General features: G+C 31.0%; 50 protein-coding genes (1 of these 50 running past the window's edge). 39 read left to right on the plus strand and 11 right to left on the minus strand.

Annotated elements, in window-relative coordinates:
• The 3 genes in view from addB to ACJDT4_RS15255 are tightly spaced (at most 45 nt apart) and all read left to right on the plus strand, a layout consistent with a single transcriptional unit that may run on beyond the window.
• Positions 1-334, plus strand: partial view of a helicase-exonuclease AddAB subunit AddB gene (gene addB, locus ACJDT4_RS15245; RefSeq protein WP_406788431.1) — the 3' portion only. The gene continues 3,104 nt to the left of window position 1, outside the view; the window shows 334 of its 3,438 coding nt (coding positions 3,105-3,438); its start codon lies beyond the left edge, outside the window; its stop codon occupies positions 332-334.
• Complete coding sequence (addA, locus tag ACJDT4_RS15250) at positions 327-4,064, plus strand: helicase-exonuclease AddAB subunit AddA (protein ID WP_406788432.1); 3,738 nt, start codon at positions 327-329, stop codon at positions 4,062-4,064. Before addB ends, addA begins: the two co-directional genes overlap by 8 nt.
• A gap of 45 nt (positions 4,065-4,109) precedes the next feature.
• A complete protein-coding gene (locus ACJDT4_RS15255) occupies positions 4,110-5,069 on the plus strand; it encodes a 3'-5' exoribonuclease YhaM family protein (RefSeq protein WP_406788433.1) in 960 nt (319 codons plus the stop codon).
• Positions 5,070-5,103: 34 nt separating this feature from the next.
• Here ACJDT4_RS15255 and ACJDT4_RS15260 read toward each other — a convergent pair whose 3' ends face one another.
• The 3 genes from ACJDT4_RS15260 to ACJDT4_RS15270 are packed head-to-tail and all read right to left on the minus strand — an operon-like array spanning position 5,104 to position 8,654.
• Positions 5,104-6,225: a DegT/DnrJ/EryC1/StrS family aminotransferase gene (locus ACJDT4_RS15260; RefSeq protein ID WP_406788434.1), complete on the minus strand. Its 1,122-nt coding sequence runs from the start codon at positions 6,223-6,225 to the stop codon at positions 5,104-5,106.
• 23 nt (positions 6,226-6,248) lie between these two features.
• Positions 6,249-7,427, minus strand: a complete 1,179-nt coding sequence (locus ACJDT4_RS15265) for a DegT/DnrJ/EryC1/StrS family aminotransferase (RefSeq protein WP_406788435.1) — start codon at positions 7,425-7,427, stop codon at positions 6,249-6,251.
• 21 nt (positions 7,428-7,448) lie between these two features.
• On the minus strand, positions 7,449-8,654 hold the full coding sequence (locus ACJDT4_RS15270; protein WP_406788436.1) for a MerR family transcriptional regulator: 1,206 nt from the start codon (positions 8,652-8,654) through the stop codon (positions 7,449-7,451).
• Positions 8,655-8,794: 140 nt separating this feature from the next.
• Between ACJDT4_RS15270 and ACJDT4_RS15275 the strand changes: the two genes are divergently transcribed.
• Positions 8,795-11,491 (plus strand): peptidoglycan D,D-transpeptidase FtsI family protein, encoded by a 2,697-nt coding sequence (locus ACJDT4_RS15275; RefSeq protein ID WP_406788437.1) that lies wholly within the window; start codon positions 8,795-8,797, stop codon positions 11,489-11,491.
• Between the two features lie 99 nt (positions 11,492-11,590).
• Here the strand turns inward: ACJDT4_RS15275 and ACJDT4_RS15280 are convergent, their stop codons facing one another.
• Both ACJDT4_RS15280 and asnB read right to left on the minus strand, forming a co-directional pair.
• Entirely contained in the window at positions 11,591-12,745 is a 1,155-nt protein-coding gene (locus ACJDT4_RS15280; protein ID WP_406788438.1) for a methyl-accepting chemotaxis protein, read from the minus strand.
• Between the two features lie 243 nt (positions 12,746-12,988).
• The gene (gene asnB / locus ACJDT4_RS15285; protein ID WP_406788439.1) at positions 12,989-14,827 is read right to left on the minus strand and encodes an asparagine synthase (glutamine-hydrolyzing); all 1,839 of its coding nucleotides are present in this window, start codon (positions 14,825-14,827) and stop codon (positions 12,989-12,991) included.
• A 188-nt stretch (positions 14,828-15,015) separates the two neighbouring features.
• Between asnB and ACJDT4_RS15290 the strand changes: the two genes are divergently transcribed.
• Together ACJDT4_RS15290 and ACJDT4_RS15295 are read left to right on the plus strand one after the other, a co-directional pair.
• Positions 15,016-15,381: an ArsR/SmtB family transcription factor gene (locus ACJDT4_RS15290; RefSeq protein ID WP_406788440.1), complete on the plus strand. Its 366-nt coding sequence runs from the start codon at positions 15,016-15,018 to the stop codon at positions 15,379-15,381.
• A 20-nt stretch (positions 15,382-15,401) separates the two neighbouring features.
• The gene (locus tag ACJDT4_RS15295; RefSeq protein ID WP_406788441.1) at positions 15,402-17,519 is read left to right on the plus strand and encodes a heavy metal translocating P-type ATPase; all 2,118 of its coding nucleotides are present in this window, start codon (positions 15,402-15,404) and stop codon (positions 17,517-17,519) included.
• A 243-nt stretch (positions 17,520-17,762) separates the two neighbouring features.
• Here the strand turns inward: ACJDT4_RS15295 and ACJDT4_RS15300 are convergent, their stop codons facing one another.
• From ACJDT4_RS15300 to ACJDT4_RS15315, 4 genes are all read right to left on the minus strand, one after another.
• Entirely contained in the window at positions 17,763-18,311 is a 549-nt protein-coding gene (locus ACJDT4_RS15300; RefSeq protein ID WP_406788442.1) for a CBM20 domain-containing protein, read from the minus strand.
• Between the two features lie 59 nt (positions 18,312-18,370).
• Positions 18,371-19,807 (minus strand): glycogen synthase GlgA, encoded by a 1,437-nt coding sequence (gene glgA, locus ACJDT4_RS15305; RefSeq protein ID WP_406788443.1) that lies wholly within the window; start codon positions 19,805-19,807, stop codon positions 18,371-18,373.
• Between the two features lie 129 nt (positions 19,808-19,936).
• Positions 19,937-21,049 (minus strand): glucose-1-phosphate adenylyltransferase subunit GlgD, encoded by a 1,113-nt coding sequence (glgD, locus tag ACJDT4_RS15310; protein ID WP_406788444.1) that lies wholly within the window; start codon positions 21,047-21,049, stop codon positions 19,937-19,939.
• Positions 21,050-21,065: 16 nt separating this feature from the next.
• A complete protein-coding gene (locus ACJDT4_RS15315) occupies positions 21,066-22,205 on the minus strand; it encodes a glucose-1-phosphate adenylyltransferase (protein WP_406788445.1) in 1,140 nt (379 codons plus the stop codon).
• A gap of 263 nt (positions 22,206-22,468) precedes the next feature.
• Here ACJDT4_RS15315 and ACJDT4_RS15320 point away from each other — a divergent pair, with 263 nt between their 5' ends.
• From ACJDT4_RS15320 to recJ, 5 genes are all read left to right on the plus strand, one after another.
• Positions 22,469-22,912 (plus strand): RrF2 family transcriptional regulator, encoded by a 444-nt coding sequence (locus tag ACJDT4_RS15320; protein WP_406788446.1) that lies wholly within the window; start codon positions 22,469-22,471, stop codon positions 22,910-22,912.
• A gap of 290 nt (positions 22,913-23,202) precedes the next feature.
• A complete protein-coding gene (gene cysK / locus ACJDT4_RS15325) occupies positions 23,203-24,132 on the plus strand; it encodes a cysteine synthase A (protein ID WP_406788447.1) in 930 nt (309 codons plus the stop codon).
• A 96-nt stretch (positions 24,133-24,228) separates the two neighbouring features.
• A complete protein-coding gene (locus ACJDT4_RS15330) occupies positions 24,229-25,359 on the plus strand; it encodes a cysteine desulfurase family protein (RefSeq protein WP_406788448.1) in 1,131 nt (376 codons plus the stop codon).
• Between the two features lie 106 nt (positions 25,360-25,465).
• On the plus strand, positions 25,466-26,548 hold the full coding sequence (gene mnmA, locus ACJDT4_RS15335) for a tRNA 2-thiouridine(34) synthase MnmA (protein ID WP_406788449.1): 1,083 nt from the start codon (positions 25,466-25,468) through the stop codon (positions 26,546-26,548).
• 5 nt (positions 26,549-26,553) lie between these two features.
• Entirely contained in the window at positions 26,554-28,344 is a 1,791-nt protein-coding gene (gene recJ / locus ACJDT4_RS15340) for a single-stranded-DNA-specific exonuclease RecJ (protein ID WP_406788450.1), read from the plus strand.
• A gap of 22 nt (positions 28,345-28,366) precedes the next feature.
• On the opposite strand, the gene ACJDT4_RS15345 is transcribed toward recJ, so the two are convergent.
• Positions 28,367-28,552: an alpha/beta-type small acid-soluble spore protein gene (locus ACJDT4_RS15345; protein WP_406788451.1), complete on the minus strand. Its 186-nt coding sequence runs from the start codon at positions 28,550-28,552 to the stop codon at positions 28,367-28,369.
• 145 nt (positions 28,553-28,697) lie between these two features.
• Between ACJDT4_RS15345 and ACJDT4_RS15350 the strand changes: the two genes are divergently transcribed.
• Positions 28,698-29,768: an undecaprenyldiphospho-muramoylpentapeptide beta-N-acetylglucosaminyltransferase gene (locus tag ACJDT4_RS15350; RefSeq protein WP_406788452.1), complete on the plus strand. Its 1,071-nt coding sequence runs from the start codon at positions 28,698-28,700 to the stop codon at positions 29,766-29,768.
• 305 nt (positions 29,769-30,073) lie between these two features.
• Here ACJDT4_RS15350 and rbr read toward each other — a convergent pair whose 3' ends face one another.
• Positions 30,074-30,661 (minus strand): rubrerythrin, encoded by a 588-nt coding sequence (rbr, locus tag ACJDT4_RS15355; protein ID WP_406788453.1) that lies wholly within the window; start codon positions 30,659-30,661, stop codon positions 30,074-30,076.
• A gap of 125 nt (positions 30,662-30,786) precedes the next feature.
• Between rbr and ACJDT4_RS15360 the strand changes: the two genes are divergently transcribed.
• The 27 genes from ACJDT4_RS15360 to ACJDT4_RS15490 all read left to right on the plus strand — a co-directional run bounded on the left by ACJDT4_RS15360 (position 30,787) and on the right by ACJDT4_RS15490 (position 56,175).
• Positions 30,787-31,419 (plus strand): CAP domain-containing protein, encoded by a 633-nt coding sequence (locus ACJDT4_RS15360; protein ID WP_406788454.1) that lies wholly within the window; start codon positions 30,787-30,789, stop codon positions 31,417-31,419.
• A gap of 371 nt (positions 31,420-31,790) precedes the next feature.
• Positions 31,791-35,306 (plus strand): pyruvate:ferredoxin (flavodoxin) oxidoreductase, encoded by a 3,516-nt coding sequence (gene nifJ, locus ACJDT4_RS15365; protein ID WP_406788455.1) that lies wholly within the window; start codon positions 31,791-31,793, stop codon positions 35,304-35,306.
• A gap of 221 nt (positions 35,307-35,527) precedes the next feature.
• Positions 35,528-35,860, plus strand: coding sequence for a DUF1292 domain-containing protein (locus tag ACJDT4_RS15370; RefSeq protein WP_406788456.1), 333 nt, complete (start codon positions 35,528-35,530; stop codon positions 35,858-35,860).
• A 163-nt stretch (positions 35,861-36,023) separates the two neighbouring features.
• A complete protein-coding gene (locus tag ACJDT4_RS15375; protein WP_406788457.1) occupies positions 36,024-36,665 on the plus strand; it encodes an HAD-IB family hydrolase in 642 nt (213 codons plus the stop codon).
• 22 nt (positions 36,666-36,687) lie between these two features.
• Complete coding sequence (locus ACJDT4_RS15380; RefSeq protein ID WP_406788458.1) at positions 36,688-37,512, plus strand: aminotransferase class IV; 825 nt, start codon at positions 36,688-36,690, stop codon at positions 37,510-37,512.
• Positions 37,513-37,714: 202 nt separating this feature from the next.
• Positions 37,715-39,628 (plus strand): flagellar assembly protein A, encoded by a 1,914-nt coding sequence (locus tag ACJDT4_RS15385; RefSeq protein ID WP_406788459.1) that lies wholly within the window; start codon positions 37,715-37,717, stop codon positions 39,626-39,628.
• Between the two features lie 13 nt (positions 39,629-39,641).
• A complete protein-coding gene (locus ACJDT4_RS15390; protein ID WP_406788460.1) occupies positions 39,642-40,088 on the plus strand; it encodes a chemotaxis protein CheW in 447 nt (148 codons plus the stop codon).
• 18 nt (positions 40,089-40,106) lie between these two features.
• Positions 40,107-40,598, plus strand: a complete 492-nt coding sequence (locus tag ACJDT4_RS15395; protein WP_406788461.1) for a chemotaxis protein CheD — start codon at positions 40,107-40,109, stop codon at positions 40,596-40,598.
• Between the two features lie 11 nt (positions 40,599-40,609).
• The gene (locus ACJDT4_RS15400; protein WP_406788462.1) at positions 40,610-41,653 is read left to right on the plus strand and encodes a protein-glutamate methylesterase/protein-glutamine glutaminase; all 1,044 of its coding nucleotides are present in this window, start codon (positions 40,610-40,612) and stop codon (positions 41,651-41,653) included.
• Between the two features lie 5 nt (positions 41,654-41,658).
• Complete coding sequence (locus ACJDT4_RS15405) at positions 41,659-42,423, plus strand: CheR family methyltransferase (protein ID WP_406788463.1); 765 nt, start codon at positions 41,659-41,661, stop codon at positions 42,421-42,423.
• Positions 42,424-42,435: 12 nt separating this feature from the next.
• A complete protein-coding gene (locus tag ACJDT4_RS15410; protein ID WP_406788464.1) occupies positions 42,436-44,478 on the plus strand; it encodes a chemotaxis protein CheW in 2,043 nt (680 codons plus the stop codon).
• A 13-nt stretch (positions 44,479-44,491) separates the two neighbouring features.
• Positions 44,492-45,094: a chemotaxis protein CheC gene (locus ACJDT4_RS15415; RefSeq protein ID WP_406788465.1), complete on the plus strand. Its 603-nt coding sequence runs from the start codon at positions 44,492-44,494 to the stop codon at positions 45,092-45,094.
• 16 nt (positions 45,095-45,110) lie between these two features.
• Positions 45,111-45,470 carry a response regulator gene (locus tag ACJDT4_RS15420; RefSeq protein ID WP_406788466.1) on the plus strand — a complete coding sequence of 120 codons (360 nt, stop codon included), beginning with the start codon at positions 45,111-45,113 and terminating at the stop codon, positions 45,468-45,470.
• Between the two features lie 40 nt (positions 45,471-45,510).
• Positions 45,511-45,912 (plus strand): chemotaxis protein CheW, encoded by a 402-nt coding sequence (locus ACJDT4_RS15425; RefSeq protein WP_406788467.1) that lies wholly within the window; start codon positions 45,511-45,513, stop codon positions 45,910-45,912.
• Positions 45,913-45,937: 25 nt separating this feature from the next.
• A complete protein-coding gene (gene fliM / locus ACJDT4_RS15430) occupies positions 45,938-46,933 on the plus strand; it encodes a flagellar motor switch protein FliM (protein ID WP_406788468.1) in 996 nt (331 codons plus the stop codon).
• Complete coding sequence (fliY, locus tag ACJDT4_RS15435; protein WP_406788469.1) at positions 46,926-48,212, plus strand: flagellar motor switch phosphatase FliY; 1,287 nt, start codon at positions 46,926-46,928, stop codon at positions 48,210-48,212. The genes fliM and fliY overlap by 8 nt, the downstream gene beginning before the upstream one ends.
• Before the next feature lie 281 nt (positions 48,213-48,493).
• On the plus strand, positions 48,494-48,772 hold the full coding sequence (locus ACJDT4_RS15440; protein WP_406788470.1) for a flagellar biosynthesis anti-sigma factor FlgM: 279 nt from the start codon (positions 48,494-48,496) through the stop codon (positions 48,770-48,772).
• Between the two features lie 3 nt (positions 48,773-48,775).
• Positions 48,776-49,186 (plus strand): flagellar protein FlgN, encoded by a 411-nt coding sequence (locus ACJDT4_RS15445; RefSeq protein WP_406788471.1) that lies wholly within the window; start codon positions 48,776-48,778, stop codon positions 49,184-49,186.
• Between the two features lie 14 nt (positions 49,187-49,200).
• Positions 49,201-51,105 (plus strand): flagellar hook-associated protein FlgK, encoded by a 1,905-nt coding sequence (gene flgK / locus ACJDT4_RS15450; protein ID WP_406788472.1) that lies wholly within the window; start codon positions 49,201-49,203, stop codon positions 51,103-51,105.
• A 28-nt stretch (positions 51,106-51,133) separates the two neighbouring features.
• Positions 51,134-52,123 carry a flagellar hook-associated protein FlgL gene (gene flgL / locus ACJDT4_RS15455; protein WP_406788473.1) on the plus strand — a complete coding sequence of 330 codons (990 nt, stop codon included), beginning with the start codon at positions 51,134-51,136 and terminating at the stop codon, positions 52,121-52,123.
• Positions 52,124-52,137: 14 nt separating this feature from the next.
• Positions 52,138-52,566 carry a flagellar assembly protein FliW gene (gene fliW / locus ACJDT4_RS15460; protein WP_406788474.1) on the plus strand — a complete coding sequence of 143 codons (429 nt, stop codon included), beginning with the start codon at positions 52,138-52,140 and terminating at the stop codon, positions 52,564-52,566.
• Positions 52,567-52,568: 2 nt separating this feature from the next.
• On the plus strand, positions 52,569-52,787 hold the full coding sequence (gene csrA / locus ACJDT4_RS15465) for a carbon storage regulator CsrA (RefSeq protein WP_406788475.1): 219 nt from the start codon (positions 52,569-52,571) through the stop codon (positions 52,785-52,787).
• Between the two features lie 11 nt (positions 52,788-52,798).
• The gene (locus ACJDT4_RS15470; protein ID WP_406788476.1) at positions 52,799-53,164 is read left to right on the plus strand and encodes a flagellar protein FlaG; all 366 of its coding nucleotides are present in this window, start codon (positions 52,799-52,801) and stop codon (positions 53,162-53,164) included.
• Between the two features lie 25 nt (positions 53,165-53,189).
• Entirely contained in the window at positions 53,190-53,510 is a 321-nt protein-coding gene (locus tag ACJDT4_RS15475) for a hypothetical protein (RefSeq protein ID WP_406788477.1), read from the plus strand.
• 10 nt (positions 53,511-53,520) lie between these two features.
• Positions 53,521-53,907 (plus strand): flagellar export chaperone FliS, encoded by a 387-nt coding sequence (gene fliS, locus ACJDT4_RS15480; RefSeq protein ID WP_406788478.1) that lies wholly within the window; start codon positions 53,521-53,523, stop codon positions 53,905-53,907.
• A gap of 14 nt (positions 53,908-53,921) precedes the next feature.
• Complete coding sequence (gene fliD / locus ACJDT4_RS15485) at positions 53,922-55,787, plus strand: flagellar filament capping protein FliD (RefSeq protein WP_406788479.1); 1,866 nt, start codon at positions 53,922-53,924, stop codon at positions 55,785-55,787.
• Between the two features lie 37 nt (positions 55,788-55,824).
• Positions 55,825-56,175 (plus strand): flagellar protein FliT, encoded by a 351-nt coding sequence (locus ACJDT4_RS15490; protein ID WP_406788480.1) that lies wholly within the window; start codon positions 55,825-55,827, stop codon positions 56,173-56,175.
• The last annotated feature ends 154 nt before the right edge of the window (positions 56,176-56,329 follow it).

The raw sequence follows: 56,329 nt of genomic DNA on the forward strand, positions 1-56,329 counted from the left end.
AATGGAAGGAAGTTCTGTAATTATACCAGCTTCCATAAAAAAGGATGGAAATCTTGGAAAATCTTCAGCTATTAGTAGCAGCCAGTTTGAGCTTTTAATAAGTCATGTAAGAAATGTAATAATGGAAAACTGCAATAAGCTTATAGATGGGAATATAAAAATAAATCCTTATAAAAAGAAGGAAAATACTCCTTGTGAATATTGTATATATTCTTCAATTTGCAGGTTTGATATGGAGTTTGAAGACAACAATTATAGATATATAGATGATAAGAAGGATGATGAGGTTTGGAAGCTTATTGAAAGTGAAAAAGGAGAGGAGGAAAATGAGTAAAAGTATGTGGACTGATGAACAACTTGAGGCAATAAATTCAAGGGGCTCTAACCTCCTTGTAGCAGCAGCTGCTGGTTCTGGTAAAACTGCAGTACTTGTTGAGCGGATAATAAAGATAATAACCGATGAAGAAAATCCAGTTGATATAGACAGACTTTTAGTTGTTACTTTTACAAATGCGGCGGCATCAGAAATGAGAGAGAGAATAGGAAAGGCAATTTCAGAAAAGCTTTATAAAAATCCAAATTCTAAAACAATTCAAAGGCAGCTTGCACTTTTAAATAAAGCTAAAATAACAACTATACATTCTTTTTGCCTTGATGTAATAAAGAACAATTTTCATTATATAGATATAGATCCGGACTTTAGAGTTGGTGATGAAACTGAAATGGTTCTTTTAAAAAATGAAACTCTTGAGGAATTATTTGATGAAAAATATTTAAAAGCTCAAGAAAATAGTAATTCTATGTTTTTTCAACTTTTAGAAAGTTATTGCAGTAATAAAAATGATTCCGTATTGTTTGAAACTGTAATGAATTTATATAATTTTGCTATGAGCAATCCTTGGCCTTATGAATGGATTAATTCTATGGTTGAAAAATTTAATATAGATGAAAACTTTGAATTTGGAAAGTCAGAATGGGCACAGGTTTTGCTTGCAAATATAAAAATGGAGTTAGCTGGATTGAAGCGTGCTTCTTTTAATGCTCTTAACATAATAGAAAATGAGCCAACACTTGAAAGCTATGCTCAAACCTATAAAGAGGAACTTAATATGCTAGATAATCTTATAAGTAGCTGTGATGATTATAATAAGCTCTATAAGGCTCTAAGCGGTGTTTCTTTTAACACTTTGAAAAGATGCGGTAAAGACGTTAATAAGGAGAAGCAAAAGTTAGTTAAAGATATAAGGGATAATGTAAAGAAAAAGCTAAACGATATAGCTATGAATATAACGTCAAGGGATGGAACCTCAATCAAAAATGAAATAAGCAAGCTGTATCCACTTATGAAGGCGCTCGGGGAGCTTGTAATTGAATTTAATGAAAAGTACAGGAGAAATAAAAGTAAAAAAAATACAATAGACTTTAACGATTTTGAGCATATGTGTCTTGATATTTTAACTGAAAAGGATGAGGAAAACAATATAAAACCTTCTAGGGCAGCTCTTGAGATAAGAGAAAAGTATGATGAAATACTAATAGATGAATATCAAGATAGTAATCTTGTGCAGGAAGTAATAATGGGAACAATATCGAAAAAGTATACAGACAATCCTAATTTATTTATGGTTGGAGATGTTAAACAAAGCATATATAGGTTTAGAAAGGCAAATCCAAGGCTATTTCTTGAAAAGTATAATACTTATGAGAAAGATGAAAATTGTAAAAATAGAAAGATACTTCTCTACAAAAATTTTAGAAGTAGAAAGGAAATATTAGACGGTGTCAATTTTATTTTTAAACAGATAATGTCACCTACTGTAGGGGAAATGGATTATACTGTTTCAGAATTTTTAAATCTTGGTGCTAATTATAAGGAGTTTGATTTAGAAAATGAAAAGATAAATAGAAATATAGAACTTTATGTTATTGAAAAAAGTAAAGAAGAAACACAAGAGGAAGATGAAGAAGATATTTCTGATATAATGCTTGAAGCTAGAGTGGTTGGAAAAAAGATACTTGATATGGTACAAAACAGCGAAGAAGATAAAAGCTTTTTTGTATTTGATAAAGAAAAAAACAGCTATAGAAAGGCTCGATACAAGGATATTGTCATACTTTTACGTTCAACAAAGAAATGGTCAACTGTTTTTTCAGAAGAATTAAAGAGAATGGGTATACCTGTATTTGCTGATTCAAATTCAGGTTATTTTGAAAATCCAGAAATAAAAACCATGCTTTCTCTTTTACAGGTAATCGATAATCCAATGCAGGATATACCTTTTGCTGCAGTATTAAGGTCTCCTATAGGCGGGTTTTCAGTGGAAGAGTTAATAGATATAAAGTCTTTTGAAGGAGATACCTTTTATGAAAAATTTCTAAATGGTAAAGAAGCATGCGATGAGAAAGTGGAAAATAAACTTTGCATGAAAATATCCTATTTTATTGATAAGTTAATTAGGTGGAGAAAAGAAGCCTTATACATGCCAATAGATGAATTTATATGGCATTTATATACTGAAACTGGGTATTATGGATATGTTGGGGCAGTCAAAGGTGGAATGCAGAGACAGGCAAACTTGAGAATGCTTTTTCAAAAGGCAAAGGTTTATAGTGAAACCAGTTATAAAGGTTTATTTAACTTCATAAACTTTATAAATAAAATAAAAGTCAGCAGTGGTGATATGGGAAGTGCAAAGATACTTGGAGAAAATGAAGATGTTGTTAGAATAATGAGTATTCACAAGAGCAAGGGTCTTGAATTTCCAATAGTGTTTGTATCTGGAGCTGGAAAGAATTTTAATTTAATGGATATGAATAAAACTATACTATTTCATAATGAACTTGGTTTTGGACCTGATTATGTTGATTTAGAAAAGAGAGTTTCATACGGAACACTTATGAAAGAGGCAATAAAAAACAAGATAAAGCTGGAAACATTATCAGAAGAAATGAGAATACTGTATGTTGCATTTACTAGAGCAAAAGAAAAACTCATAATAACAGGTTTAACAGCTAACCTTGAAAAAGCTGCCTTAAAATGGGCCAGTGCAGTTAATATCAGCAGTGAGAAGATTTCAGAAGATGTAATAATTAAGGGTAAGAGTTATTTAGATTGGATATGTACGTCACTTATAAGGCATAAGGATGCTTCAATTTTAAGGGAAGCTGCAGGAAAAGAAATAGAAAATAGCAATTTTATTTGTGATGAATCTAAATGGGAAGTATCTCTTTTAAAGAGAAGTGAAGCAATAGGATTATGGAATAACGAAGAAGATGAAAAACTAGATAAATTGGGCTTATTTTATACAAAGCTTGAAGAAATAAAAAATTCGCCCCATGAAAGTTGCTATTATGGTGAAATAGAAAGAAGACTCAATTACAAATATAAATATAAAAAAGCCGCTAAACTACCATCACTACTTTCTGTTACAGAATTAAAAAGACAATTTTCTGAAGAAGAGGAATATGGAGTAAGGATGTTTATGCCATCACTAGCTAAAAAACCAACATTTCTTGAGCAAATTAAAGGACTTACCGCTGCAGAAAAGGGTACGGTATTTCATTCTGTAATGCAGCATTTAAATTTTTATGCAGATGGTGGTAAAATAGATATGCAAGGTATAAAAGCTCAAATTGATAACATGGTAGCAAGTGAAATAATAACTGATAAACAAGCAGAAACTGTAAATGCAAAAAAAATACTTAAGTTTTTAAATAGCGACATAGGAAAAAGAGTTCTTGCTGCCGAAAAGGTATATAAGGAGTTTCCGTTTCAAGTTAGGATTAAAAGTACAGATATATACAAGGAATTAGAAAAAGATTTATACGAAAATGAAAATATAATTGTTCAGGGTATAATTGACCTGTATTTTGAAGAAGAGGATGGAATTGTGCTTTTAGACTATAAAACTGATTATGTTACAGATGAAGATATGGATAACATTAAAAAGCGGTATAAAATGCAAATAGATTATTATGGTGCTGCACTTGAGACTATAACTGGTATTAAGGTTAAGGAAAAATATTTATATTTATTTTATAATGGAATTACTGTAAAAATGTAAATAATTTAATTAAACTTAGTTGACTTTATGATTGGAGGAGTATCTTTGGAAAAAAAGACAATAAATCAATTTAAATCTGGTAATAGAATTGAGAGTTTTTTTATAATAAAATCTGTAGAATGCAGGGTTTCTTCTAATAATAAGAAGTATTTAGACATTACTTTTGGAGATAAAACTGGCGATATTAACGGAAAGCTATGGGATGTACAAGGAGAAGATGAAAATAAATATTCTGCAAATGCTTTAGTTAAAGTTAGGGCGGCAGTAATTGAGTGGCAAAATAATCTTCAGCTTAAGGTAGACAAAATAAGAGAGGCAGTTCCAGAGGATAATGTTCAAATATCTGATTTTGTTCCATCCGCACCATATTCATCTGATGAAATGTATGCACTTATACTTGAGTATATTGACAAAATTAAAAATGATGATATAAAAAATATTGTGTTTCAAGTTGTTGATGATGCTGGAGATAAATTAATGTATTGGCCAGCAGCTAAAAAAAATCATCATTCTGTTAGAGGTGGATTATTATATCATACAACTACCATGCTTAAAGCAGGAGAAAAGGTTTGTGAAGTATATACATTTTTGAATAGTGATCTAATATTTGCAGGTGCAATACTTCATGATATGGCTAAGCTTGAAGAGATGATATCTTCAGAACTTGGAATAGTAACTGATTACAGTACGGAAGGACAGCTTTTGGGGCATATAGTTCTTGGAGTTGAAAAGGTTAAGAAAGCTGCTGAAAAGGTTGGTGCAGATAAAGAAATTTCCATGATGCTTGAACATATGATTTTATCACATCACTATGAAGCAGACTATGGAAGTCCTAAAAAGCCAATGTTTCCTGAGGCAGAGGTTCTTCATCACCTTGATGATATGGATGCATCTATGTTTGATATGCAGAAGGCAATTGAAAATATTGAGCCTGGAACTATGTCAGATCCAGTGTGGTCACTTGATAAGCGAAGAATATATAAATCAAAATTTGATAAAAAATAAAGAGTTTTCTAAAATGAAAACTCTTTATTTTTTATTACTTTTTAAAAAACTCTAATATTTTGTCGCATACATAATTTACTTCATCTAAAGTTAATTCAGGATAAATAGGAAGTGCAAGTATTTCCTTTGAAATTCTTTCAGCTACAGGAAAATCACCCTTCTTGTATCCAAGATAACTAAAGCATTTTTGAAGATGAAGAGGCATTGGATAATATATGCTGGTTCCAATTTCATTTTCTTTAAGGAAAGCGTTAAGCTCATCTCTCCTATCAGTTAATATATTAAATGCGTAGTAAACAGGAGATTGATTTCCTTTGATTTTAGGAAATCTTATGTGTTCACACCCAGAAAGCCTTTCCTTGTATAAACTAGCAATTTTTTCTCTTTTACTTATAGCTTCTTTTATATATTTTATTTTTACAAGAAGTATAGCAGCTTGCATTGTATCAAGTCTTGAATTATAACCCAAATTATCATAATGATATTTTTTTGAAGCTCCATGAACCCTATATTGTCTAGCAAGCTCAGCTAAATTATCATCATTAGTTATAATCATACCACCATCACCGTAACCACCTAGAGTTTTAGTTGGGAAGAAAGAAAATACACCAAAATCTCCTATAGTTCCGGAATGTTTCATAGAATCTCCAGCTCCCTGCCATCTCATTCCGAAGGCTTCAGCGGCATCTTCAAGAACTTTTAAATCATGTCTTGAAGCAATATCCATTATCTTATCCATATCAGCCATCTGACTGAAAAGATGTATAGGAAGAATACCAACAGTATTGTCGGTTATTTTTTCTTCTATTTTATTAGGATCAATACATATAGTATCGGGATCAATGTCTACAAATACTGGTTTTCCACCGTGTCTTGCAATACATGAAGCAGATGCAAGAAAAGTGAAGGGTGAAGTTATAACTTCTTTTACATCTTTAAAACCAAGTATATCAGAACTTAAAACTAGTGCATCTGTACCAGAAGCTACACCAATAGCATGCTTTGCACCTGTAAATTCTTCAACAGCTTTTTCAAAATCTTTTACTTGTTGTCCTAGAGTTGCTATTCCGTTTTTTAGAACATCATGAATAGCTGTATCAAATTCTTTTTGTTTTTCAGTGTATTCTCTTTGTGAGGTATAAAATCCTACTTTCATAGCTATAAAACGCTCCTTTTATATTATTTTACTTTTTCAACAGCTTTTATTACTTCATTTATAATGTATTCTGCAGTTTCAAGTGAAAGTGTAGAATATAGAGGAAGAGTAATTTCATTTTTGTATTGATCAAATGTGTTAGGATAATTGGAAATAGAATATCCAAGTGATTTATAATAAGTGAACATTGGAATAGGAGTATAATGAACATTAGTAGGAACTCCTACTTCAGCAAGCATTTCTATTACCTTATTACGCTTTTCTTCTGTAAAATCTTTTATTCTAAGTAAGTATAGATGATAAGATGATTCACGCGAAGCATCCTTGAGGCAAGGAACGATTGCCCAAGGTTTGTCGCTTAAAGCTTTATTATATAAAGAGACCAAAGCTGCTCTATGCTTTAACATTCCTTCATAACGTGTAAATTGGGCAAGACCTATAGCGGCCTGCATGTCAGTCATGTTGCATTTCATACCATCAGTTAAAATATCATACTGCCAAGCTCCAAGCTTAGTCTTTGCAAGAGCATCTTTTGTTTGACCGTTTAAAGCAGTATATTTAAATACCTTATAAAGGTCATCAAAACCGTGGAAATGATTATTGTTAAAGGTTACTGCTCCACCTTCAGCAGTAGTGAAGTTTTTTACTGCATGGAAAGAGAATATGTGAAAATCAGCTTGACTTCCAACTCTTCTTCCTTTATATTTTGCACCAAAAGAGTGAGCGGAATCGGAAATTAAAATAATATCTTCTCTGTTAATTTTCTTAAGCAAGGCTCTTATAGCATCATAATCTACTGGAAGTCCAGCTATGTCTACTGAAAGAATAGCTTTTGTTTTAGGAGTTATAGCAGCTTCTAATTTATTTATATCAATTAAAAAGCTATCTTTAGCAACGTCTACATATGTAGGTTTTATGCCTCTATGACATATTACATTTGAAGTTGAAGCATAAGTATAAGGAGTTGTAATAACTTCATCTCCTTCTTTTATATCCATTACTCTTAATACAAGTTCCATACCGGTTGTATCACTTGAAACTGCAACTGCTTTTTCTGTTTCACAGTATTCTGCTATTTTCTTTTCAAATTCAACAACTTTTGGACCAGATGTAATCCATCCTGATTTAAGGACTTTTACAACTTCTTCTATTTCCTTATCTGTTATATCTGGTGGTGAAAATGGAATGTTATTACTTTTCATATTAATTATCTTCCTTTCAAATTAAGACTTTTTTATTGTTTTAAAGAATCCTGTATCCTTAGTGATGTGGATTCCATTGGTGTTAGCTATTTCATTTCTTAAAAAGTTTAAAAAATTAATTATTTTTTTCTTATCTGTGAGCAGACTCTTTATTTCTGGTAAAGAAAAAATATATTCTGCAAGAGGTTCTGCTTTAGTTACAATTAAACTATCTTCATAACGTTTAATTTGGACCTCACTAAACCATTTTTCTATAAGCTTTTTACCATTTTCTAGTTGGAAGCTTTGAGTAGCATCCCAACTTTTACAGTTTAAGAGTGAAGAATCAAATTTAGCAGCAATTTCTCTCATTTCATGAAGGTGTTTTTTACCAACTGTAGAGGCATAAAATTGTCCACCTACTTTTAAAACCCTAAATATTTCAGAAAGAGCTTTTTCTTTATCTGTAACATGATACAGCATATGATTAGCAATTACTATATCAAAAGTACCATCCTCAAAAGGAATATTTTGAACATCTACTACTTTAAACTTAGCTTTTCCTTTAAATACCTTTAGATTATTTTTTGCATCCTTAATCATCCCACTTGAAAAATCCGTTAAAGTTAATTCTAAATCAGCTGGTATTTTTTTTATATTTTTGAGCCACAGAGAACCATCTCCACAACCAACTTCTAATATTTTTGATTTTGGTTTAATTGTAAGCTCATCAAAAAACCAGTTCATCCATCCATAATTGTTTGTACTGTAAAGCTCATGTATTTTTATTCTTGCTCTGAGATTTGAGGCGTTTTCATATTGAAGAAGCCATTTTTTATCCTGATTAACTACATTAATTATATTTATGAATTTATCCCAATTGAAATCATTTTCGTTATCCAGCATATCCAAGGTTTCATCTATAGAACTTATTACAGTATTTATATGATGAACTTTCCTTTTCATTATTTCCTTTTGGATTTCAAGAGATTTTCTTAAACTTTCATCGTACACATCAGAAGTCATTATATTTTTTATTTCATCTAGAGATAATCCTATAAACTTTAATGTCAATATTTTTTGAAGCTTAGGAAAATCATGTTTTGAATATAATCTATTTCCTAAAGGATTATGTGATGATGGCTTAAGTAAATTTATTTTATCATAATATCTTAGTGTTCTCAAAGTAATACCTGCTTTTTTAGCAAATTCACCTGTAGTATAAAATGCTTCTTTCAAAACTTTCACCTCTATTAAGTATAATAGCACATAACGTAACGTAATGTGCAAGAAAAAATTAAAAAAACTTAATTTACCAATAATAGTGAAAATGTGGTATATTATATTTATGTGTTAAATTGTTACATAAAGTTATAGGAGAAAATATTATGAATAAGAATAAAAAAAGGTTTTTCAATAGGTTTAATTTTTTGATTTCCATTGTTGTGGTTGTAACTGCAACTATATGTGTTAGGCTGGTAATGCTTCAGGTTGTTAACGCAAATGAATATAAGTCTCAAGCTAACACAAAGTCACATAAGTTTATAAAAGAAGTTGCAGCAAGAGGAGAACTAACAGATTCAACAGGCATAAAATTAGCCACAAATCAGCAAAGCTATAATATAACTTATATGGATACAGATTCAACAGAGAAAAGTTTTTATCCTACAATGGCAAAAGTATTTTATTTTTTAGATAAATATGGAGAAAATAAAAACGATAGTTTTCCAATTAAAGTAACACCAACATATTCTTTTGATTTTAATGTAACAGATGAAAAACAAATAAATGCTGCCAAGATAAGATTTTTAAATGATAGGGGTGGCTTTAGGGACGACATAATAAAAAATTTATATGGAGCTTTAAAGTGGAATAAACTTACCAAGGTTCAAAAGAATAATGTAGATAAATATCTTTTAAAAATGTCACCCGAATATGTTTTTAATAGACTTAAAAAGTTATATAAGATTCCTAGCAACTATAGTTTCAATGTGGATGGGAATAGGATAAGTAAAAAATGTACATTAGACGATATAAGAAAGTTTATGGTTGTAAAAGATGCGGTTCAGATGCAAAGCTATTCTGGCTATAAGCCGGTTGATATTGCAAGTAATATAAAAAAAGAAACTGCTATAGCGTTTATGCAAAAATTAAATGAACTTCCAGGGATAGATGTTGAAGAAGAACCAATAAGACATTATCCATATGGAAAACTTGCTTCAAATGCCATAGGTTATATTGGTAAAATATCTGCCTCAAGTGATGATGAAAGTGATTCGTATGCAGAAAGAGGATATGATGTAAGCTCTGATCTTATAGGAATATCTGGACTGGAGTCAGCAGAGGAGGATAGATTAAAAGGTACTGCTGGTGGAGAAGTTGTAGAAGTGAATAAGAGTGGAAGGGTAATAAATAAATTTGCAAGCAAAGATTCCTATCCTGGACAGAATATAAAAACAACTATAAATGCAGATGTTCAATATACAGCTGAACAGGCACTTCAAAAAGTAATGAAAAGCTTACGTGATAGTCCGGGAAATGGAGAAAATGGATCTTATACAGGAAATGCTACAAGAGGAGCAGCAGTAGCTGTGGATATGACAGGAGGTGTTATAGCTCTTGCACAATCGCCAAATTTTAATCCAAATGATTTTGCTGACCCAAATGGACTTTCTGATGCAGCAAAGAAGAAGTATTTTCCAACTGTAGAAGATCAAATAAAAAACTTAAGCATTCCAAGTGATTTAATAGATACATTATTTCCAGTAGATAAAAGTACCGGGAAAAGAACAGATGCCTATGATTATCTTCCAAAACCAATGTATAATTATCCTGTTATGGGACTCACTCCTCCGGGATCAACCTTTAAAATGCTTACTGCAATAGCTGGACTTGAAACTAAAACTATAGATCCCTATGCTATATTTGATGACCAAGGAAATTATGATGACGGGCATGGAGATAAAAGAACGTTTAAATCTGATGGTCCTCTTGGTCCACTCGATTTAGTTAATGCTATAGCACATTCTAGTAATCCTTATTTTATGACAGCATCGGAAATGATTAGAAAGGCATTTGGGTATGATAAAATAGCTGAATATGCATGGAAATTTGGTCTTGGAGTGCAGCCGAATTCGGGAGTGACTCCATCAACTGGAATAGAAATAAAGGAAAATTTCGGTCAGACTTTTAATACTTATAGCAAGAAAATTAGTCTTGGACAGCAGGCAGCCTGGGAAGTTATAAATGATCTTAAGGATAGAAAGTATTCTAAAAAAGCTCAATCAATAGATCTGCACACCAGTAATTCGGACAGTAGTTCTATTGCAAGTTTAAAAGCAAATATAAAGGACAAAATAAAAAGCTATGTTATAAATGGCAAGTTTGATAAGGAAGAGTTTTCTGCACTTTTGAATAAATTTGCGCAGACCACTGGTATTTCGATTTCTGATAGTGATATGGAGGATATATCAAAAGGAGCTAAATCTGATGTAGAAAAGCAAATTGAAAATGGAATTGTTCCTGGAGATATTCACAGTGCAGCTATTGGGCAGGGAGATGATAACTTTACTATGTTACAGCTTGCAAACTATGTTGCAACAATAGCTAATGGTGGTAAGAGATATAAAGTGCATTTAACTAATGAAGTAACAGATCCTGTTACTAACAGTGTAGTATTTAAATATAATCCTCAAGTTATATGCGATACTGGCGTTAGTAAGTCTACTCTTGAGCAGGTAATAAAAGGAATGGGGCTTGTTAATACTATAGGTACTGCTGAGGGGAAATTTGATGGGTTGCCATTTACAACAGCAGGTAAAACAGGTACTGCAGATGCCTTTAGCCTTGATTTTCAACAGAAAATACAAAGATCCTCCTATGCTGTTTATTTAGGATTTGCACCAGTAGAAAATCCTAAAATAGCGGTTGCTACTGTAATATACGATGGAGGCTTTGGTAATCAAATAACTAATGTGGCTAGAGCCATTTATGAATCTTATTTTAAGAATGTAGAAAAAATGAGCAGTGTACCTGAGGATGTTATTGGTAGTACGAAAGCACAGCCGGAGGTTGATAATCCTTGATCTCAGTTTAAATAAAATTTAAAGCATATAAAAACAATGGTGTTCAACCTTATTGAAGGCCATTGTTTTTTTGTAGCTAAAAAAGACTAATGAGATAATCTAAAGTTTGTGTGCTATTTTGTTTAGTTCGGTAGATAATGCTGTTAATTCTTCTATACTTGCAGTAACTTCTTCTGTTGCTGAAGCTTGTTCTTGACTTGAAAACATTGAATTTTCACTCATTTTGCTAGAATTGTCAGCTTTTTCTTTAATCTTATCTGTTAAAGATTTAATTTTAGGAACAGTTTCCTTGGATTGATCTGAAAGTTTTCTAATTTGTTGAGATACAACTCCAAAGCCTTTGCCAGCTTCACCAGCTCTAGCAGACTCTATAGCTGCGTTTAATCCAAGCATTTTGGTTTCATCCGCTATTTTTTTTATAAAATAAGATAATTCAATGATTTGCTCCGATAAGCTACTTACTTCACTTATTTCTTGGTTAAGCTTCTGTTCATTTGTATGTATTTGTGATGCTGATGCGGCTAGTTGTTCAATTGCAGCAGATATTCCAGAAAGCCCAGTTTCCATATTTTCAGACATGTTTATTAGATTTTGAGCAACTTTCTTAGGAATTGCTATTCCTAAGGTTCCAATAACCTCATCTTTATTTTCTGAGCTGAAAATCGGTTCAATTGTTATAAGAAGTTTTGATTCATATATTTTTGGGTCATTTATTTCTTGAACAGCCTCTTTTTTTGATTCTATTACTTTTTTTGTTATAGGACTTTCACTTACTAGTTTTCCTGGTTTTAAAAAGTCTACATCAAAGCTTGAAGAAGCTTGTTTAAGAATAAGTTTTTGCAAGTCTGTTGCATAAATTACAGCGCCTTCAGAGAACATTTCAGCTAAAACGGGAGCAAAATCTTTAAATGAGCTCATTATTGGGTGAATTAAAGGAAATATTATGGAAAAAGCCCCAACACATTCTCCCTTATCATTAACTAAGGGTTCAACAATTGTTTTTAATCTCACTCCATAGATGGAACGAGGAATATTTTCTACTAATGTTTTTTTCTCTTTCATTGCTCGCTTGGCTATACTTTTTTCACTTAAATTTTCACCGACTTTAAATATATCTAAATCAAAAGATTTTGAGGCTTTTCGCCAAGTAAAAGTATCGTCTTCAATGATTAAATAAAGTACTCCTCCGGGTATTGAGTCGGCTTGCAACTCTGAGCTTGATTTTAAGTAATCTAAACCTGAAATTGAAATCATAATATAACTCCTTTACACTTTAGTCTAACTAGAAAATTAAAAAATAAAAATATAAAACTAATTAGCAAATTCAGCTAAAACAGCTTATTTAAATAATAGCAGAGTATATATAAAAAAGTCAAATTTTGTTATATAAAGCAAACATGCTAAAGAAAGCTATGCTTTAAATAAGTATAAAATGAGATCACTTATTTAAAGCATAGCTTTTTAAATTAACATATGATGTACTAGATTTATATATACCTATATAAGTTTTACTTTATATTCTTTAAGCCAAATATTTAATTGTATTAAATAAGCAATAAGCTGAGGACCTTTCATGAGTTGACCAAACCATGGAGTTTTATAAGAGTTTCCTCCAGTTTCAACTAGTTCTGTAACAGTCTTTAAATCAATTATATTTAAAATAGGTGAAGTTTTATCGTTTATTATTTCTTTAAGCCAGTTTTGAACTATGGAAGTGTATCTAGGATCAAAGGTTTTTGGATACGGACTCTTTTTTCTTTCAATTACATCCTTTGGAAGTATGCCTTCAGCAGCTTTTCTTAATATGCCTTTTTCTCTATTGCCGTAAAATCTCATTTCAGGTGGAATATTATAAGCATATTCAACTAGTCTGTAATCTGCAAATGGAACCCTAACTTCAAGGCTATTTGCCATGCTCATTCTGTCCTTTCTTGTTAGCAAGGTTATCATAAACCATTTTATATTTAAATATACAAGCTCACGCATTTTTCTTGCATAAGGAGTGTCAGTATCTAGGTAAGGTACATTTTTTAAATTTTCTTTGTATTTTTCATCTACGAATTCTTGAAGGTTTATTGTTTTAAATTCAGGAGATAGAAGACTGCTTCTTTCCTTTACAAATCTTGACCAAGGGAAAGTTTTGGCTTCAAGCATTTCTTTTCGTGTAAACCACGGATACCCTCCAAATATTTCATCTGCACATTCACCTGATAGTGCAACTATATTGTCCTTTCTAACGCCTTTGCAAAATAAATAAAGGGAAGAATCTATATCGGCCATTCCAGGAATATCGTTTGCTTCAACAGCTTCTTTTAAAGCATGTGCTAAATCAGCATTGTTATTTATTATTTTATGATGGTTACTTCCAATAAATTTATGAACTTTTTCTGCCCACACACTATCAGGAGTTATTACAAAATTATCGTTTTTAAAATATAATTCGTTATCTTTATAATCTATGGAATAGGTATTTAAAGTTTTACCTTGCTTTTCAAATTCTTTTGCTGCTACAGCAGATATTATACTTGAATCAAGACCACCTGATAAGAAAGTACAAACAGGAACATCAGCATATAGCTGTCTTTTTATTGCATCTACTAATATGTTTCTAATGTGATCAGCTGTTTCTTCAATATTTTCAGTATGATCATAGCAAGTAAGCTTCCAGTATTCATTAAGCTTAATGGAATCAGGGGTAAATTCAAGGTAATGTGCAGGTGGCACATCATATATATCCTTTAAAACTCCACTTCCAAGATCTCTTGCAGGCCCTAGGGCAAAAATTTCAGTAAGGCCTTCTTCTGTAAGTATTGGTTCAACTAAAGGATTTGCAAGGAGGGTTTTAATTTCTGAACCAAATATAAGATTGTGATCTTTAACTGTGTAAAATAGAGGTTTAACTCCAAGTGGATCTCTTGCAAGAAAAAGTTTTTTATCATTTTCTGAATAAACCCCAAATGCAAAAATTCCATTTATGTGCTTTAAACAATCTTTTCCCCAATGTATATAAGAAGTTAATAAAACCTCTGTATCTGAATAAGATTCAAAGGTATAGCCTTCTTTTATTAGGAGTTTTCTTACATCTTCTGTATTATAAAGTTCACCATTGTATACTATAATGTATTTTTTTCCGTTGTATAATTTTATCATAGGTTGATTGCCGCCTTTAGGGTCTACTACTATAAGACGTCTATGTCCAAGAAGTGCATTTTTAGATATATAATAACCGTGAGAATCTGGTCCTCTTTTTTTTAATGTATCAGTCATAAGTTCTATTACCTTGTTGTATCCAGTTAAATTTTTTTTGAAATTAACAAATCCTGCAATACCACACATAACTTATATCACCGCTCTTTTATAATATAGTTTATAAATTATAGTATGTTTTTTTACCAAAAATTGATACAAAAATATGGGTTCCTATTGTTTTTTAGTTAGAAAGATGTTATATTATATATGAACATATGAATATCTGTTCATATATAATATAAATAATAATTTCACCGATAAGGAGTTGTTAGCATATGAGTGAAGAAGAAAATACACTTAGATGTGAAAATAATATTGTTCATGCTGATGTTATAAAAAAAGTTGAAGAGATTATGCCAGAGGATGAAGAGCTTAGCGATTTGTCAGATTTATTTAAGATTTTTGGAGATAGTACAAGGATAAAAATAATATGCGCATTGTTTAATTCTGAAATGTGTGTTTGCGATATAACATGTCTTTTAAATATGAAGCAGTCTGCTATATCACATCAATTGAAAATATTAAGACAAGCAAAATTAGTTAAGTATAGGAGAGAAGGTAAGTCAGTATATTATTCGCTAGATGATGAGCATATAAAAGGAATTTTTAACATGGGACTTATGCATATAAGAGAAAAATAACAAAGCTAGGAGTGGTGATGATGGAAAGTGGTAGTGTCTTAAAGAAACAATTTTATCTCGAAGGGCTTTGCTGTGCTAATTGTGCAGCTAAAATAGAAAACAAAGTAAATGAACTTGAAGAAATACAAACTGCAAATTTAGATTTTGTTACAAAAAAACTTACAGTACAGATATATGAGAAATGCGATGCCGAACTAGCACAAAATAAAATAGTAGGAATAGTAAAAAATATTGAGGATGAAGTTAAGGTTATTGATATGGAGCAGTCATTAGAGGATGAAGAAGAAGAGGAGATAAGTAAGGCAGACGTTATAAGATTTGGAATAGGAGTTTTAATCTTTATAGCAGCATATGTATTTAAGTTTCCAAAAACTATAGATATAGTTCTTTATGTTGTGAGCTATGTTGTTGTTGGAGGAGACGTTTTACTAAGATCAATAAAAAATATAGGAAAAGGGCAGATATTTGATGAAAACTTTCTAATGGCAGTTGCTACTATAGGAGCTTTTGCTATAAAGGAGTATCCAGAAGCAGTTTCTGTTATGATTTTTTATCAAATAGGAGAATTTCTTCAAGATGCAGCAGTTGAAAAATCTAGAAAGTCAATATCTGCACTTATGGATATAAAACCGCAGTTTGCAAATCTTATAAATGGTGAAAAAGCTTTAAAAGTTAGTCCAGATGAGGTTGTTGTTGGAGATATAATTCTTGTAAAACCTGGTGAGAAAATTCCTCTTGATGGCATAGTTGTAGAAGGTGAATCTATGCTTGATACATCAGCTGTAACTGGTGAATCTGTTCCTAGGAGAGTGGAGATTCAAGGTGAAGTTTTTTCTGGTTCTATAAATAAAGAGGGACTTTTAAAGGTAGAGGTAACTAAAGCATTTAAAGATTCAACTGTATCAAAAATACTTGATTTAGTTGAAAACGCATCTTCTAAAAAAGCCGTTACAGAAAAGTTTATAACTAAGTTTGCAAGATATTATACACCATCAGTAGTTGGCATCGCTTTACTCCTAGCAATTGTACCACCTTTAGTTATAAAAGATGCTGTGTTTTCAAATTGGATTTATAGAGCACTTGTATTTCTTGTAGCATCTTGTCCTTGTGCAATTATATTATCTGTACCACTAAGCTTTTTTGGCGGAATTGGAAGTGCTTCAAGGAATGGAATTTTAGTTAAAGGTGGAAATTATATTGAAGCTTTAAAAAATATTAATACTGTAGTGTTTGATAAAACGGGAACACTTACTGAAGGAAAGTTTAATGTTAATAAAATTCAAACTTATAACCAATTTTCAAAAGATGAACTTTTAAAATATGCAGCTTATGTTGAGTCATTTTCAAATCATCCTATAGCACTTTCAATATGCAGTGCTTATGGAGGAAATATTGAAAAAAACAATATTACAAATTATAAAGAAGTATCTGGATTTGGAGTACAAGCTGAAATTTCTGGAAAAGCTGTTTGTATTGGAAATGCTAATTTTATGAAGCAAAATAAAATTGATGTTTCTAAAGTTAATTTAGATGAAGTTTTTGGAACTGTTGTACATGCAGCGGTTGATAATGTGTATGCTGGATATATTGTTATCTCTGATAATATAAAGAAGGATACCATTAAAGCTATTGATGAGCTTAAGAGTATTGGAATTAAAACTGTAATGCTCACAGGGGATAGTAAAAAGCCAGCTTCTGTAGTAGCCAGTAAAATAGGCATGGATGAAGTTTTTTCTGAACTTTTGCCTCAAGATAAGGTTGAAAAAATAGAGGAAATGTATAGTAAAAAGCCAGATTGCAAAATTGCTTTTGTAGGTGATGGTATAAATGATGCACCTGTACTTGCCAGGGCAGATGTTGGAATATCAATGGGAAGTGTTGGTTCAGATGCAGCAGTAGAAGCATCAGATGTGGTTATAATGAATGATGAACTTCATAAAATATATACAGCTATAAAGATAGCAAAAAAAACAAATAGAGTTGTATGGCAGAATATTATTTTTGCAGTAGGGGTAAAAGTCATAGTACTTGTTTTAGGAGCACTAGGATACGCTAATATATGGGAAGCTGTATTTGCTGACACAGGAGTATCACTTATAGCAGTAGTTAATTCACTTAGAATATTAAGAGCACATTGACAACAATCATTAAATGCCAATTTTTCGTAGGTACGGAGAAAAATGTTCCTTGTTTTGTCGTGTGAACAAAGTAATAGTGTTGAAAAGACGATTTAAAGAGAATTTTATAAATCTTAGAGGCGAATTATTAAAAAACTTAGAAATTTCAATTTGTTTGAACGATAGTGAGTTATTGAAACTTCTTAGGATTTTAATAATTCGCCTCTTAGATTTATTAATTCTATTTAATGTCTTGAAGCACTATTACTTTGTTTCATTCCAGTCACTTTCGTAGTTGTCAGACTCTTTTGTTATAGTTGCAGCTCTGTTTTCTCCATCTTCCCAAATTACATTTTCTGTAGTTCCATCATTTCCAACAGATACAAATTTGAATTCTATATAAGTATCTACAGGTAAAGTAATAGTTCCTTTCCAGCTTGGGTATAAGTTTTCATCTGTATTTAGAGCAAATGCATTTTTCACATCCCAATTTCCAAGCTCTTTAATGCTTCCGCATACATATAATTTTTCTCCGAAATAAGATGTTTTGTTGTTTACCTTAAAAGTAAATTCAATGGTAGTTTTTTTTGTATCGCTTTTTTTCTTTGTTTCATGAGCAGTACTTTTATGAGTTTCACATGAAGTTTTACTTAATGTCACTGTGTTTTTTTCCTTAGTTTCTGAAATGTTTTTAGTTTCATCAGAAGAAGATTTAACAATAGAAGTTCCAACAGCTTTTTTAATGCTAGTATTTTCGGGCTTAGATGAACTAATTTTAGTGGAAGTTGACTTTTTTACATTACTTTTTTTCATATTCTCAATCTCCTTACAATATAATTTATATTAAATTTTATTAAAGCAGTTTAATATTTTTAATAAAGTACTGAATTGTACAAGTTTATATAAGTTTTAGCTGAATTATTCCAACTATTATTTTCACACATTGCTCTTTTCACAAGTTTTGTCCAATTATCTTTTTCATTGTAATAAAAATATTCAGCATTTCTAATTACGTGGAGCATGTCATGAGCATTGTAGTTAGTAAACGAGAAACCATTACCTTCTCCATTGCAAGGATTAAATGGATGAACAGTATCTTTTAAACCACCAGTTTCCCTAACGATAGGTAAACTACCATATCTCAAAGCTATAAGCTGACCTATTCCACATGGCTCAAATAATGATGGCATAAGAAACATATCTGAAGCAGCATATATTTTTTGAGCAAGGCTGCTGTCAAAATATATATTGGCAGATAGTTTACTTGGATATTTAAAGGCAAAGTATTTAAACATATCCTCATATTTTTTTTCTCCTGTTCCAAGTACTACAAGCTGTATTCCATCCTGAAGTAGTTCTTCAAGAATATAAGCAATTAAATCAAAACCTTTTTGATCAACGAGTCTAGATACAATCCCTATTAAAGGAGTTCCTTCGCTATACGGAAGATTAAGCATTTTTTGAAGTTCAGTTTTGTTTCTTGTTTTATTGTAGAGATTGTTTGAGTCATAGTTAAAGAATAAGTCTTTATCTGTACTAGGGTTCATTAAATCATAATCTATTCCATTTACTATTCCCCATAAATCATTAGCCCTTGTTTGCATTATGCCGTGTAAACCCTCACCATAATATGGAGTTTTTATTTCCTCAGCATAGGTATTGCTTACGGTTGAAATTTTATCAGCAAACATTAAACCGCCTTTCATGTATGAAATACCATCATAAAACTTTAAACAATTTTCACTATAATAACCTTCATTTAAGCATAAGAGTTCTCCTAAAACTTTTGGATCAAAAACACCTTGATATTTTAAATTGTGAATTGTATATATTGTTTTTATATGATTGTAATTTGAATAATCCCTATAGTGATCTTTTAATAAAACAGGTATCATGGCTGTTTGCCAATCGTTGCAATGTATTACGTCAGGATTAAAATCACCCATATAAGTTATAGCTTGTAAAACTGCTCTTGAAAAGTAAGCAAATCTTTCCCCATCATCATAATATCCATAAGCTCCGGATCTTTTAAAGTAATATTCATTATCTATAAAATAAAATGGTATACCGTCATATTCATAATATTCTAGTCCTCCATACTGGCTTCTCCATCCAACAGGAACTCCGAAGCTAGCAATATGATGGGTATTATATTTGAACTTTTCTGGAATATCTGAATATTTAGGAATTATAACTCTTGCATCGACACCCAATTTCCTGAGCGCCTTTGGAAGAGCATAGGCAACATCACCGAGTCCGCCGGTTTTCAAAAAAGGAAAACTTTCTGAAGCAGCAAATAGTACTTTCAAATAATCATCTCCATTATATAGATAAACCGCTTCAACTGCTGAAATTCATTTGTACCAAAATGCTCAGAAGAAGGCATTTTGGTACAAATGAATTTCAAGTTTCAAGGTGGTTTATCTTTAGTATTTTTATTATTGATAAAGAGAACGCTTTTCAATAACAACTGGATATTCTCTATCGCCTTTTAATTCTTTACCTTCATCAATTAACACATTTTTATCTATTATTACATTTGTAAGCTTTGCATTTTCTTTTATTTCACAATTCTGCATTATGATACAATTTCTAACCTTTGCACCCTTATGAATTACTACTCTTCTTGATATTATACTGTTTGTTACAAATCCCTGTATTAAGGAACCATTTGCTATAAGTGAATTGCATACGTAGGAACCATTAAAATATTTTGTAGGAGCTTCATCCATTACTTTTGTATATATAAGGCCATTGCTAAAAAATAGTTCTTTGTTTATATCAAGGTTCAGCATATCCATATTAGCTTCATAGTAAGATTGTATTGAATCAATGCATTTTAAATAACCCTTAAATTCGTAACCATTGATATTTAAATTATTGCAATTTCTATAAATCCATTCTGAAATTGTGGACCAAAAGCCTGTCTTTATGCAAGAATTTAAAATATTTATTAGTAAGCTTTTGTCCATTATGAACATTTCCATAGATATATTTTGGTTATTTTCTGTACCTATGTTTTTTCCTATACCTAAAACTTCGGAGTTCTCATTTAAATTGAGAACATTACGGTTTAAAAAGTGAGTTTTACCATCATTGATTTTTTTATATATTATAGTAATATCACTACCAGATTCCTCGTGAAACCTTGCAGCTTGCTCATAATCAATATTGCATATCATAAAGGATGAAGAAATTATAACCTTTGATTGCCTGCTTCTATATATATATTCCATATTGTTTTTTAGCATTTCAATATCGCTAAAAAATGAGTTTACTCCGCTAAAACTAAATACGAAAAGACCGTTTATTTTTCTATCTAGATCCCAAGGTTTACCAGAACCAAGATGATCCACAAGTGATCTTGAATTACCATCAGTAAGAATTCCAACATTTCTTATTCCCGAGTTTACTAAATTTGAGAGAACAAAATCTATAATCCTATATCTTCCAGCAATTGGTATTGCGGCCAGGGGTCTTTTTTTGGTGAGTCCTTTTATAGAACCATCCTCCTCGTTTAAAGTTAAAATTGACATATAATCATTTAACATTTTCCCACCTCATTTATCACATTAAGTCTTCTTTTATTTTTTTATCTTCACCTATAACGGCTATTTTTTCACCATCGCCAATTTTGCAATTATCTAATATTTTAGAATTGCATCCGATAATAGCCTTCTTTATTATTACATTATCACCTATAGTTACATTTGGCATAATAACTGAGTCTTTAATGATAGAATTATTTCCTACATGTACGTTTGGAAATAGTACCGAATTATGAACGGCTCCAAGAACTACGCAGCCTTCAACTATTAAAGAACCTTTTACATCTGAATCACAGCCAATATATTGAGGTGGACGTGTAGGGTTAACAGAATATATCTTCCAGGCTGGATCATATATGTTTAGTTCGTTATTATCATTTAATAAATCCATATTTGCTTGCCATAAGCTATCAATTGTTCCAACATCCTTCCAATAGCCATCGAAATGATAAGCATATAAAGCTCTATTATTATTTAGCATGTTTGGAATTATGTTTTTTCCAAAATCGTTACTTGATTTTTCGTTTTCTTCATCCTGTTGTAAGTACTTTTCAAGAAACTTCCAATTGAAAATATATATACCCATTGAAGCTAGGTTGCTTTTAGGCTTTTTTGGCTTTTCTTCGAATTCATATATTTTATTATCTTCGTCTGTATTCATAATACCAAATCTGCTAGCTTCATCTATAGGTACTTCAATTACTGCTATGGTTGCATCTGCTTTTTTTTCTTTGTGATAGTCCAGCATCTTAGAATAATCCATTTTATAAATATGATCCCCTGATAATATTACTACATATTCAGGTGAAAAAGAGTTTACAAAGTGCCTATTTTGATAAATTGCATTTGCTGTTCCTTTGTACCAATTTCCACCAGTTTCTTTCATATAAGGAGGAAGAAGACTAACTCCCCCGTCATTTCGATCAAGATCCCAAGGACTTCCTATACCTATGTGTGCATTTAATTCTAAAGGCTTGTACTGAGTTAAAACACCAACTGTATCGATACCAGAATTTGAACAATTACTTAATGTAAAATCAATTATTTTATATTTTCCTCCAAATGGAACCGCTGGTTTTGCAGTTTTTCTGGTAAGTATTCCTAAACGACTACCTTGTCCACCAGCTAAAATCATTGCTATAACTTCTTTTTTTAACAAGAATATCCCCTCCCTACTTTTGTATAAAAAAATAAAAAATAAATGCTGTACTACATTTATATTTTACAATATTTTCATGAAAAAGAGAATGGCTAAATTAAAATATTAATGCAAAATTTCAAAATAAAACAATATTATGTATGTTGAGAATATTTTAAACAAATAGAGGAAAGAATATAGACGCACTTGACAATTAGCAAATTTAGCTATATTATTAAAACATACTAAATATATAGAAAAACTAAAAAATGGGTGTGTTTATTATGAAGATATCAACAAAAGGAAGATACGGATTAAAAGCTATGGTAGATTTGGCTATTAATTCAATAAATGATAGTGTTACACTTAAAAGTATATCACAAAGACAAAATATTTCAGAAGGATATTTAGAGCAAATTTTTTCTTCTCTCAGAAAAGAAGGGCTTGTAAGAGGAAGAAAGGGTTCTCAAGGCGGTTATGTGCTTGGAAAAAGTATTAATGAAATAACTGTTGGTAATATTTTAAGGGCACTTGAAGGTGAACTCGTTGTTGTTGAAAGAGACGATAAGGAGGTTGTCAATGAAGATAAGCTTGACAGCTGTATAAGAAATAATGTTTGGGATCGCTTAAACAATTCCATAAATGATATAGTAGATTCTATTACGCTTGAAGATTTAGTAATTAATTATAATAATTTAATTAATTCAAATTATATGTACTATATTTAAATTGACTATTTGATTTTTGTAATTAAAAAAAATTACGAACTAACAGTATTTTGGAATATTAAATAAAATTAATAAATCTAAGTGTAAAATTGTAAAAATCTTAAGGGATTTAAATAACTCGCCGTTGGCTCAAACAGATTGAAATCTCTAAAGCTTTTAACAATTTACCATTAAGATTTATAAAATTTTTTTAATGTGACGAAGCGTTGTTAATTTGCATTATTTATATCATAAGTTCTAGAAAAAATGTATGTTTAATATAAAATATAAAAAATAATGGGGTGTTTTAAATGAGTAAAATTTATAATAATATTATTGAAACTATAGGAAAAACTCCTTTAGTTAGCCTAAAAAATTATAAAGAAAAAGAAGGCTTTAAAGGAAATATACTTGGAAAAGTTGAATATTTTAATCCATCTGGAAGTATAAAAGATAGGATTGCATATTCTATGATTAAAGATGCTGAAGATAGCGGTAAGATAAACAAAGATACCATTATAATTGAACCTACAAGTGGAAATACAGGAGTTGGATTAGCTTTGATTTCTGCTGCTAGAGGATATAGACTCATACTTACAATGCCTGAAACTATGAGCATTGAAAGAAGAAAGCTTCTTAAGGCTTATGGAGCTGAGTTAGTATTGACACCAGGAGTGGAAGGCATGAAGGGAGCCATTAAAAAGGCAGAGGAATTAGCTAAAGAAAATCCAAATTCTTTTATACCTCAACAGTTTAATAATCCTTCAAACCCAGCTATTCACGAAGTAACTACTGGAGAAGAAATATGGGAAGATACAGATGGAAAAGTTGATGCAGTAGTTGCAGGAGTAGGTACAGGTGGAACTATTACAGGAATTGCTAAAACTTTAAAGAAAAATAATCCTAATATTAAGATTATTGCGGTAGAACCATTTGATTCACCTGTGCTTTCTGGAGGAAAATCGGGTCCTCATAAAATACAGGGAATAGGAGCTGGATTTGTTCCAGAAGTTTTTGATAAAAATCTTGTAGACGAAATAATTACAATAAAAAATGAAGAAGCGTTTGCAGCTACTAAAGAATTAGTACTTACAGAGGGAATACTTTCAGGAATATCAGCAGGTGCTGCTCTGCATGCGGCAAAGATTGTTGCAAATAGACCAGAATTTGCAGATAAAAATATAGTTGTAATTCTTCCAGATAGTGGTCAAAGATATTTATCAATGCCTATATTTGATTAATATTTTGTAGTATAATTATATAAAGAATGTATCTTAAAGCGCAGTGTAAGAAGTCACTGCGCTTTAGACGTTTAAATTAGGGAAAAGGGTGATAATGTGAAAAAGCATGTCTATATGGACTACTCCGCAACTACTATGGTTCTTAATGAGGTAATTGAAGAAATGAAACCATATTTTGATGAATTTTACGGTAACCCATCATCGGTTTATTCTTTTTCAATGAAGAGCAAAATTGCATTAGATGAGGCTAGAAATACTATTGCGGGAATTTTAAATTGTAAGAGTGAAGAAATATTTTTTACAAGTGGTGGTACTGAAAGTGATAATTGGGCATTGATTGGAACAGCCATAGCAAATAAAGAGAAGGGTAAACATATAATAACAACTACTATAGAGCATCATGCCATACTTAACGCTTGCAAGTTCTTGGAAAGTCAAGGATTTGAAATTACATACCTACCTGTAGATGCAGAAGGTTTAATATCAATAGATGCCTTAAAGGAGAGTATAAGGAAAGATACTATATTGGTATCTATTATGACAGCAAATAATGAGATAGGAACAATAGAGCCTATTAGTGAAGTAGGTAAAATACTTAAAGAAAAAAATATTATATTTCATACAGATGCTGTTCAGGCTGTTGGTCATATGAAACTTGATGTAAGCTGTATGAACGTTGATTTAATGTCAGTTTCAGGACATAAAATTTATGCACCAAAGGGTATTGGAATACTCTACATTAAAAGGGGTACTAAAATAAGCAATTTAATTTATGGCGGACAGCAGCAAAGAGGAAAGAGAAGTGGAACTGAAAATATACCATATATAGTTGGGATTTCTAAGGCCTTTGAGGTAGTATATGGTGAATTTGAAAGAGAGACAGAAAGACAAAAAAGACTGAGAGATATCTTTATAGATGAAGCTCTTAAGCTTCCTAATGTAAAATTAAATGGGCCTAGAGGTGAAAAAAGACTTTCAAATAATATAAATTTATGTTTTAATGGAAAAGATGGAGAGGGGATTTTAATAAATTTAGATATGGCAGGTGTTTGCGCCTCATCTGGAAGTGCATGTTCTGCAGGAGCAATAGAACCTTCTCATGTGCTTACAGCTATAGGACTTTCTAGAGCAGATGCAAAAAGCTCTGTAAGATTTACCATAGGAAAATTTACCACAGAAGAGGATATTAACTATACTATAAACAAATTATGCGAAATTTTAAAGTGAGTCAGCTATTTTTTATAAAATTCCTAGAAACATTGATGCTTTATGAAAACAAATAGCGATTTATTAGTTAAAATTATATAAAACAGATAAGGTAATGGTGATATATATGAATAAAAAAGTTGTTATAGGAATGAGTGGAGGAGTTGATAGTTCTGTAGCGGCTTATTTGCTAAAAAGACAAGGGTATGACGTTATAGGAATAACTATGAAGTTAACTCCAGATGATGCTTTTTATAATGAAAAAGAAGGAGGCTGCTGCTCAATTTCAGCTGTTGAAGATGCTAGGAGAGTAGCGTATAAACTTGATATACCGTTTTATGTAATGAACTTTACAGAAGTATTTAAGGATAAGGTAATTGATTATTTTATAGATGATTACCTAAAAGGAAGGACTCCTAATCCTTGTATTGCCTGTAATAAACATATTAAATTTGATGCACTGCTTAAAAAAGCTCAAAGTTTAGGGGCTGATTACGTAGCCACGGGACATTACTGCAAAATTTTAAAGGAAAATGGAAGATTTGTAATAAGAAGGTCCATTGATGATAAAAAGGATCAAACTTATGTTATGTATAATATGACTCAATATCAGCTTGAACATACCTTGATGCCATGTGGAGATTATGAAAAAGAACATATAAGAGAAATTGCTAAGGAAATAGGACTTAATGTATTTAATAAGAGAGATAGTGAGGAGATATGTTTTATTCCAGATGATGATCATGGTGGTTTTATAAAAAGACAGTGCCCAAATGATATAAAAGAAGGAAACTTTGTAGATAAACAGGGAAAGTTTATAGGAAAACATAAGGGCATAGTTTATTATACTATAGGTCAAAGAAAAGGACTTGGAATAGCAGCAGGAAAGAGAATATTTGTAACAGATATAAAGGCAGACAAAAATGAGATTGTTCTTGGAGATGAAAAAGATATTTTTAAGAGTGAACTTATAACTAAGGATAATAATTTTATACCCTTTGACAGATTAGAGGAACCTATGGAGGTAGAAGCTAAAATAAGATATAACGCAAAAGTTTCAAAAGCGGTAATAAGTCCTATGGAGGATGGAAGAGTAAAAATTAAGTTTGAAATTCCTCAAAGGGCTATAACTATAGGTCAATCTGCGGTATTTTACAAGGGTGATCTTTTAGTTGGTGGTGGAATTATAGATGAAATTCAAGGTGTGTGATTTACTTGGAAAAATGGCTTGTTAGAAACGTAAAAGCAAATATAAATAAATTGTCAAGAGAATTTGGAATTAGTGAGGTATTAACAAGAATATTATTAAATAGGGGAATATATAATAAAAATGATGAAATGCGTTTTGTAAATCCATCTTTAGCTATGCTTTATAATCCTAAATTAATGAAAGACATTGAAGCAGGAGCTTTTATAATCAAAGAAGCAATAGACAACAATAGGAGTATACTAATTGTGGGTGACTATGATGTTGATGGAATTATGAGCACATATATGCTTTATGAAGGCATATCTAAATTTACTGACAAAGTAAATTATTATATTCCGGATAGAATTACAGAAGGTTATGGCATCAATGAAAATATAATTTTGTATGCTAGGGATAATGGATTTGATGTTATTATAACTTGTGACAATGGAATTGCAGCTATAAAGCAGATGGAATTAGCGAAAGAGTTTGGGATGAAAGTAGTTATAACTGATCATCATGATGTGCCATTTGTAGAACAAAATGGAGAAAAAAAATTTGTTGTGCCAAAGGCTGATGCAGTTGTAAATCCTAAACAAGAAGACTGTGGCTACCCATTTAATAAATTATGCGGTGCAGGAGTGATTTTTAAGTTTATACAAGTTTTATATGAAATAATGAAGGTAGATGCTTCTGAAAGCTATAATTTTTTAGAATATGCTGCTATTGCTACAGTATGCGATGTGGTAGATATTATAGATGAAAATAGAATAATTGTAAAAAAAGGTCTCGAACTTATAAATAAAACTAAAAATATAGGATTAAAGGCACTTATTAATGAAGTTGGATTAGGTGATAAGGAAATAAGTGTTTATTCTCTTGGATTTGTAATTGGACCAACAATAAATGCTGTGGGAAGACTTAAGCATGCTAAAGTGGCTTTACAATTACTTTTATCTAAAGATGAAGAAGAAGCGCATGAATTTGCAAAAAAACTTCATGAGTTTAACAAAGAAAGGCAAGAAATAACAAATTTAGGAGTGGAAAAAGCTGAAGAGGCAATAAAGAAGTTTAACTTTGCTAAAGATAAGGTACTTGTAATATATTTAGAGGATATACATGAAAGTGTAGCTGGAATAATTGCAGGAAGAATTAAGGAAAGATATAATGCGCCTACTATAATTTTCACAGATGCAAATGAAGGAGTTAAAGGGTCAGGAAGATCTATTGAGGAGTATAATATGTTCGAAAATTTAGTTGAGTGTTCAGATTTAATTGAAAAATTTGGAGGACATCCAATGGCAGCAGGGCTTTCATTAAAAAATTTGAGTATGGTTGATAGATTAAGGGATAAACTCAATGCAAACTGCAGATTAACTTCTGATGATATAATTCCTAAAGTTCACATAGATATGCAGCTTGATATTGATAATGTATCACTGAAGCTTTCAGAAGAAATAAAAACCTTAGAGCCATTTGGAAAAGGAAATTCTAAACCTCTTTTTGCAGATAGGTGTGTGAGAATAATATCAGCTAGTGTAATAGGTAAGAATAAGAATGTACTTAAATTAAAAGTAAAATCAAAATGTGGAATTATATTTAATGCTATATATTTTAATGGAATTGATGAATTTGAAAAGATTATTATAGATGAATACGGACAAAGTGAACTTGAAAAACTTTATTCATCTTACTCAAGCAATGTGAAATTTGATATAACATTTAATGTAGAAACTAATGAATTTTTAAATAATAAAACTGTACAATTAATTATTAAAAATTTTAGAAATCATAGTGAGCGTACAGCTCGTAAATAAGTTACTTGCTGTACGCTATTTATTATAATTTTGATTCATAATCTGCAACCATTTTTTTGACCATTTCTCCTCCAACAGAACCACATTGCCTAGAAGTAAGGTCTCCATTATATCCATCACTTAAAGGCACATTTAATTCTTTAGCAACTTCCATTTTAAGGTGATCTAAGCCTTCTCTAGCTTCTGGAACTAAATGTTGGTTTGACATGCTTTTCGCCTCCTTTTAGTTTGGTAGTAATAGTTTAACCAATGTTTAAAACAATATGATGGTGAACTTAAGACAAAAAAGGAAGCTTGTATCATTTAATAATTATGATAAAATGTTTTATGTAATTTATAAGGGAGGATTTTTTATGAGTAAATTTAAAATTATAATGACAGGCGGAGGTTCAGCTGGTCATGTGACTCCAAATCTAGCACTTGTTCCCAAATTAAAAGAACTTGGATATGAAGTTCAATATATAGGAACTAGAGATGGTATAGAGAACGGAATTATAAAAAAGGAAAATATAAAGTATCATTCAATATCTAGTGGGAAATTAAGAAGATATTTTGATTTGAAAAATTTTACAGATCCTTTTAAAGTTATTAAGGGTATTTTTAAAGCGATATCAATAATGAAAAAGGAAAGACCTAATATAGTATTTTCAAAAGGAGGATTTGTATCTGTTCCTGTTGTTATGGCAGCACATTTTTGCCACATACCAGTAATTGCTCATGAATCTGATATTACTCCAGGTCTTGCAAATAAGATAGCTGCACCTTATTGTGATAAAGTATGTGTTACATTTCCGGAATCAATCAAAAATATAAAGGGGAATAAAGCTATTTTAACTGGTACGCCTATAAGGCAAGAATTGTTTAAAGGTAATAAAGCTAAGGGACTTGATATATGCGGTTTTAAAGGGGAAAAAGCTGTTCTTTTAGTAATAGGAGGCAGCTTAGGATCAAAAGTAATAAATGATAAGGTACGTGGAATTTTAAAGGAAATAGTAAAAACGTATGATGTAATTCATATTTGCGGTAAGAATAATATTGATAATAGCCTTACAAATTTAAGAGGTTACAAGCAGTTTGATTACGTGTCAGATGAATTACCACATCTTATGCAGGCAGCAGATATAGTTATATCTAGAGCTGGGGCAAATGTAATTTTTGAGCTTTTAGCACTTAAAAAGCCTAATATATTGATACCATTATCGAAAAAATCCAGCAGAGGTGATCAAATATTAAATGCTGCTTCTTTTGAAAAAGCTGGATATAGTGTTGTAATTCAAGAAGAAGATCTAAAAGAAGATAGTCTTAGAAATAAAATAGATGAATTATATAAAAATAAAAAAACTTATATAGATAACATGAATTCCAGCGCTGCAAAAAATTCTGTTGATAATATAATTGAACTAATAAATAAGTATAAAAAATAAATCATGTGTTGTATAACAGAAAACATTATATAATGGAAGTACAAGAAAGCTTAAATGTGGTTTCTAATGTTCTACAGTTAATTTTTAAAGATTAAAAACAAAGGACAATTAATGCTAATTTTTTATGCTTTGCTATGTAAAATACTTATGTTTTACAAATGTAATTTTTGTTATTTTTACAAGTAAAGTGCTGACATTAAGTTTGAAAATTTTATGTAGCAGCAGAAAATTAACTTTTACTTTTCTTTGCCCTTTGTTTTAAATTTAACTAATTACTTAAATAATTAAAAGTAGCTTATTAGATTTTATTTTTCATAATCATTAGCTATTTCAAAGTATCCCTGTGGGTACTTGCATACAGGACATATTGTAGGTGCTGTTGTTCCTACATATATAAATCCGCAGTTTTTACATTTCCAATAGGTCTGTTCTTTCATATTATATATGGTTTTTTCTGAAAGTCTATTTTTGAATTCTAAAAACCTTTTTTCATGACTTTTTTCTATTGCAACTATATTATTGAAAGCCGCCTCTACTTCAGGAAATCCTTCTTCTTTAGCAATTTTTGCAAAGGATGGATAAGCTGTTCCCCATTCCTCTCTTTCTCCTTCGGCTGCATATTCTAAGTTTTGCTCTGTGTTGCCGTATCCTATTGGATATTCCGTATCTACTTTTATTTGTGACTTCCCAAGACCTTGAACAAGAAAATCAAAGAAAACCTTGGCGTGAGCCCTTTCGTTTTCAGCCGTTTCTATAAATATAGAGTAAATCTGATTATAACCTTCCTTCTCGGCAGCTCTCGCATATATTGTATATCTATTTCTTGCCTGTGATTCTCCAGCAAAAGCTTTTGCAAGATTTTCTGAAGTTTTTGTACCTACTAAGCTTTTCATTTTAAAACCTCCAATTTTTTTTGTTTATATAATAAAAAATTGTACTATAACAATTTTATAGGTATAGTATTTCCAAAATTCCTAAAAATAAATATATAAAAATTTTTAGGGAGGAAGAAAGTAATATGAAAAAGTATTCTAAAAAAATATTGATTTTATCCGTAATATTTGCATGCTTAATGCAGATTAATGTATGTGCGAAAATGCAGGAAAAAACTTATGATTATGTTGTTAAGGCAGGAGATACACTATGGAAAATAGCAGTAAAGAATCAAACAGGGGTATCTGAATTAGTTGCAATAAATCCTAAAATATCAAATGCAAACATGATAATGGTTGGCCAGACAATAAAGATACCAGATATAAGAAGTACTCAGTCACAGGAAAATGAAGTTGCAAAGCTTGTTAACGTCGAGAGAAGTAAAGTTGGGCTTCCACCTTTAAAATTAAATTGGGAACTTTCAAGAGTAGCTAGAGTTAAGTCGCAGGATATGTCAGATAAAAATTATTTTTCTCATAACTCACCTACCTTTGGATCTACATTTTCATTAATAGGAAAATATGGAATAGTATATTCTGCAGCAGGAGAAAATATAGCTTATGGATATACTACACCATCAGCAGTTATGAATGGCTGGATGAATTCACCTGGGCATAGAGCTAATATCTTAGGAAAACAATATAATCAAATAGGAGTTGGTATGGTAAAAAATTCAAAAGGACAGCTATATTGGACCCAAGTATTTATAAAACAATAAGACATTAGCTATGAAGTATAATGGAAAAACTTGAAATGGTTTTCAAAGTAGTATATAATTAAAATGCTTTAATAATTCTGTTGAAACTTTTTGAATAAAGTAGTAATATAATTAACTGTGCTTATAAATTCTTAAGTTATTTACAATCATTATTAAAAAGCAAAAGGGAGAAAAAATGTAAATAAGGAAGATAAGCAAAGAAATTTTCGATTTATACAGCAATAATTATTTAAAAATAGTTTTGCTTAAAAAATTTTTTATAGTATAGTTAAAAATGTAACAAACTTTAGTAAGTTTTTATAGGCAAAATCATTTTGCCTATAATTCCTAATATAAAAATATTTTGTATTTAAAGGAAGGGGTATACAAGTATGAAAAAAATGAAAACTATGGATGGTAATACTGCAGCAGCTCATATATCATATGCTTTTACTGATGTTGCAGCAATTTATCCTATTACTCCATCATCACCAATGGCAGAACATGTAGATGAATGGGCAACTCAAGGAAGATTAAATCTCTTTGGACAAAAAGTTAAAATAATGGAAATGCAATCAGAAGCAGGTGCTGCTGGTGCAGTTCATGGTTCACTTCAAGCAGGAGCTTTGACAACTACATACACAGCTTCACAGGGTATGCTTTTAATGATACCAAACATGTATAAAATTGCAGGAGAACTTTTACCTGGAGTATTTCATGTTAGTGCTAGAGCATTAGCTACTCATTCTTTAAATATATATGGAGATCATCAAGACGTTATGGCTGCTAGACAAACTGGTTGTGCTCTTCTTGCTGAAGGAAGTGTACAAGAAGTTATGGATTTATCAGCAGTAGCTCACTTGACTGCTATAAAGGGAAGAGTTCCTTTCATAAACTTCTTTGATGGATTCAGAACTTCACATGAAATTCAAAAAATTGAAGTAATGGATTATGAAGATTTAAGAGGATTACTTGATATGGATGCTGTTAATGAATTCAGAAGAAATGCATTAAATCCAGATCATCCAGTTCAAAGAGGAAGTAATGAAGGTTCAGACGTTTACTTCCAGGGAAAAGAAGCTCAAAACAAATTCTATAATGCACTTCCTGAAATGGTTGAACATTATATGGGAGAAATAAGCAAAATCACTGGTAGAGAATATCACTTATTTAACTACTATGGAGCTGAAGATGCTGATAGAGTAATCATAGCTATGGGATCTGTTTGTGATACTGTAGAAGAAACTATAGATTATTTAAGAGCAAAGGGAGAAAAAGTTGGAGTATTAAAAGTACATCTTTACAGACCTTTCTCAGTTGAGCATTTCTTAAAATATATACCAAAAACAGTTAAGAAAATTGCTGTTCTTGATAGAACAAAAGAACCTGGTTCTCAGGCTGAACCATTATATCTTGATGTTGTTAAAGCATTCTACAATGCAGAAACAAGACCAGTTATAGTTGGAGGAAGATATGGACTTGGTTCAAAGGATACATTACCAGTTCACATTTATTCAGTATTTGAAAACTTAAAAGCTGCTGCACCAAAAGATGGATTTACTATAGGAATAATTGATGATGTTACAAATACATCACTTCCAGTTCCAGATATTGAAATAGATACAACACCAGAAGGAACTAAAGCTTGTAAGTTCTGGGGACTTGGATCAGATGGTACTGTTGGAGCAAACAAGAGTGCTATAAAGATCATAGGAGATCATACAGAAATGTCTGCTCAAGGATACTTTGCTTATGATTCAAAGAAATCAGGCGGTATAACAGTATCACATTTAAGATTTGGTAAGAAACAAATAAAATCACCATATTTAGTTGATAAAGCAGATTTTATTGCTTGTCATAACCAAAGTTATGTTAATAAATATGATGTTCTTGCAGGACTTAAAAAAGGTGGAAACTTCTTACTTAACACAATCTGGAGTCCAGAAGAATTAGAAGAAAAACTTCCAGCTTCTATGAAACAATATATTGCTAAAAACAACATTAATTTTTACACATTAAATGCTGTAAAAATTGCTCAAGCAATAGGACTTGGCGGAAGAGTAAACATGATTTGTCAAGCTGCTTTCTTTAAAATTGCAAACATCATCCCAGTAGAAGATGCTGTTAAATACTTAAAAGAAGCAGTTGTAACAAACTATGGTAAAAAAGGACAAAAAGTTGTAGATATGAATAACGCTGCTATAGATCAAGGTGTTGGAGCTATTGTTAAGATAGATGTTCCAGCAGCATGGGCTAATGCAAAAGACGAAGTTAAGGAAGACGCAGCAAAGCCTAAATTCATAACTGATATACTTGAACCAATGAATAGACAAGAAGGAGATAAACTTCCAGTTAGTGCATTTACAGGAAAAGAAGATGGAACATATCCTGTTGGAACTGCTGCTTACGAAAAGAGAGGAATTGCAATAAATATTCCTGAATGGAATGTAGACAAATGTATTCAGTGTAATCAGTGCTCATTTGTTTGTCCTCATTCAGTAATAAGACCAGTTCTTGCAACTGCAGAAGAAGTTAAAAACGCTCCAGAAGGCATGAAATTTAAGAAAGCAATGGGAGTTAAATCAGGTGAAGAATTAAGCTTCTCAATAGTTATAAGTCCACTTGATTGTACAGGATGTGGAAACTGTGCACAGGTTTGTCCAGCTAAAGAAAAAGCTTTAGTTATGAAACCAGCTGAATCTCAATATGAAGTTGCAAAATTCTTTGATTATGGAACAAGTCTTCCAAAGAAAAAAGAAGTTGCAAACAAATATACAGTTAAAGGAAGTCAATTTGAAAAACCACTTCTTGAGTTTAACGGAGCTTGCGCAGGTTGCGGAGAATCATCTTATGCTAGACTTATAACTCAATTATTTGGTGACAGAATGATGATAGCTAACGCTACAGGTTGTACATCAATTTGGGGATGCAGTGCTCCTTCAACTCCATATACAACTAATGAAAATGGACAAGGACCAGCATGGGCTAACTCATTATTCGAAGATAATGCTGAGTTTGGACTTGGAATGATTCTTGGAGTTAAACAAATAAGAGAAAGATTAGTAGATCTTGCTAATGAAGCAATCAATTCTGGAGTAAGTGCAGATCTTAAAGCAGCACTTCAAGATTGGATTGAAAATAAGGAAAATGGAGAAACTTCAAGAGCAGTTGTAGATAAGTTGTTACCTTTACTTGAAAAAGAAAAAGATGCAAATGCAGCTACTAAAGAATTATATACAAATAAAGATTACCTAGTTAAGAGATCACAATGGATATTTGGTGGAGACGGCTGGGCTTATGATATAGGATACGGCGGTGTTGACCATGTTCTTGCAAGTGGAGAAGATGTAAACATATTTGTATTTGATACAGAAGTATATTCTAATACAGGTGGACAATCATCAAAATCAACTCCAACTTCTGCTATAGCTCAATTTGCAGCTGGCGGTAAGAGAACTAAGAAGAAAGATCTTGGAATGATGGCTATGAGCTATGGTTATGTATATGTTGCTCAAGTAGCTATGGGATCAGATAAGAATCAATTATTAAAAGCTTTAAAAGAAGCAGAAAATTACCATGGTCCATCACTTATAATAGGATATGCACCATGTATTAACCACGGATTAAAAGCAGGAATGGGTTGCAGCCAGTTAGAAGAGAAGAAAGCTGTAGAATGCGGATACTGGGCACTTTACAGATACAATCCATTATTAAAAGAAGAAGGAAAGAATCCATTTGTTCTTGATTCTAAAGAACCAACAGGAGACTTTAAGGAATTCTTACTTGGAGAAGTTAGATTTGCTTCATTAAAGAAAGTATTCCCTGATAAAGCTGATGAATTATATGCTAAGACAGAAAAAGATGCAAAAGAAAGACTAGAAGGATATAAAAAATTAGCTAACCAATAATAAAAAAGGGCTTTTAGCCCTTTTTTATTATAAATAGAAGAAATTAAAAGTAGACTTTATTTTGTATTTTGATTAGATAGAATTAAGAATATTTTATTATAAAATAAAATATTTTAAAAACCCCCTTTTAAAATTGATAAAATAAGGTTAGAATTATAACATAAAGATATATAGTTCTAAATTTAAAACTATATCTTTAGTGAGAAAAGGAGGCAATTTATATGGATGAAAAAGAGAACCTAAATACATGTGACTGCGGTTGCTGCGGAGAGGAACATGAGCATGAACATCATCATGATTGTGACTGCGGATGCGATTGTGGTGAACATGAACCAATGGTAGTTGAACTTGAGGACGAAAATGGAAATTCAATTTCTTGTGAAATTGTAGATGGTTTTGTATATGAAGAAAAAGAATTCGTATTAGTTCAAAATCCTCAAAATGATTCAGTATACTTATTTAAAGTTGAAGGCGAAGAAGGAGAACTTGTAATTCCTGATGATAATGAATTTGAAGCTGCTTCTAAATATTACGAGAGTATTGCCTCAAAGTAAAATAGTACTAGAGTTTAACTACTAATGGTTTTAATCCTTTTCTATATAAGAATTTTTATTAGATAAAAATGTAATAGATTCTTCTATATAGATTCATTTTAAGGTCGATGCATTTTGCATCGGCTTTTTTAAAAAATATATAACAAAATATGGAGATAGACTTATGGAGAAACTTGCTATATTTGATGTAGATTATACTCTTACAAAAAGAGAAACTTTGTTAGAATTTTATTTATTTATGATAAAAAAGAAACCTAAGCTTATTATATATTTGCCTTACAATGTGTTTTCTGCACTCTTGTTTGCAACAGGAATTTTTACAGCAAAAACTGCTAAAGAAAACTTTATATCTTTTATTGATGGAATAGAAGAAAATGAAATGAAAAACTATGTTAAAGAGTTCTATCATAAAAGACTTTCGCGTATATTATATGTTGATGCTATAAATACGATAAAAAAGCTCAAAGGTGAAGGATATAAAATATTTCTTATATCTGCATCTGCGGAATTTTATTTAAATGAACTTTACAACATAAAAGAAGTTGATAAAGTTATAGGAACAAGATTTACGCGTGAAGATGGAAAATACAGAAGAAAAATTGTAGGGGAAAACTGTAAGGGTGAGGAAAAGGTAAAAAGATTAATGGAAGTTTTAAAGGAGGAAAATATAGAAGTTGATTTTAAAGCATCATATATGTATTCGGATTCTTTATCAGATTTACCTTTATTTAAATTAGTTGGCCACCCATATCTTGTTAATCCTAAAAAGAAAGACGATAATATTAAAGTTGTTAAATGGAAGTAGAGTAAGCTAGGGGGAATTTTGAATGGAAGTAATTAAAAATGATTATTATATGCTTAATGAAAGTATAAAATCTTCACATGATTTTGATGGCAATTTTATTTCAAAAGGTAAGTCATTATACGAAGTCATAAGGATATATAAAGGCGTACCATTATTTTTTGAAAAACATATTAGTAGAATGTTTAATTCTGCCAATATATCTAATTTAAAATTACCATCTAATGGCGAAAAATTAAAAGCTGCAATATTAAAACTTACTGAAGTTAATGAAGTTCAGTTTGGAAATATTAAAATAGTATTCAATTTTTATAATGACGAGTGCAATTTTTACTGTTATTTTATTGAACATCAGTATCCAAGCGAGAAAGATTATAATGATGGTGTAAGCACTATATTATTTAAAGGAGAAAGAAAAAATCCTAATGCTAAGATTATGGATGTTGATTTTAGAGAAAATGTGGATAGTAAAATAAGAGATAAAAAAGTATTTGAAGCTATATTAGTTGATAGAAATGGAAATATAACAGAAGGTAGTAAGTCTAATATATTTATGGTTAAGGAGAAATGTGTATACACATCACCAGTAGAAGATGTTTTGCCAGGAATAACAAGAGATGTAATTATCGATATAGTTTTAAAATGTGGATATAAACTTAAAGAAGAACGTATTAATTATAAAGATATAAAATATATGGATGGACTATTTATTTCTGGTACATCACCTAAAGTACTCCCTATTAATAAAGTTGATGACATATTATTTAATTCTCAAAATAACTTAATTATAAAAGAAATACACAATCTCTATGAAGAGTATATTGAAGATTACATAAAAAAATTTTTGTAATTTCATATTTGCAGTTTGATTCTTACTGTTTTTGTGCTAGTTTAAATAAAAAATAAAGTAATATACTTATAAAAAGTAAAAAAATATAAAGTATTTGTAAATTTTTACGATAAAAAATAAGTGTATTATGTAAAAAAAGGTAAGTTTCTAATAGTTATGTGATATAATTTATGTATAAATAATTTCATGGGAGTGTATTTTTATGAATAGGGAAATATTTAACGGCTCAACTGTTGAAGAATGCATAAATAAAGCGTGTAATGAATTGAACATAAGCAAAAGCGATATTAAATATGAAATATTGGAAGAAAGAAATGGAATATTTAAAAAAAAAGCACAGATTGCAGTAGAAGTTGAAGAAGAGAAGGATGAAAAAAGTGTAGATGGAACTGCGTGCATTATAAATGGAAAACTTATTGTAACTAATCCAAAGGAAAATGGTGATTTTGCAAAAATAGTGATTCCACAGAATATATTTGTAATAATTGATGGTGTTCAAGTCTTTGGGAAAAAAGAAGTAAACAACTCAATGAATATAAAGTTTAAGTTTGATGAAATTGAAAAACCAACAAGAAAGTTAAATATATCTATTACTCCTGACAATCTTGAAGCTTATATTGATATAAGCTATGTAAGCAAAAATGAGTTTAAGCTTAAAGATGTTCCAGAAAGCAATGAAATAATACTTGAACCTGAAGTTTCTAAACAGCAAAGACCGCCTGCATATACTGAAAGTGAACTTAGGAATGAGCTTAATAAAAATAAAATTGTATATGGTATTTTGGAGGAAAGCATAAAAAAATGCGCTTCAGGCAAGGACATAAGCAGGATGCTTGTGGCAGCGGGAGTAAAGGTCCAAAATGATCAGGATGACAGCATAGAATTTAAAATAAATATAAATGGAAATTCAAAATTTAAAGAAAATGAGAATGGTAATATTGATTTTAAGAGTATTGGATTTGTAAATGCTGTTACAGCTGGAGATATAATCGCAATTAAACATGAAGGAGCAAAAGGAATAAACGGAAAAGATATATATGGAAAAGAAATAAAGAAGAAGCTTGGTAAAAAGTTAAGTATTACTTGTGATGAAAACTGTAAAATAGAAAATAATAAAGTAATAGCTCTTAAAAGTGGAAAAGCTTCTTTTAAAGGAAATAAGTTTTTTATAGTAGGTGTTCATGAGGTTAATTCGGATGTGGATTTAAAAACAGGAAATATCAAGTTTCTTGGTGCGGTGAATGTTAAGGGTAGTGTACTAGAAGGAATGAGTGTAGAATCTGGAAACGATATTATCATTAACAATAATGTTGAAAGTGCGGTTATTAAGGCAAAAGGAAATGTAACTATTGGCAAAAATGCTATATTGTCGCAAATTTATAGCGGCGGAGAAGATGTTGAAGTTTTATCTAAAATTGAGCTGCTGGATAATTTGAGTAAGAATATTGCAGAATTAATAGATGCAGTAAGCCAGATAAAAAAATATAATACTAAAAATAAGTTCTCATCGGATGGAGAAATTATTAAAGTACTTATTGAGAGTAAGTTTAAAAATATAACTAAAATGTGTAAAAGCTATATTTTGCTTGTAAGTAATATTAATGATAAGTTTGAAAAAATATTTATTCAGAAACTAATAGGAATAGCTCCACTTCGTATTAAAGATGCTAATGAACTTATGGCAATAGTTGAAGAAGCAAAAGAAGAAATTGGTAACTTAAAGGCTATACTGTCTATACCTTCAGATATAAATATTTCATATTGTCAAGAGTGCACGATTGAAGGCTCTGGAAACATTTATATTAATGGCAAAGGCGAATATATATCTAATATTACATCAAACAATAGTATTGAGTTTATAAATAAGGATGCAGTAGCAAGAGGAGGACAACTTAAAGCTAAAAATGAAATAAAATGTGGGGTTGTTGGTAGTATTGGAGGGGTTGTGACGAGAGTATGTGTAGATATAAAAGGACATATATATTGTGAAGTTGCTTATCCAAATACTATATTTGCAGTTGGAAATAAAGAATTTACTATTGATAATCCTAGTAAAAATATACACGCTTATGTAGATCATAAAGACGATCTTATAGTAGATAAATTATTATTGTAGGAGGATATATAATATGGATAATAATGAACTGAAGATTCTAATATTCAATGTAAATGGCGAATATTATGCAACAGATATTATGGAAGTAGAAAGAATATTAGGATATGAACCTACGACTAAACTTCCAGATGTGCCGGATTTTGTTGATGGAGTAATTAATTATGAAGGAAAGGTGCTTCCTGTTATATCATTAGCTAAAAGATTTAATATACAAGGTAACGATATAACTCCTAATTCAAAATTAATTGTTGTAAAATATGAAAATGGAAAAATAGGAGTAATTGTAGATCTGGTTTCAGAAGTTAAGGACGTAAGCAGTGATAATGTTGAAGAACCACCTGAAGTCGTATCTGGAATTTCTAAGAGATATCTTAAGGGACTCATTAAGATGGACAATAAGATTATTATTTTCCTTAATATGTCGCAAATATTATCTGAAGAGGAAAAGAAACTGCTGTAAAGTGGTTTGGTTAGTGATATGGAGAATATTGTAGAAGTAAGGGTTGGAATAGCTGACCTTAATATTGCTTTTTCACCAGGAAGGATTATAACAGTAGGGCTAGGGTCTTGCATTGGTATAGCTATATATGATTCGAAAAATAATTTAGGCGGACTTGCACACATTATGCTTCCAGATAGCACTCAGTTTAGCAAAGTTACTAATCCGTATAAATTCGCTGATTTAAGCGTACCATTGCTAGTGAAAAAAATGATAGAAAACGGTGGACAGTCAGGTAACATGAAAGCTAAAATAGCAGGTGGAGCATCTATGTTTAATTTTTCTGATAAGAAAATGAATATGGATATAGGAAATAGAAACAGTATAGCAGTAAAAAAAGTACTTGAAGAAATGAAAATACCAATATTAGGAGAGGACGTAGGCGGAAATAAAGGAAGAACCATGATTTTTGATACATCCAATGGTGTTGTGCAAATAAGAACTGTAGGGTTAGGTATTAAAGAAATTTAATGGAGGCTGTTATGAAGGAAATAAAAGTAATTGTTGCAGATGATTCAGCACTAATGAGAAAGTTAATATCAGATATGCTAAACAGTGATGAAAATATTGAAGTTATTAAAACGGCTTATAATGGCAAGGATTTGATTAATAAAATTCAAGTAGAAAAGCCGGATGCAATAACTCTCGATATAGAAATGCCAATTATGGGGGGAATTGAAACTTTAAAAGAGATGAGAAGGATGAATTGTTTAATACCTACAATTGTTATAAGTGGTGTATCTCATAGAAATACAACACTTACTATGGATTGTTTACATTATGGAGCATTTGATTTTATTGCAAAACCGTCAGGTGGGATGGCTTCTGAAATCATTGATATAAAAAAACAATTAATAGAAAAAGTTAAATTGGCTGCTTATAGAAATTTAAATTTATATGAAACTAAATCTGTAATAAGTAAAGAGGAACATAAAAGGATAGATAATAATGTTAAAATACAAGCAGTAGTTATAGGAGCATCAACAGGCGGTCCAAAAGCTCTATATAAGGTTATAACAAAGTTTCCACAAAACATGGGAGTGCCAATATTTGTAGTACAGCACATGCCAGTAGGCTTTACTAAAGCATTTGCTGAAAGACTTAATGATAACAGCAGCATACGTGTAAAGGAAGCTGAAGACAACGAGATTTATGAAAATAATGTAGTTTATATTGCACCAGGAGGATATCATATGGAAATAGGAAGTAATGGCAGGATAAGTCTTAATAAAGAACCTCCTATATGGGGAGTAAGGCCTGCAGTTGATAAACTTTTTATATCTGCTTCAAAAGTATTTGGGTCACACCTTGTCAGTGCGGTTTTAACTGGTATGGGTAGAGATGGTGCTAATGGAACTAAAATAATTAAGGATAATGGAGGAATAACATTATCAGAATCAGAGTCTACATGCGTTATTTATGGAATGCCAAAAGCTGCATACGAAACTGGTAAAGTTGATATAGTTGCTCCAATAGATAGCATTGCAAATGAAATTATAAAGATAACAACCGATATTAGGAGGTAACATTCATGGATTTAGTTGATTTTAAGAAATGGGTTTTAAAGGAATTTGGAATTGATTTGTTTGCGTATAAAGAAAATCAACTTCATAGAAGAATACTGAGTCTTATATCGAGAGTTGGTGCAAAGTCAATTGATGAGTATGTAGAAATTTTAAAGAAAAATGATATGCAGAGACAAAAATTTTTAGATTTTATAACAATAAATGTTACAGAATTTTTTAGGAATCCTGAAATTTTTAAGGAATTTGAAAAAGAAGTAAAAAATATAGCACTTAAAAATAATTATATTAAAATATGGAGCGCAGCCTGTTCCATAGGAGCCGAGCCATATTCTATAGCAATTATACTAGACAAGCTTGGATATAATGGCAAAAGCAGTATAATTGCTACTGATATTGATATGACCATTTTGAGTAGGGCAAAACAAGGAGAATACATAGAATCTGAAATAAAAAATATAGAAAAGCAAGATTTGCATAAATATTTTCGAAATATGGGCGATAAATATATCATTGATGAAAATATTAAAAATATGATAACATATAAACGGCATGATTTAATATTAGATTCATATGAAAGTGATTTTGATATAATAGTATGCAGAAATGTTGTTATATACTTTAATCAAGATATAAAAGAAAAAATTTATAAAAAGTTTAGTAACGCATTAAAAAAAGGTGGTCTGCTTTTTGTTGGTGCAACAGAAAGCATTTATAACTACAAGGAGTATGGATTTGAAAAAGCTTCTACTTTTATATATAGGAAGCTGTAAGGAGGGGAAATTATGGATACATCGCAATATTTGTCTATGTTTTTAGAAGAATCTAAGGATAATCTGCAGACATTAAATGAAGCACTTCTGCAATTGGAACAAGAACCAGACAATGTGGATAAACTAAATGAAATATTTAGGGTTGCCCATACAATAAAAGGAATGGCTGCAACTATGGGATACAATACTATGGCCGCTTTAACTCATAAGATGGAAGATGTCTTATCAGAGTTTAGAGATGGTCAGCTTAAAGTAACTCAGCAGGTTGTAACTGTATTATTTAAATGCCTTGATACTCTTGAACAAATGGTTGATAACATTGAAAATGGTGAAGAGCAAGAAGTTCCAGTAGATGACATTATAACTAAACTTGAATCAATATCGGAAAAAGGTGCAGCAGGAAGTAATGAAAAAACAGATGAAGCTAAGAAGGTTGAACCAAGTGAACAGCAAGCTGATAATACTTCACCTAAAATAAGCCTTAATGAATATGATGCAAATGTTATAAGACAAGCTATAGAAAAAGGATATAATGCGTTTTCTATAGATATTAATTTAAGTAAATCTACATTATTAAAATCTGCAAGGGCTTTTTTAATATTTAAAAACCTCGAGGAATGGGGAGAAATTACAAAATCTATTCCAAGTACAGAAGATCTTGAAGCAGAAAATTTTGAATTTGAAATAAATCTTGTTTATTTGACTCATAAAAATGAAAATGAGGTAAAAGAAATATTACAAGATATATCAGAAATTGACAGCATTGATATAAAACAGTTGACTCTTGAAGATATTAAAGCTAATTATGCAGAAGAAGGATCAAAACAAGAAGTTAAAGAAAAGAAGCAGGAAAAGAAAGTTGCTCCTAAGAAAAAAGAAGAAAAAGCAAAAAAAAATAAGCCAGCAGAAGCTCCACACAAAAAAATGCATCAATCTGTAAGAGTGGATCTTGAAAGATTAGATAAATTTTTAAATATGGTTTCAGAGCTTGTTATAAATAGGACAAGACTTGAACAAATAAGTCAAAACTATAAACTAGCAGAGCTTAATGAGACTTTAGAGCAAGTAGCAAGAACCACAAATGATCTTCAAGATTTAGTAATGAAAATAAGAATGCTTCCTCTTGATACAGTTTTTAATAGGTTTCCAAGGCTTGTAAGAGATCTTTCTGTTGAATTAAACAAAGAGATGGAACTTATAATAGAAGGTCAGGATACCGAACTAGATAGAACTGTAATAGATGAAATTGGAGAACCACTTATACATTTAATAAGAAACTCAGCCGATCATGGAATAGAAGATTCAAAGGAAGACAGAATAGCAAGAGGCAAGGATCCGGTTGGAAAAATAAAGCTTATAGCATATCAAGAAGGAACTAAAGCAGTTATAAAGGTTCAAGATGATGGTAATGGTATAGATGTTGAAAAAGTAAGAGAAAAAGCAGAAGAAAGAGGAATAAATACCGAAAATATGAGTGAAAATGAAATTGTTAATCTCATATTTGATCAAGGATTTAGTACTAATGACAAGGTAACTGATATTTCAGGAAGAGGAGTTGGAATGGATGTTGTAAAGACTAAAATTTCAGCACTTGGTGGAACTGTTGATATGAGTACTCAGCAGGGAAAAGGCACTACCTTTACTATAAAGCTTCCACTAACCCTTCAAATAATAACAGCACTTTTGGTTAAAGTTGGTTCAGAAAATCTTGCAATATCTTTAAATGCAATAGATAGTGTAATAGATTATGATGAAAGCCAAATAAAGAAAACCAATAATAAGGAAGTTATAATATATAGGGGAAATGTGCTTCCAATAATAAGAGTAAATGAAAAATTGAATCTTCCGAAATCAGATAGTAAAAAAGTATATATTGTAATTGTTAAGGTTGGAGAAAAAATGGCAGGACTTCTTGTGGATTCACTTATGGGTCAACAGGATATTGTTATTAAGCCTCTTGGTAAAACTTTAAAAATGCTTAAAGAGTATATTGGAGCAACTATCCTTGGAGATGGACTTGTAACATTAATACTTGATGTTGCTGCACTAGTTTAGGAGGTGATTTTTAATGGACTATTCTAAATTATCGCCAGTGCAATTAGATGCGCTTAAAGAGGTAAGTAATATTGGAGCTGGTAATGCAGCAACAGCATTATCTCAACTTCTAAATAAAAAAATTGATATGACAGTTCCAGCAGTAAATATCATACTTATGAGTGAATTGTTTGATGAAATAGGCGATGAAAAATTGGCTGTTGGGGTTATAGTTAGAGTTTTAGGGGATGCTCCAGGTAATATACTATTCGTTTTTGATAAAGATACAGCTCTAGGAATAGTCGAGTCACTTACAGGCCAAAAGGAGGAAAACTTAAATGATATGTCTAGCTCTGTACTTTGTGAAATAGGTAATATAATATCTGGTTCATATATGAATGCGATATTTAAGCTTACAAATCTTGTTATGACTCCTTCTGTACCAGCAGTTACTTATGATATGCTTGGAGCAATGCTTTCAACTACGTTTATAGAATCAGGTCAATATGATGATAATGTACTTGATTTAGAAACTGTATTTTTACAGGATAAAGAAAAAAATATTAGTGGGCATTTTTATTATATACCAGTGCCCGGTTCGCTAGAAAAAATACTTAACAGTTTAGGAATAAATTAATATGGAGGTTTGAAAAATGGCAAAAGTATTAATTGTTGATGATGCCGCATTTATGAGAATGATGATAAAGGATATACTTCAAAAAAATGGATTTGAGGTAGTTGGTGAGGCTAGTAATGGATTAAAGGCAGTAGAAATTTATAAAACAGAAAAACCTGATGTTGTGACTATGGATATAACTATGCCGGATATGGATGGAATAGAAGCTGTAAAAGCAATAAAAGCATTTGATTCAGCAGCAAGAATAATAATGTGTTCAGCAATGGGACAGCAGACTATGGTTATGGATGCTATAAAAGCTGGTGCAAGAGATTTTATAGTTAAGCCATTTCAAGCAGATAGAGTCCTTGAAGCAATAAAAAAGGCTTTGGGTTAAGTAAAGTTTATTTATAGAATTATTTGGAGGTGATTATACTGTGCAGATAGTTATTTTTAAACTGAATGATGAGCAATTTGCAGTTGAGACATCAAAGGTTCAGACTATAGGGGAAAGCATGATGGTTACTAAAGTTCCCAAAGCCCCAGAATACGTAAAAGGACTTATAAATATAAGAGGAAGTGTACTTTCACTTTTGGATATAAATCTTCTTCTTGATGTAAAAAAATCTGATGATGAACAAGAAAGTACTATAATACTTAAGCTAGAAGATGAACTTGTTGGAATATCAGTTAATCAAGTTGATGAAGTTCTTGATATAGATGAAGCAATTATTGAGAAATTAGATAGTAGTAGTAATAAAGAGTATGTTAAGGGTATAATAAATTTTAAAGATAGAATAGTTACACTTATAGATATTGATAAATTAATTAGAAATTAGTAATGAGAAGAAATGAGGGAAAACTATGGCAGACGTTTTGTCACAAAGTGAGATAGATGCTCTGTTATCTGCCCTGTCCTCTGGAGAACTTCAACCAGATGAAATTCCAAAAGAAGAAGAGAAGCAGAAAGTAAAGCTGTATGATTTTACAAGTCCTCAGAAGTTTACTAAGGAACACATGAGAACTCTTGAACTTATACATGATAATTATGCTAGAATAATATCTAATTATCTTACAGCACAAGTAAGAAACAATGTAAAAATAAATATAGAATCTGTTGAGCAAATAACTTACGAAGAATTTATTCATTCAGTACCAAATCCTACTTTTTTGACAATATTTAAAATGCCACCGCTCAGTGGATCTATTTTATTTGAAATGCCGCCTCAATTTGTATATCAAATACTTGATGTACTTCTCGGTGGTGCAGGCAGTGGAAAGTATAAAACAAGAGAAATAACAGATATAGATAAAAATATTATCATGAAGATTAATCAAGGGTTAATTGACAATCTAAAATTGGCGTGGAGTGACATAGTAAATGTTCAACCTGAGATAGAGACGCTAGAAACGAATCCAGCGCTTAATCAGACATTGGCTCCACACGAACCTGTTGCGCTTATAACTTTTTCAGCTGATATGGGTAGTAGTCATAATTTTATAAATATGTGTATACCTTATTTAAGCATAGAAAAAGTTCTTGATAAGCTTATTGTTCAATACTGGTATCAAGAAAGTAATGAAGAAATTGTAAGGGAATCAAGAGAAAGATTAAGAAACAGGTTAGATGTGGTTGAAGTTCCTTTAACAGCTAAATTAGGCTTTACGAATATAACTGTGGAAGATTTTTTGAAATTATCTGTTGGGGATGTAGTAACATTGGATAATAAGTGCAACAATCCAATTCCTATATTTATATATGATAAGATGCATTATATAGGGGCACCTGGAGTTATAGGTAAAAATATGGGAGTTAAGATATTAGATAATATAGATAAGGATGTGGAAAATTATGAGTGATGGATTTCTTTCACAGGAAGAGATAGACTCTCTTTTGAATGGAGACGGGAGTAATTCTGACTCAGGACAGCCGCCAGAGACAAATGAGGGTAATGATAAGAATAATAGTGATGAAATTTTAACCGATATAGAAAAAGACTTACTTGGTGAAATAGGAAATATTTCCATGGGATCTGCTTCAACAGCGTTGTCGACCATAATAAGTCAGCAAGTTAATATAACCACACCTGTTGTAAGCATTACTACATTAAAAGAGCTTAAGGATAATTTTGAAGTCCCTAATGTAGCATTAGATGTAAAATACATAAGTGGAATTGCAGGAGAAAATCTTCTTGTTATGAAGGTTACAGATGCTGCTGTTATTGCAAATCTTATGATGGGTGGAGACGGAAAGGTAACAAATCAGACTTTATCTGAAATAGAACTTAGTGCTGTTTCTGAAGCGATGAATCAGATGATAGGTTCGGCAGCTACTTCTATGGCTACTATGCTTTTAAGGGAGGTAAATATATCTCCTCCTACATCAAAAATATGGGATAATGATACAGATCCTTTAACAGAAACTATAAAAGATGATGAAAATGTTGTAGAAGTAGCATTTAAAATGACTATAGGTGATCTTGTTGATAGTAATATTATGCAAATACTACCTATGGAAACTGCAAGAAAAATGATAGGTATAATGATGGGCAGCGGGGAAGCTCCTAAAGAAGAAACTGCTAAAGAAGAGCAGCCAAAGGCTAATGAAGTTGTAAATAATGAAACAAATACTCAAAGCCAAAGTCCACAGCCTAGTAATTCTGGACAAATGGAGTATCATGAGGCACCGCCGCAGTATCAGCAGCCGCAGCCTCAATATCAACAGGCACCACCACAGTATCAGCAGGCACCACCGCAGTATTATGAGATGCCGCCTCAATATCAGCAGGCATCACCTCAATATCAGCAGCCGCCAGTTGAGGTTAATAAAGCATCATTTCAGTCTTTTGGACCATCAAGGTCTCAAGACATGCCTAAAAATATAGACCTTATACTCGATGTACCACTTGAGATTTCGGTAGTTTTAGGTAGAGCTAAAAAGAACATAAAGGAAATACTCAATTTAGGAACGGGCTCTTTAATAGAACTTGATAAGCTTGCTGAAGAGCCAGTTGAGATACTTGTAAATGGTAAAAAGGTTGCTTATGGTGAGGTTGTTGTTGTTGATGAAAACTTTGGTGTCAGAATTACAAGTATTGTTAGTAATGAAGAAAAGATAAAAAGTCTAGGAAAAAAATAATTATAAGTTAGATAAAAGATAGCCGGCAGAAATATTAACCGGTTATTTTTTATATTAGGAAATATAAACTTTATTTTTCACTTTACGATAATAAAAACAGGAGAAGGTAGTATAAAATTCATACTGCTTAATCATAAATTTAAGTATCTATTTTGAAACCAGTTCTAATTAAGTTTATATATGTACTATAATCAGTTAAAAGCTGAAGCTTAGAAACCTCTAATAGAAGCAGTATAATAAATATTTGAAGTGTATATATAGTTGATAGGAAGTGTATATTTATGAAAGTGAATAGCTTAGGTGCAGATAATAATGTAATTAGAGTTCATTCTCTTTATAGCTCCAATAGTAGAAAAATTAGTAGTACTCCTGCAAAGGATAGAATAGAAATTTCGGAAGCTGGAAAAATGCTCAGTAGTTTATGCTCAAATTTTCAAATAGATAATAGCGACAGCAAGGTTGAATTCATAAAAAGTGAAGTTCAAAATGGTACTTACAATAGAAATTCTAAACTAGTAGCGAAAAAGATTGTGGATTATTTTAAAGGAAGAGAGGTTTAAACTATGAAAGAAGCACTAAGTGAATTGATACTAAGGGAAATTGAAACCTTAAAGAATTTATTAATGCTTTTAGAAAAACAACATGAACTTTATCTTGAAAAAAATATATTTGGACTTGAAGATATTGTTAAAAAGATAGAAAATGCAAATATTGAAGTTGCAAAAATTGAAGTTGAACGAAGAAAACTCGAAGGAGATAAATCTATAAAGATTTTGGTAAAAGAAATTGATGATGATAGTTTAAGCAAAAATTTTGATGATATGATTCAACTTGTTCATAATGTTAAAAGTCAAAATAGTATAAATCAATTTCTTATTAAGCAGGGGCTATTATTTGCAAATAAGATGCTTAATTTATTTGGTAGAAATAAAAATGTAAAAACATACAATGCGTATGGGAAAGTAAGTAAATAGAAAGGGGTAAAAAAATGTCAGGATTATTTGCAACTCTTGATACATCAAGCTTAGGATTAACAGCCCAGCAGGCTGCTCTTAATGTAACTTCACATAATATTGCTAATGCTAGTACACCCGGATATACAAGGCAGAGAGCAGATTTACAGGCAGTATATGATAGTGAAGTGCCTAAAAATCAATCTGAAGGAAGAGGGGTAATAGTTTCAGATATAGAAAGAATTAAGGATGCTTTCATTGATTATCAAGTTAGAAATCAAACAAGTAACGAAGGTACAAATAAATCTATAAGTAATTATTTGGGAGAATTACAAAATATAATGAATGAGCCATCTGGTAGTGGAATGGGAAGTTTAATTTCAACCTTTTTTTCTAATTGGCACGATCTTTCTCAGAGTGCTCAAACTGAAACTACAAGAGGACTTATAGTTTCTCAAACCAAAACTCTTACAGATCAACTTAATTCCACGTATAAAAAGCTTCAGGATTTAAAAGCAAATTGTAATAATGAAATTGACAACGATGTTTTTAATATTAATTCCACTTTAGATAAAATAGATAGTTTAAATGCTCAGATAATTGATGTTAAGGCTTCAGGTGGAGAACCAAATGACCTTATGGATACAAGAGACACGCTTCTTAATACACTAAGTGAATATTTTAATATTAATGTAGATAGTAAAAAGATGAATGGTATAGAGCTTACTGCTAGCAATGGTAGTCAGCTATCAGGAAAAACTTTAGTACAAATTGAAAATGGTGATAAAGAAACTAGATTCTCGTATATTAATAATATTCAGGAAGTTAAAAATCCTGATGGTACATTAAAAAAAGATAGTTTTGGTAAGCAAATTTATGATATAACATATTACAAGTATGGAGATAAAACAACTGATAAAAATAAGGTTGATGTTTATGTAAGTGGGATAAGTTCAGATCAATTAAATGAACTTAGCAGAAACAGGGTACTATGGGCTGACAAGGATGGAAATGCAATAGGACTATCAGTTGATAAAAATGGCAAGAGTTTGTCAAAGGGAGGAAATTCAGATAATCCTATAAGTTTTGACAGCAGTTCCATGTTTACACCTACTGATGGAATCCTTAAAGGTACCTCATCTGTTCAAACTGATATTGATAAATATACTGATTACTTAAATAAAATAGCAAAAGCAATTGCACTTTCAGTTAATGCAGTTGAAAGTGGAAGTACAACAGCAAGTGTACCAACCACAGACGCGTCAGGGAAAATAACAAAAAGTGGTGATGCAATGCCATTTTTCGTAAATGGTGATAAAGCATCCTACACTACTGATGCAGATAATAAAAATCAGCTATCTAATTTAAGCGACACTTTAAGTGCTGAGAGCGGAATTACTGCTGGTAATATTTCTATAAATAAAGAAATATACGACCATCCCATGGAAATAAAAACAAGATTGCATGATAATGAATATGCCAAAGAAAGCGATAATCCAGTAGATGGTAATACAGATGGAGTGAGAGCGCAGGCAGTAGCCGATCTTGCAAATAAGCTGCTTAACGTTCAAGGAATTTCAGCAGATACAACAAGAGATGATTTCTTTAATGCTTCCAAAGTAAATCAACAATTTGGTGGTCTTGATGTTAATAAGGTGCCAACAGTGCAGGATTATAGTGGAGGTAGTACGGTTTATGATTATCTCACAGATGCTGTAACAAAATTGGGAACGGAGGCAAGTGCAGCAAATACAACCTTCAAAACTTCAAAACAGCAGCTTCAAGCTCTCCAGCAGTCAAGAGATTCTGTATCAGGTGTTTCACTTGATGAGGAAATGACTAACTTAATACAATATAATCATGCTTATCAAGCGAATGCAAAGGTTATTTCTACAGTAAATGAATTACTAGATGTTGTAATTAATGGTTTAATGAAATAATATAAAATAGTATAGAGGTGAATGATATATGCGTGTAACAAGCAGTATGCTTTCAAATAATTTTCTTTATGATTTGGGGAATAACCTCGAAAGTATGAGCGTTTATCAAAGGCAAATGTCAAGTGGAACTCTCATAAACAAGGCCTCAGATGATCCTTTAGGTGCATCAAGAGTTATGCAAATAAACAATGAAATGATAAAGAATAAACAATATACTACTAATATAAATAATGCAAATCAATGGTTAAGTGTAACGGATACAAGTTTAGGACAAATAGGTAGTGTATTACAGAGAATAAATGAACTTTTGGTTTCTACAGGTGACCCGACATATGGTGATGCTCAGAGACAGGCTATTAAGGAAGAAATAAATTCTAATATAAATCAAATCTCTCAAATATTAAATACAACCTATGATGGGAAATATGTATTTGGAGGAAACCGCGGTACAGATAAACCTACTCTTGTTACTACAGATGCAACAAGCAAAAATCAGCAGTTAAGTTATGCGAGTAAGGATGGAGTAACAAAAATGCCAGTGGGAGCTACACCTACAGCTGATGAAACAAATCAGCTTGGGATGATAAAGTCAAAACTCTCAACTGAAATCTCTGATGGTGTTTCAGTAAACTATAATTTTACGGCATCAGATGTAATGGAATTTAGAAATGATGCTGGAGTGTCTAAAGATTTAAGAACTATTTTAAACAATATAACTACACATCTGGATTCAGGAGATGTTTCAAGTTTAACAGGTAGTGATCTTTCTGATATAAAAGATGCTATAGGCAATGCCTCTGGTATTCGTACTGAAGTTGGTGCTTTGGAAAATAGAATGAAAAGTGCTAGCAGTCAAAACGAAATTGAAATTTCAAGCTTGACACAGGTTTTGGCAAGCACTAACGATGTAGATTATGCACAAGTAACAATGCAATATTCTCAAGCTCAAACAACATATTTAGCTTCACTTCAAACAAGTGCTAAAATACTACAACATACATTAATAGATTATCTATAATAGGGGTGTAGAAGATGAAATTGTATACTAAATATCACGGCATTAGAGAATACGATAAAAGTGATGTGATAACTTTTAGTAATGGATTACCTGGTTTTGAAAATTTGAAAAAGTTTATAATGTTTTCTATGGAAGAAAATAACGTATTTAGTATGCTTCATTCTATTGAAAACATGGAAATAGGATTAGTTTTGGTTTCACCCTTCTACGCTATGAAGGATTATGAATTTAAATTAGAAGAGCATGAAATTGAAGAATTAAAGATAAAAGATAAATCTGATATAGTTGTTTTAACTACGGTTTGCGTTAATAATGATGTAAAAAAAATAACTACAAATTTAAAAGCACCTATTTTGATAAATATTAAAGAAAAAATAGGGAAACAATTAATATTAGATAATGAAAAATATTCTGTAAAGTACCCTCTTTTAAGGGAGGAATAAAAATGCTAGTTATTACAAGAAAAAAAGATGAGTCTATTCTTATAGGTAATAATATAGAAATTGTTGTTGTTAAAGTTGATGAGGGTTCTGTTAAACTTGCTATTAATGCACCAAAAGATGTGAAAATTTTAAGAAAGGAGTTGTATAAGGAGGTTATCGAAGAAAATAAAAAATCAATTTCAATTGATAGTACTATATTGAAAGATATAAAAAATAAATAGAGGTGTTAAATATGGATGTTGAGGCTATAAGTCACGGAGGACAAAATCTATACAATATCGATAGCAGCTTGGTAGATGATAACAAAAATCCACAAAATGATATCGCAAATAGTATTTCGCAGGATAAAAGTACTCAAAATGATGGTATAAGTGAGAAAGATGCAAAAAGAGCTGCAGATGTAATGAACAATCTTTTAAAGGATAAATCAACTCACATAGAATATGAGCAGGATGAGGACTTTAAGTATATAATGATTATGAAGGTTGTTGATAATGACACAAACAAAGTCGTAAATGAAATACCATCTAAAAAAATTTTGGATATGGTAGCTCAATTTTGTGAAATGGCTGGACTCATTGTAAACAAAAAAGCCTGATTTCTTGTGAGGAGGTACTGCAATTGTGGAATATATATTAAATAAGATTGATATGGAAGTAAGAGCAAGAGTTAATCAATCTACCGAGGAACATAAGGTACATCCAAAGGGTGAAATACAATCCGTAAAAAAGTATAATGGAAATAAAAATCAGAATCACAAAAATAGGAATGACAATAATGAAGAAGATAAAAAGTTTGTGATATCCAAGAATAAGCTAAAAAATAGTAAGATAGTAATAACTGCAGTTAAAAACAATAAAATTGTTGTAGATGCAGAGTTTGATAAAGATAAATCATTAAGTAAAGATATACAGAAGGGAAATTATTTAGACATTAGGAGGTAGAGGTTTAATAATGTATGCTAAAAATGCTTATGACCAATATAAACAAAATAGTGTAAATTTTGCTTCAAAGGATCAATTATTATTAATGCTTCTAGATGGTGCAGTGAAGTTTGTTAAAATAGGTAGACAAGCTATGGTTGATAAGAATTATCATAAGTGTAATGAAAACCTAAAAAAAACTCAGGATGTATTTTATGAATTAATGATAACTCTTGATTTAGCTAAAGCTGGAGAATGGGGACCTAATATGATGTCAGTTTATAAATTTATAATAGACAGCTTAGTTAAGGCAAATATGAAAAAAGATTTAGAAATGTTAGATAAAACTATTCCTCTTATAGAGGATGTAAAAAATACCTGGAATGAAGCTTATAAGGCTTCTATAAAAGTAAGGTAAAGGAGTGGTAAATAATGAGTACAGTATCTAGTACAACCTCTACAACAAATCCATATTTGATTCCATATAGTACAAGTGATATAAGTGGAACAGATACAACATCTTCAAAATACTCACAAACATCTAATGGTACTAGTAAAAGTGGTAGTACTGGTTCTACATCAGGGTCTTATTCACAAAGCTTAGTTTCTCAAATGTCTGGGCTTGATGTTAGTAGTTTGGTTAATGAATCAATGGCCTCAGATGTTATTAAACTTAATAGTCTACTTGCAAAACAGCAGAAATCTCAGTGGATACAGGACAGATATAGATCTATAATATCAAATTTGCAGGATTTTAGCAGCAAATATTTTGATAGTTCATCCAGCAATTATATATTTTCTCCTGATGTTTTTTCGGTAAATGCTGCAACTTCATCCAATGCAAATATTCTTAGCACGACAGCTTCAAATTTAGCAAAAACCGGAACGTACACAGTTACTTCAGCTACATTAGCAACAGCTGCAAATATAACCAATGCGAATACTGTTACTGCACAAAATTCAGCTGCATTTTCTACATTAGGGCTTTCTGGCACAATAAGCTTTAACATAAATGGAAGCAGTACACCTGTAACTTATGATTTGAGTGCAAATGGTTATAAAACTGTCTCCCAAGTGATGAATGATTTATCAAACTTAACTGGTGCCAATTTCTCATACAGCGAACTTACAGGTAAATTTAGCATTACATCAAATTCAACAGGTTCTAATCAAAAATTAAATATTTACGAGGCACATGATGCTGGTAGCTATACTAATGCAAGTGGAACTGTAAATATACAGTATAATAGTTCTGATGCAAGCACCTCAGCTTTTTTATCAAAATTATATAATATAGGAACAGGTACTGGCGAAACAAAAGATGTTAGTGCGTCTGGTAATAATGGTACATTTACTATAAAGGAGCCGGGAGATACTGTTGCTACGTCTGTATCAGAAGCCTCAAATAACTTTACAATTGATGGTGTATCTTACAGCTTTTCAAGTAGTTTTGATTCAACTACTCCAGTTGCAATAAATGTAAAGCAGGATGTATCTTCAGCCGTGAGTAAAATTCAGGATTTTGTTGCCGATTATAATAATTTAGTTAGCGGTATTAACGCTGTTACCCTTGAAAAAAGTGATCCTAGTTATGCTCCACTAACTTCAACACAGGAATCACAAATGACTACTAGCCAAATCACAGCTTGGAATCAAAAAGCTCAACAGGGACTTTTACAGAATGATGGTACTTTAACTGATATGTTAAATGAAATGAGAACTGCTTTTTATACACCTGTGAGTGGAAATAGCCTTACTATGAGAGGCATTGGATTATCTACAGCTGATGATTATAATGATGCAAGCAAACGTGGGAAAATTGAAATTAATGTAAAGCAGCTTACAGCAGCATTGCAAAGTAATCCACAGGGGGTAGCCGACTTGTTTACTAAAAAGTCCACTAGCTATTTAAATTATGAATCGGCATTAAATGTGGATACTAGTACAGATAAAGATGCAGCTAGCAAGGCAATAGCTAAAAGAAGCAGCGAAGAAGGTATATTCCAAAGGCTTAGCGATATAGAAAAAAAATATGCAGGAACTTATATTGATAAAAATGGTAACCAAGGAATTCTCTTGACAAAAGCAGGATCATTAGATGATCAATATTCTTTAACAAGAAATTCATTGTATAAAGAGATAAAAGAAGAAACAGATGCTGTTTCCGATTTTAAAAGTAAGATGACATTGGATGCAAAAATGTATAACCAAAAGTTTAGTGCTCTTCAAGCTGCACTTTCAGCATTAAGTACACAACAAAGTTATTTATCTTCAATGCTAAGCAGTAGTTCTTCATAAATATTACTTTTTAATTTGTGAAAGGAAGTAATAGCCTATGGAAGATACTAGAACATTAATAACAAGCTTTAGAGAAAAAACTTTAGATATTTTAAATTGTCTTAATAATGAGGATTTTGATAAGCTTAATGAGCTGCTTCAGGAGAGAGAAGCAATGATTAAAATATTTAAGGAAAATCCTAATATATATACAAAAAAAAAGATAGCTGAAGAACTTAAACATACAGATATTATGGAGTTAAATGACAAAGTAAAAGAGCTTATTGTTAAAAATATGAAGGATATAAAAGAAAAACTTGAGAATATAAACAAGGATAAGTTTGTTAAGAAAAAATATTATAATGGTTTTTCTGGAAATTCAATGTTTTTTAATAAAAAAGTTTATTGAAAACTATAAAGTAATAAAAAGGGCTTACGATAAAGTAGTATAAGCAATGATGGGGTTTAAAATTGAGTGGCCATAAGATTTTAAACCTTATAAAAATAAAATATATGGGAAAGGATTCCCAAGTTAAATTCAAGGAGGAATTTATTATGATAAT

The organism is Clostridium neuense (assembly GCF_045310695.1).
Taxonomy (GTDB): domain Bacteria; phylum Bacillota; class Clostridia; order Clostridiales; family Clostridiaceae; genus Clostridium_S; species Clostridium_S neuense.

Excerpts from the sequence above, each read along its gene's own strand:
- addA (WP_406788432.1), top strand. The coding sequence starts at position 327 with ATGAGTAAAAGTATGTGGACTGATGAACAACTTGAGGCAATAAATTCA.
- ACJDT4_RS15260 (WP_406788434.1), bottom strand. The coding sequence starts at position 6,225 with ATGAAAGTAGGATTTTATACCTCACAAAGAGAATACACTGAAAAACAA.
- ACJDT4_RS15265 (WP_406788435.1), bottom strand. The coding sequence starts at position 7,427 with ATGAAAAGTAATAACATTCCATTTTCACCACCAGATATAACAGATAAG.
- ACJDT4_RS15275 (WP_406788437.1), top strand. The coding sequence starts at position 8,795 with ATGAATAAGAATAAAAAAAGGTTTTTCAATAGGTTTAATTTTTTGATT.
- ACJDT4_RS15280 (WP_406788438.1), bottom strand. The coding sequence starts at position 12,745 with ATGATTTCAATTTCAGGTTTAGATTACTTAAAATCAAGCTCAGAGTTG.
- asnB (WP_406788439.1), bottom strand. The coding sequence starts at position 14,827 with ATGTGTGGTATTGCAGGATTTGTTAATTTCAAAAAAAATTTAACTGGA.
- ACJDT4_RS15290 (WP_406788440.1), top strand. The coding sequence starts at position 15,016 with ATGAGTGAAGAAGAAAATACACTTAGATGTGAAAATAATATTGTTCAT.
- ACJDT4_RS15295 (WP_406788441.1), top strand. The coding sequence starts at position 15,402 with ATGGAAAGTGGTAGTGTCTTAAAGAAACAATTTTATCTCGAAGGGCTT.
- ACJDT4_RS15300 (WP_406788442.1), bottom strand. The coding sequence starts at position 18,311 with ATGAAAAAAAGTAATGTAAAAAAGTCAACTTCCACTAAAATTAGTTCA.
- glgD (WP_406788444.1), bottom strand. The coding sequence starts at position 21,049 with ATGTTAAATGATTATATGTCAATTTTAACTTTAAACGAGGAGGATGGT.
- ACJDT4_RS15320 (WP_406788446.1), top strand. The coding sequence starts at position 22,469 with ATGAAGATATCAACAAAAGGAAGATACGGATTAAAAGCTATGGTAGAT.
- cysK (WP_406788447.1), top strand. The coding sequence starts at position 23,203 with ATGAGTAAAATTTATAATAATATTATTGAAACTATAGGAAAAACTCCT.
- mnmA (WP_406788449.1), top strand. The coding sequence starts at position 25,466 with ATGAATAAAAAAGTTGTTATAGGAATGAGTGGAGGAGTTGATAGTTCT.
- ACJDT4_RS15345 (WP_406788451.1), bottom strand. The coding sequence starts at position 28,552 with ATGTCAAACCAACATTTAGTTCCAGAAGCTAGAGAAGGCTTAGATCAC.
- ACJDT4_RS15350 (WP_406788452.1), top strand. The coding sequence starts at position 28,698 with ATGAGTAAATTTAAAATTATAATGACAGGCGGAGGTTCAGCTGGTCAT.
- rbr (WP_406788453.1), bottom strand. The coding sequence starts at position 30,661 with ATGAAAAGCTTAGTAGGTACAAAAACTTCAGAAAATCTTGCAAAAGCT.
- ACJDT4_RS15360 (WP_406788454.1), top strand. The coding sequence starts at position 30,787 with ATGAAAAAGTATTCTAAAAAAATATTGATTTTATCCGTAATATTTGCA.
- nifJ (WP_406788455.1), top strand. The coding sequence starts at position 31,791 with ATGAAAAAAATGAAAACTATGGATGGTAATACTGCAGCAGCTCATATA.
- ACJDT4_RS15370 (WP_406788456.1), top strand. The coding sequence starts at position 35,528 with ATGGATGAAAAAGAGAACCTAAATACATGTGACTGCGGTTGCTGCGGA.
- ACJDT4_RS15375 (WP_406788457.1), top strand. The coding sequence starts at position 36,024 with ATGGAGAAACTTGCTATATTTGATGTAGATTATACTCTTACAAAAAGA.
- ACJDT4_RS15380 (WP_406788458.1), top strand. The coding sequence starts at position 36,688 with ATGGAAGTAATTAAAAATGATTATTATATGCTTAATGAAAGTATAAAA.
- ACJDT4_RS15385 (WP_406788459.1), top strand. The coding sequence starts at position 37,715 with ATGAATAGGGAAATATTTAACGGCTCAACTGTTGAAGAATGCATAAAT.
- ACJDT4_RS15390 (WP_406788460.1), top strand. The coding sequence starts at position 39,642 with ATGGATAATAATGAACTGAAGATTCTAATATTCAATGTAAATGGCGAA.
- ACJDT4_RS15395 (WP_406788461.1), top strand. The coding sequence starts at position 40,107 with ATGGAGAATATTGTAGAAGTAAGGGTTGGAATAGCTGACCTTAATATT.
- ACJDT4_RS15400 (WP_406788462.1), top strand. The coding sequence starts at position 40,610 with ATGAAGGAAATAAAAGTAATTGTTGCAGATGATTCAGCACTAATGAGA.
- ACJDT4_RS15405 (WP_406788463.1), top strand. The coding sequence starts at position 41,659 with ATGGATTTAGTTGATTTTAAGAAATGGGTTTTAAAGGAATTTGGAATT.
- ACJDT4_RS15410 (WP_406788464.1), top strand. The coding sequence starts at position 42,436 with ATGGATACATCGCAATATTTGTCTATGTTTTTAGAAGAATCTAAGGAT.
- ACJDT4_RS15415 (WP_406788465.1), top strand. The coding sequence starts at position 44,492 with ATGGACTATTCTAAATTATCGCCAGTGCAATTAGATGCGCTTAAAGAG.
- ACJDT4_RS15420 (WP_406788466.1), top strand. The coding sequence starts at position 45,111 with ATGGCAAAAGTATTAATTGTTGATGATGCCGCATTTATGAGAATGATG.
- fliM (WP_406788468.1), top strand. The coding sequence starts at position 45,938 with ATGGCAGACGTTTTGTCACAAAGTGAGATAGATGCTCTGTTATCTGCC.
- fliY (WP_406788469.1), top strand. The coding sequence starts at position 46,926 with ATGAGTGATGGATTTCTTTCACAGGAAGAGATAGACTCTCTTTTGAAT.
- ACJDT4_RS15440 (WP_406788470.1), top strand. The coding sequence starts at position 48,494 with ATGAAAGTGAATAGCTTAGGTGCAGATAATAATGTAATTAGAGTTCAT.
- ACJDT4_RS15445 (WP_406788471.1), top strand. The coding sequence starts at position 48,776 with ATGAAAGAAGCACTAAGTGAATTGATACTAAGGGAAATTGAAACCTTA.
- flgK (WP_406788472.1), top strand. The coding sequence starts at position 49,201 with ATGTCAGGATTATTTGCAACTCTTGATACATCAAGCTTAGGATTAACA.
- flgL (WP_406788473.1), top strand. The coding sequence starts at position 51,134 with ATGCGTGTAACAAGCAGTATGCTTTCAAATAATTTTCTTTATGATTTG.
- fliW (WP_406788474.1), top strand. The coding sequence starts at position 52,138 with ATGAAATTGTATACTAAATATCACGGCATTAGAGAATACGATAAAAGT.
- csrA (WP_406788475.1), top strand. The coding sequence starts at position 52,569 with ATGCTAGTTATTACAAGAAAAAAAGATGAGTCTATTCTTATAGGTAAT.
- ACJDT4_RS15470 (WP_406788476.1), top strand. The coding sequence starts at position 52,799 with ATGGATGTTGAGGCTATAAGTCACGGAGGACAAAATCTATACAATATC.
- fliS (WP_406788478.1), top strand. The coding sequence starts at position 53,521 with ATGTATGCTAAAAATGCTTATGACCAATATAAACAAAATAGTGTAAAT.
- fliD (WP_406788479.1), top strand. The coding sequence starts at position 53,922 with ATGAGTACAGTATCTAGTACAACCTCTACAACAAATCCATATTTGATT.
- ACJDT4_RS15490 (WP_406788480.1), top strand. The coding sequence starts at position 55,825 with ATGGAAGATACTAGAACATTAATAACAAGCTTTAGAGAAAAAACTTTA.